Raw genomic sequence first — 41,014 nt, 5'->3', positions numbered from 1 at the left:
TTACTGACTTCGGCTTGTCAGGGTGACTTTGGATCGTCGAGGGCCAGGCCGGTGCCGGCTATGAAGCCGTCGAGGGTGTCCGGCCGGTACTGAAGGCGCTTGAGCCTGTTGCGTACGAGGGCTTCGAGGCGGTCGAGGGCGACGACGGCGAGGTTGGCCAGGCCGCGTTTGACGTGCGCCCACACCCACTCGACGGGGTTGAGGTCGGGCGAGTAGGCGGGCAGCAGGAACACCGTCAGCCATTCACGCTCGGCGATCAACTCACGCATGGCGTGGGAGATGTGGGTGTTCAGCCGGTCCCAGACGAGCACGATCGGCGCCTTGACCAGCTGGTGGACTCCGTCGATCAGCGTGATGAAGTCACGCTCGCCCATGCTGCGGCGCTTGTCTTTGCCCGCTCGGTGGGTTCGCAGACGATGGCACAGCCGGGTCCGGGAACCAGGACGCATGGCGATCAGCCCGGCCACTGACAGGCGTCCCGAACGTCGTCCGCTCACCGTCACCTGCGGAGTCACTCCGCGCCGGCCCCAGGTACGTCCTTGGGGCGGCCGCCGGGTGAACCCGGTGGCTCTGTCCGCGAGAACGGGCAGCGGATGTACACCGGTTTTGGGAGGCAGCCGTCGCCCGAGAAGGAATCGAAATGTTCACGGGTTTCGACAGCAGCACTGGCACGAAGAAGTTGCTGCTGGGTGCGTTGGCCGACGCCGTCGGGGTCTAGCGCCCCGACCGTCCGGATAAACGGATGGTCGGGAGCGAGCGTGACGCGGCAGGATGCTCCGCATGTCATTGCCCACTCCCGAGCTGCACACCGCCCGCCTGCGACTGCGGCCGTTCACCGACGCCGACGCGGCACCGCTCTACGCACTGCACAGCAGCGCCAACGTGCTGCGTTACTGGGACTCCCCGCCGTGGACTGAACCGGCCCGCGCCCAGCGCTTCATCGCGACCTGCCGGACGATCGAGGAGGAAGGCACGGGAGGGCGGGTGGCCGTCGACCGCGTCTCCGACGGCGCGTTTATCGGTTGGTGCGGCCTGACCAGATGGAACCCGGACTTCCGCAGCGCGTCCCTGGGCTACGTCTTCGACGCCGCCGCGTGGGGCCACGGCTACGCCACGGAGACCGCGCACACCGTCCTGCGGTGGGCGTTCGACACCCTGGACCTGAACCGTGTCCAGGCCGAGACCGACACCCGCAACGTGGCGTCCGCCCGAGTCCTGGAGAAGCTCGGCTTCGTCCGCGAAGGCACCCTCCGCGAGGACTGCGTCGTCAACGGCGACGTCTCCGACTCCTGGGTCTTCGGCCTCCTCCGCCGCGAGTGGCACCCGACGGCCACGCCGACGGCCGGCCGCTAGGACCGAGACCTGCCCGCCTTTCGGTCCACAACCCCCACCAAGGTCACCGTGAGCCGCTCCGGCGAGCTCAACGTCTTCGCTTGCCCCACCGATCCCTACCATCCGCACCGCTGGAGCATCCAGTAGCCCTCGTAGGGTCCGCCTGGAGCGGCAACATTCTCATCGGCGTGCGGCGAGTGCTGTCGCTTCTCGTGAACAGCGAACACGCCGCGGCCCGGGTGCCTCCCGAGGCACTGAACAACTGCTGTCGAAACCGGTGAACAAAGCCCACCCGGCTTCGTCCTCGAAGCAGATGTAGCCTCCGCAGGCCGCCCGGGCTCTTTTACCTCAGCCCAGGTCGCCTCCTTCCACGCGGTCACGGCCTGCTCGTCGCGTTCGGCGACCCGCCGCGCGGGCACCTGCGGGCTGAAGCCGAGCCGGTGCATCAGCCTCGTCGCACCCGAGACGCTGTAGGAGACGTGGAACTTCCTGCCGATCAGCGTGGCCACCCGCGCCGCGGTCCACACATGATCCTCCACCCAGCCGTGCGCGGCCGGCCCCTGCTCGAGATACCCGGCGAGCTTCTCCAAGCAACGCGGCGACAGACGGCATCGCGATCCACTCGGGCCGCGGGAGGCCAGAGCCTCACGACCGCCGTCCCGCCACAGCTTGTGCCACTGGTAGGCCGATTTCAGGCTCACCCGCAGGCGTCTTGCGACCTCCGGCGGCTTGATCTCCTGCTCGAACCGCTCGGCCGCCTGCATCCGTACCGCCTCACGGCGCCGACGCCCCACGGGCGTCAGCCCGCCCCCATCCGCATACCTCACACGCCAGGAGATACAACCACCGCTCCGGGCCCTTCAGGGACTTCGCGAAGATTCACCCTGACGAGCCGAAGTCAGTAAATGGCCCGCCCAGACAGTGATCGGCGACAAGAACTACTTCGGCCGCGCCTTCGAGCACGAACTCGCCCAGCGGGGCATCCAGTTGCTACGGCCGACCCGCAAGGGCGAACAGCAGCGGCCCGGCGGGTCGCTGTTCAAACCGTTGCGACAAGTCATCGAGTCGGTCAACGAAACGTTCAAGGGACACCTCAACCTCGAACAACACCGAGGACGCACACCTCACGGTGTCATCACCCGCGTTTTGCAGTGCATCCTCGCCTTGACCGCCGTGATCTGGCACAACGATGCCACCGGACGGGACACCCTCCGCTCGCTGACAACGTACGACCACTGACCCCTTGGAATTGATCATCTAGCCGTCGGCCCGCTCACAGCCGCTGTGTTTACAGGGCATGCGGTTGCCGGGCGGGGGTATCCGGTCGCTACCGACCAGGTACGTGAGGGGAGACGTGTCGTGTTGATGGCTCATCCGGCGGTGCTGAGGGAGCTCGTGGAGCAGTACGAAACACTCAGCCGCCTGTTGTCCGAGGAGAACACACCGGAGCTGCGGCAGCGGTTGGACGACGTGAACTACACCCTGTGTGTCTCCACCGGTACCCGGGACATCGAAGCCGCGCTGACCGCCGCCCGGCAGCGGTTGCGCGGAGACGGGCCGGACGACGACGTACGGTCGGACGAGGGCGCCCTGCTGGCTGTCGGCTGAGCCGCCGCCGCGTGCCCTTCCGCCCGTGGCGGCGGCGCATCGAGACGGCCCCCGCGGGTACTCGAACCGACACACCACAACACCCGGGTTGCCGGAGGAGAGGCGTCACCACCATGCTGACTCACTCGATCGAGCGGGGCGTGCTCGTGCTGCGGTTGCAGGGCGATCCCGGCCCGCCCGACGTGGACGCCCTGTCCGAGCACATCAGCGGCCTCGTCCACGCGCACGACCCCGCACCCGTCGTCATCGTCCTCGGCGCCGACGCGCCACCCTCCTCGGTCGAGGCGGTTCTCCGTGCCCACCGCAGGTGTGCCCCGCTCGGCGTTCTCCTGTCCGTGGCCACCCACAGTGCCCCCGTCCGGCGCGCCCTGGAGGCTCAGGCGGGCGCGGACGGCCCGCCGCTGGTCATTCATGCCCGGGTCGACACAGCCATCGCCACGGCGTTCACCGCCGCCGCGTGACAGCGCCCCGGGCGAGGACACCGTGGGCCGGCCGGCTCATCCGTTCGGTGGCCGCCTGCTAGCGCGCAGCGTGGGGGATGGGTCAGATGGGCTCAGGGCGATCCGGGCGCGAGGGAGAGACGGCGGGCGCCCGGCAGACGGGAATTCGGCGGACAGAAGGTGTGGCCGAAGTGGCCGCGCCGCTTGGGAAGGACAGAGCCATGCCGCAGGGATCGAGCGCCAAGCGCGAGCGTCAGTACGAGCACATCAAGGAAGGTGCCAAGAAGCGCGGCACCTCCGACAGCCGGGCGAAGGAGATCGCCGCGCGGACCGTGAACAAGGAGCGCGCCCGCTCCGGAGAGTCCGCCACCGCGAGCGAGACCTCCACCCGGGACCCGAAGTCCGCGTCACAGCGCGGCGGCGAGCGGTCGCACAGCGGGGCGCAGGGGCCGACCAGGGACCAGCTCTACGCCGAGGCGAGGAAGCGCGGGATCGACGGCCGTTCGTCGATGACCAAGGGGGAGCTGGCAAGGGCTCTCGATCGCTGATCCGGCGGCCCGCGCTGCCAGGGCAACGGCGTTCGCCACCACGGCGGTTGGTGGCAGTCGGCCCGAACGGGAGGGGCCTGCACCACGGGTTCAGCTGTCCAGCGCCTCACGGACGGTCGGGTGGCAGGGGATCAGCGTGTCGATGCCGACGAGCCGCAGAAGGCGCAGCACCTGGGGCTGTGCTCCGGCCACGCGCAGCCAGCCGTGGGCTTCGGTGGCGGCGAGGTGGGCGGCGATGAGGGTGTTGATGCCGCTGGAGTCCATGAAGGTCAGCGCCGTGAGGTCGGCGACGGTGTGAGGGGTGGTGTCGCCGTCGGGCGGGTTGAGGGCGTGGCCGGCGCGCTGTCGGGTGTCCTGGTCGAGTTCGCCGTGGAGGGCGATGATCCGGACGCCGTCGGCGGTGCTCCGGCGGACGGTGAGCCGGCCGTACTGGTCGGGGTCTGTGTCTGTCACCGTGTCCTCGACTGCGTTCGCTGGTGGGACTGGACGCCTCCGCGCCGACAGCCGACCCTGATTTTAGGGGGACCGGTGAGGGAACGACGGGGTAATCGGAGTAAGAAGTACATGAGCCGCCTGGTGCAGGGTAGGACACCAGCGGACAGCGGGAACGAAGGTGACCAAGGGTGGAGTCTGCCGACAGCGACGGTGAGGGGCGGCCGAGCACACGCCACACGGCCATCGCCGTCTCCCTGCCGGATGACGACGCGTGCATCGCCCAGGCGCGTCATCTGGCCGCGGACTTCCTCGCCCGCGTGCGGGCGGAGCAGGACGTGAGTGTCTCCGCGCGTGCGGTGGATCTGACCCAGCTGGTCGTCAGTGAGCTGGTGACCAATGCCCGGAAGTACGCTCCGGGGCCGCTGTCCATGGAGCTGGCCGTCGCGGACGGGACGGTGGACGTGACCGTGCGGGACAGTGCGCGGGCCCGGCCCGCCGCCCGCGCGGTGGACCCGGGACGGGTCGGGCAGCACGGTCTGGAGATCGTGATGGCGGTGGCCCAGGAGTTCCAGGTCCTGCTGGAGCCCACGGGCAAACGCGTCACGGCCCGGATCGCCCTGTCCGACGGTCCCACGGCTGCTTGAGCCGACTCCCGCCGTACGCGCGGGAGTCGGCCGGACACCAGGTCTCGGGGGTCTCAGGGGACGAGCAGCGTCTTGACCATGCCGTCCTGCTTGGCCTGGAAGGTCTTGTACGCCTGCGGTCCCTCTTCGAGGGGGAGACGGTGGGTCGCGAAGCCGTCCACGCCCAGCGGGTCGGAGTCGTCGAGCAGCGGGAGGATGTCACCGACCCAGTGTTTGACGTTGGCCTGGCCCATGCGCAGTTGGATCTGCTTGTCGAAGAGCGTGAGCATGGGAACGGGGTCGACGGCGCCGCCGTAGACACCGATGACGGAGATCGTGCCGCCACGGCGTACCGCGGCGACGGCCAGGTTGAACGCCGTCATCCTGTCCACGCCGGCCCGGTCCATCAGTTTCTCCCCGAGCGCGTCGGGGAGCGCCGAGGCGACCTGCTGGACCGCCTTGGTGCCCGGCGCGCCGTGCGCCTCCATGCCGACGGCCTCGATCACCGCGTCGGTGCCCCGCCCGTGGGTGAGCCGCCGGATCTCCTCGACGACGTCCAGGCCGCTCTCGTCGAGGTCCAGGGTGTGGACCCCGTTCGCGCGGGCACGCGCCAGCCGCTCGGGCACGAGGTCCACCCCGATGACCAGCTCCGCGCCCTGGTGGAGGGCGATGCGAGTGGCCATGTCACCGATCGGGCCGAGCCCCACGACGGTGACGCTGCCGCCAGGCGGGATGTCGGCGTACCGCACGGCCTGCCAGGCGGTGGGCAGGACGTCGGAGAGGTACACGAACCGGTCGTCCGGCGGCCCGTGGGGGACCTTCACCGGCAGCGTGTCACCGAACGGGACCCGCATCAACTCTGCCTGGCCGCCCGGAACTTGACCATACAGCTTGGAGAAGCCGAAGAGGGAGGCGCCCATTCCGCGCTCGGTGACCTGGGTGGTCTCGCACTGCGAGTGCAGGCCCTGCGCGCACATCCAGCAGGTGCCGCAGGAGACGTTGAAGGGAACCACCACGCGGTCCCCGGGCGCGAGGCCGGTGACCTCGGTCCCGACCTCCGCGACGATGCCCATCGGCTCGTGGCCGAGGATGTCTCCCGCGTCCAGGTACGGTCCGAGGACCTCGTACAGGTGCAGATCCGAACCGCAGATCCCGGACGAGGTGACCCTGACGATGATGTCGGTCGGATCCTTGATCTCCGGGTCCGGGACGGTGTCGATCCGCACGTCGCGCTTGCCGTGCCAGGTCAGGGCTCTCATGGTGCCTCCTCGCTCGAACCCCCCTGGTTCCCGGCGGCGGGGTCTCGGACGGCGCCCTGCCGGGCTGTGTCCGTCGGCTGACGGGCGCCCCGAGTACCCGGGATGTCCCGTCCGACGCGGCACCTGGTCACCGACTTCCCCGCGTACGGGCGGCACCCTGACGCGACGCGTATCCCGGTCCCCCCGGGTCCCAGACGGTCTCGCATGCGGCGGCGCTTCACGCCGCTTCGTACTCGTGGGCGTGACCCCCGCGCCACTCGATGCGCTCCGCGTCCCCGAGCACGCGCGCCTCGGCGTTCTCCAGGCCCGCCCGGCGCAGGAACTCGATCAGGTCGCGGTCACTGTGGGCGAGCCCGAGGATCGTGCCGTTCACGGTGACGCGGCGCCCACCGCTCGGCGACGGACGGTGTACGACTATCGCAGGCGCCATGAATTCACCCTGCCGCCCTCTTCGCCGGAACGCGAGCCGGGCGACGGCATCACGCTTCTTCCTCTCGCTGTCGCGCCCGCCGGCGCAGTTCGGCCCGCTCCGCCGGGCTGAGCCGCTCACCGGCCAGGGCGGCGGACAGCTGGAGCAGCCGGCGCCGCAGGACGGTGCGGCCCGGCTGCGCGGCCAGCTTCCGGTAGGTCGCGAGCCACTCCCGCTGTTTCTCCACGAGGTCGTCGCTGATGATGTACGGCATGGCTGCGATTAGATCGCGTGTTCGATTATCTGTGCAAACGGCGACCTCGGCACCCTGGCCCGCACCGAGTACGCGCCGGTGCTTGCCGACCCTGCCGGCCGTCCGGAGTCTCCCCCGGCGACGTTCCGGGTTTGCGAGCCGGGTGCGCGGTCAAACGGGAGGAGAGAGTTGTCCGGACTACGACAGGGTGTGAGCGTGGTGGCTGCGAACGAGAAGGCTCAGGCCAAGGGCGAGCAGGCCAAGGGCAAGATCAAGCGGGTCGTCGGCGACGCGGTGGGCAACGAGTCCCTGCGTGCCGAAGGCCACCTTGAGGAGTCCAAGGGAGACCTGCGGGCGGCCAAGGAGAAGGCCAAGGACGCCGTGAAGCCCAAGTAGTAGTCCCCCCGTACGGATCCCGGCAGCCGATACCCCCCCTCGGCTGCCGGGATTCTCGCTGTCATGGGCCGTGTCCGTACCGCATCGTCCCCCGCCATCGGCCGGGGACGGTGCGAGTCGCTCAGGCCACCGTCTGCTGTACGTACGGGGCGAGTTGGACCGGTCCGACGAGACCGTAGGCCTGCCGGGCGGAGGTGCCGAACACGGCGGGGTTGCTGATCCGCAGCCGGTTGAACAGCGGGGTGGCCACCTCGATCTCGATGGTGTTCGCGCCCCGGCGCAGTCGGCCGCCGAGGTCCACCACCGGGTTGAGGCGGTCCACGGGGTCGAGCCGGGTGCCGTTGACGGTGACGCGGCAGGTGTCGCTGACGCTGCCCAGCCGCAGCAGGGCACCCGTGTCGGAGCTCCAGCTCTTCGGCAGCGTGACCGTGGTCCGGTAACGGCCGATGCCGCCGACATCCGCCAGTTCGGGAATCTGCGACCAGGGCAGCAGGGTGTCCAGGGTGAGCTCGTGGGTGACGATCTTGGTGCTGGTCGCGTCGGCGCCGGGCTGCCAGTCGTCCACGGAGAGCGTCCACGGGCCGAGGGCGACGGCGGGCGGCACGTCGGGGATCGTGCTGGTGACCTTGCGGCCGGTGGACAGGGTGGTGGTGCGGGTGCCGGCCGTGGTGGCGCGTACGGCCAGCGAGCCGTCCGCGAAGAGCACGCTGTCCGCGTCGGTGGCGACCGCGTGCGGACGGCTGCCGGACCGGTCGCCGAACAGCCCCGGTCCGCCCAGCGCGACGACGAGGGTCTCCCCGGGCTGGAGCGTCACGCGGAACGTGAACGCGTCCGGGTCCTGGGCGGACTGGGTGTACTGGGCGAGCCGGGCGACCCGCCCGGTCCACGCGTCGAGCAGGTACGGGACCGTGCTCGCACCCTTGCGGTGGGTGGCGCGCAGCGTGACCTCGTGGTCGATGAGGGCGACGGCGGGCTTGACGGTCTCCGCGTGCTTGCCGTTGCACAGGTAGTAGAAGTCGGCGTCGTCGGTGACCCGGTGGGCGTTGAGCAGGGTCGACGGTACGGAGTAGACGGCGTCGGAGGTCACGCCGAGGTCCGCGAACGCCGCGCCGACCAGCGTCTTGTCGGTGACCTGGCGGACGTTCGGCAGGGCGATCAACTGGGCGGTCAGGGAACGCAGTTCGGCGGTCTCCCCGTCGTCGGGCACCCCGGGAGTGAGGGCCTGGTCGAAGGCGCCGAGGAGCACGGTGGGCAGCCCGGCCCGCGCGAACTTCAGCAGTCTGCGGGCGTCGGCGACGGCCAGCGTCGGGTTCGAGCCGTAGAAGAAGTCGCCTTCCAGGAACAGGGCCTTGTAGGCCGGCCCGTCGGGCGCCAGTCGCTTGCCGGAGACCGTGGCCGTGGGCAGGTCGAGCAGCGGGCCGCTGAGGAACTGGTGGGTCCAGCCGAGCGGGATGCCCGTCGAGGTCATCCAGGACGCCCCGATGCCGGTGGCGGTGTAGCCGGTCTGCCGGAAGATGGCGACGTCCGCGCGGGCGGTGCCGGACTGGAGCACCTGGTGGACCCGGCCCAAGTAGGCGGCGATGTCGGGCACGTGGTGCCAGGTCGGCTGCCGCGGCCCCCACGACTCGCCGTATCCCGGAGCTCCGCTGTACGGACTGAAGGCGGCGAAGCCGGGCCAGCTGACGCCCGGCGCGGTGGCGTAGGAGAAGCCGTGGATGACCGTCTGGTTGACACCCGCCGCGTACGCCCCGCCCATCGTGCGCAGGAACTTGTCCCAGGTGGTGTTGTAGGCGCCGCCCGCGTAGGCGCCCGCCTCGCAGGAGAGGATGCGGTGGCCGGCCAGGTCGCGGCCGCCGGCCAGGCAGCGGTAGTCGTCGAGGTTCTTGAAGCCGAGCGACTCGCCCTCGGGAATGTCGAGCAGGGCCGCCGAGGCGATGGCGTCGGTCTGCAGGCCGTAGGGCTGGGAGCGGAGCTTCATGCCGTGTCCGTGCGCCCAGTCCCTGAGCGCCTTGATGTGGTGCTCGTTGAAGAGGCCGGAGACGGTCTCCCAGAAGTCGTGCCGGATCTCCTGGGTGAGCCGGGCCTCGAAGGCGAAGATCTGGTTGCTGTTGCCGAGGATGACGGCCGGCAGGTACGGCAGCAGGTCGCGGCCGGTGTGCTCGCGGAACGCGGCGGGCAGGCCGGGCGTCCACTGCAGCCCCTTGGTCTCCAGCTCGACGGAGTCCTCGAAGAAGTTGCCGCCGGCCGCCGCGAGGAGTCTGCGCAGCGTGGAGTCGAGGATCGTGGAGTCCCAGTACCGCGTGACGGCCGCGGTCCCGGCCGCGCTGAAGTGGTCGACGACGTAGGCGGCGGGCGAGGAGTGCGGTCCCGCCTCGGGCTGCTGGCCCGAGCCCCGCTGCCAGTACGACAGGATCACCCAGGTCGCCGAGTCGGGCGGGGTCCAGCTCAGGCTGGAGTCGGAGACCAGGGCGGTGAGGTCGGTGACGCTGTCGACGTCGAGGCCCGTCGCCTTGCCGCTGGAGTAGGCGGTGTTGACGCGCGCGGCCTGGACCGCGAAGAGCTGCTGAGCGGTGACGCCCGAGGCGGCGGCGTAGACCGGCGGCGGCACCGGCCCTGAGTAGGCCGCGCCGCCGGTCAACGTGGCCTTGCCGTAGGCGAGTTCCTTGACCGCCGCGTCGTCGTCGGGGGTGACTCCCGGTACCGCGACGGGCCAGCTCGGGCCGAGGGTGAGGTCCACGGTCAGGCCGCGCCGGGCGGCCTGGCGCAGCGCTGCTGCCACTCCGTCCCGCCAGGAGGCGCTTCCCCACCCGTGGTGAGCGGTGTCCAGTACGGAGGTGTCGCTCATGCTGTGGTGCACGGCCGCGATCTCGGCGCCGCCGAAGCCCGCGTCGGCCATCTGGTCGATCTCCCGCGCGATCTCGGTGGGGTCCACGAGACCGTCCGGCCACCACCAACGGAACCTGGGCCGGACCGCCTTCGCCGGTCCGGCGAACCAGCTCGCCGTGGGCGCGCCGCCGGTGGACCGGGCGGTCGCGGGGGTGGCGGCGGCGCTCGCCGCCGGACCGAGTGCCGCGAGAACACCGGTCGTCAGACCGGCCGCCAGTACCGACCGACGCGTCGCACCGCCACGCTGCGGGTGGGTTTCGTGCATGGTTCAGCCCCAACTTGTCACGGGTGAGCGGTGATTGAATCGTTTCAATCACCGCAAGTGCGGGAACCGTAATTCGCCCGTCGAACTGAGGTCAATAGGAATGACATCGATTCAAAGCAACGAAAGGCCGGACAAGGCGGCCGGATGACGCGCGGGTTGGGGCGGTGGAGGCCCGTCCGGGGAGCGGGCGCCCCGTGACCGCTCGGCGGGTCGGCGACGCTTCCTGGACCCCAACGGGGCTGTTCGGCACGGAAGTTGGCGGGGGCCGCGACGACAGGCCCGCCTGTCGGACCGGCGGGGAGGGCGCCTCCCGCGCGGTGCTCCGGCCCCGAGGACCCGGTCTCCCGCGACGGCGACCGCACTATCGTCTTCGCCCGAACCACGGCTCGGACCCGCGCGTCCTACGTGCCTCGAAGGCCGGGCCGCCGCGACAACCCGTCGGTGCGAAGCGCGACCGGGCCGTCCCGCCGCGGACGAGCCACGACAAGGAACGGCAGGGAACCGCGAGGAACGGTGGCGGACTGCGAGGAATGCCGAGGGACGGCAAGGGACGCGCCCGCCCGGCGCGGAGGCCGGACGGGCGCGGAGAAGGGAGTCAGTCAGCCCTCCTGCGGATGTCAGCGGGCGTGGCGGTCCAGGCGGGCGTGGAGCAGGTTGGGGTCGGTGGCGGTGAGGTAGGCGGCGCTGGGCACGTAGACGTCGGTGCCGCGCACCGCGACGGTGGTCGGGTTCTGGAGGCCGTCGGAGGCGTCCAGGACGACGCTGCTGGTGCCGTCGGCGGCGATGCGTACGACTTGGTCGGGGACGTCGAGTGCGGCGAGGATCTCGGTGCCGCGGCCGGTGAAGGTGAAGTCGTCGATCCCCGCGAGGCCGGTCGCCCGGACCTCCGGCGCGCCCGCCCGGTGATCGCGGCCGATGGGCAGGCTCAGTACGGTGCCCCGGTCGAGGTTGGTCACCCACAGCGCGCCGTCGTGCACCTGGGCGCCGTTGACGCCGAGGAAGCCCTGCGCGGCGAGTTCCGGCGCGGTCGACCAGGCGGTGGCGTGCCCGCCGCCGGCCGGGACCGACCACACGGTGCCCAGGACCGAGTCCGTGATGTAGAAGGCCTGCGAACGGGCGTCGTAGGCAAGGCCGTTGGGCAGGCCGTCGGCAGGGAGCGCGGCGATGCGCTCCGGGGTCGAGCTGCCCGGTCGCAGTCGCCACAGTCCGGTCAGGTCGGCGGTGCCGGTGGCGTACAGGACGTAGAGGGTGCCGTCGGGGGCGCGGACGAGGCCGGTGGTCAGGGGGAAGCCGAGCGCGGGGGTGTGGACACCTCCGTCGGAGGGAGCCGGGAGCGTCGCCAGGACCCGGGCCGTGCCGTCACGGCCGATGCGGGCGACCTGGCGGGCACCGGCGAACGTCACGTCCAGGGAACCGTTCGGCTCGATGACGGCGTTCTCCGGCATCTGCCCCTTGGCCAGGTCGAAGTGGCTCACGATCCGGGCCTCGGAGAGGGGCGGGGTGGCGGCCGACGCCTGGGTCGCGGTGACGACTGTCGTGAGCGAGAGACCGGCCGCGGCGGCGGCCAGGACGGTACGCATGAGTGTCTTCTTCATGATCCCTTGCAGGTTTTCGGGCAGGCCGGCGGAGCGCACGGCATGCGAGAGGTGGTGAGGGGGAGTGGGTAATAAGTGACGGATATTCAGTTCCGATTGCCGGTGACTGTGTTGGGGTCCTTGAACCCCGTCGGGAGCGGTCGCGGAGCGCCCCGCGCCTTCTGCCGCCGGTCCGCGTGGAGATCCCGCGTACGGCCGTCGAGGAACGCCGACTCCGTCAAGTTGGGGCGCTCCGCGGGCCGGTCCGGGCTCTCCGGGGCGAGGTGCCCCGCGAACAGCGGGTGCCCCGTCCGGTTCCAGGCCGGCACGTCACGGCGCCGGCCCAGCACGAGCACCGGCACCTCGGTCAGCGCCGACACGAACTGCCGTGTCGCGGGCGCCACTTGCTCGGGCGGCTCGGTGCGAGGTCACACCGGGCGGCGCCGTGCCGCCGCGAGGTCGTGCGGAGGGAGCCGCTCGGCCGCGTCCAACTCCGGGGACCGGGCGATCGGTTCGAGGGCTTCTCGCGCTTTCCGTTCATGACGCCCAGTCTGGTCCGCCGCTCCGGTACCAGCCACACCCTGCCGTGGATAGGCAGCGGCGGCCGGGGCGGCCCGCCGCTGCGCCTGAAGTGCCCGACCCGGCTCAGAGGGTCGCCGAGTGGTCGGGGACGTGGGTCTGCAGATCGCGCGGCGGGCGTTCGTAACCGGTCGACGGCGGACGGGGCGGCAGGTCGAGAACGGGCGGTGCCACCTCGTGGTAGGGCAGCGAGTCGAGCAGATGGGCGATCATGTTCAGCCTGGCCCGGCGCTTGTCGTCGCTCTCGACGACGTACCACGGCGCCTCCGCGATGTCGGTGTGCACCAGCATCGCGTCCTTGGCCCGCGAGTAGGCCTCCCAGCGGGTGATCGACTCCAGGTCCATCGGCGAGAGCTTCCAGCGGCGCAGCGGATCCTCCAGCCGCTTGCGGAACCGCTCCTGCTGCTCGGTGTCACTCACCGAGAACCAGTACTTGCGCAGCACGATCCCCGCCTCGACCAGCATTCGCTCGAAGATCGGGCACTGGCGCAGGAAGAGCTGGTACTCCTCCTTCGTACAGAAGCCCATCACCTGCTCGACCCCGGCCCGGTTGTACCAGCTGCGGTCGAACAGCACGATCTCCCCGGCGGCCGGCAGGTGCTCGACGTACCGCTGGAAGTACCACTGGGTGCGCTGCCGGTCGGTGGGCTTGGGGAGGGCCGCGATCCGGGCGACGCGCGGGTTGAGGTGTTCGGCGACGCGTTTGATGGTGCCGCCCTTGCCCGCCGCGTCCCGGCCCTCGAAGACGACCACCAGCCGGGTGCCCTCGGCCCGCACCCATTCCTGCACCTTCACCAACTCGGTTTGCAGTCGCAGCAGTTCGCGCTCGTACGTGGTGCGCGGCAGCTTTGCCGCCTGTGTGCCGGCCATGCCGCCTCTTCCCTTCGCCGACGTGCGCGGTCTCCCGTGCCCGAGGTCGGGCACCAGGACAGCACGGTACGTTCCGCCGACGGTGGGCGCACCCCGGACCGGGTGACGGCGGGAACGGGGTCCGGGGGAGGCCGTCCGGTTCCAGGCGGCCCGGCCCGCGCGTTCCCGCCCCGCCATTCCCAATTTCTGGAACACGTTCTACGGTGTGCGCCGTCAGGACCGGCCTTGGGGAGCCTGGAGGCGCCGTGCATCTCGAATACACGCCTGAACAGCACCGGCTGCGCACCGAACTGCGCGCCTACTTCACCGAGTTGGTGCCCGACCACGCCTACGCCCGCTACGCCGACCCGGCCGCCCAGAAACGCTTCTACCGCGACACCATCCGCAGGCTCGGCACCGACGGCTGGCTCGGCGTCGGCTGGCCCGAGGAGTTCGGCGGGCGGGGGCTGAGCCCCATGGAACAGTTCATCTTCTTCGACGAGGCCGCACAGGCCGGCGTCCCGCTGCCCCTGATGGCGCTCAACACCGTCGGCCCGACCATCATGCGGTTCGGCACCGGCGAACAGAAGGCGTACTTCCTGCCCCGGATCCTCTCCGGCGAGATCGACTTCGCGATCGGCTACAGCGAGCCGGAGGCCGGTACCGACCTCGCCGCCCTCAAGACGCGGGCCGTCCTCGACGGTGACGCGTACGTCGTCAACGGTCAGAAGATCTGGACCACCAACGGCGACACCGCGGACTGGGTCTGGCTCGCCGTGCGCACCGACCCGGACGCCCCGCCGCACAAGGGCATCACCATGCTCCTGGTGCCGACCACCGACCCCGGCTACTCCTGCACCCTCATCAACACCCTCGCCTCGCACGACACGACCGCGAGCTACTACGAGAACATCCGCGTCCCCGTCTCCCACCGCGTCGGCGCGGAGAACCAGGGCTGGCGGCTGATCACCAACCAGCTCAACCACGAACGCGTCACCCTCGCCGCCCACGGCACGATGGCCATCCGCGCCCTGCACGACGTACAGCGCTGGGCGACCGGGACCAAGCTCGCCGACGGCCGCCGCGTCGTCGACCTGCCCTGGGTGCGCCGCCTGCTGGCCCGCACCCACACCAGGCTCGACGCGATGAAACTCCTCAACTGGCAGATGGTCAACGCCGTCCAGGAGGGCACCCTCACCCCGCAGGACGCCTCCGCCGTCAAGGTCTACGGCTCCGAGGCGCGCCGGGACGCCTACGCCTGGCTCATGGAGATCGTCGCCGCGGCCGGCGCCCTCAAGGAGGGTTCGGCGGGCGCCGTCCTCCACGGCGAGCTGGAACGCGGCTACCGCTCCGCCGTGATCTTCACCTTCGGCGGCGGCAACAACGAGATCCAGCGCGAGATCATCTCCTGGATCGGCCTCGGAATGCCCCGGGTACGGCGCTAGCTAAGCTAGGAGAAACCCGTCGGGCATTCCCGCAGAACCGTCCACGGGTATCAGGCCGGTGGATCCGGAGTGTGAGGAGCCGGGAAGGAGTCGGGAGGGGATTCGCGGTACCCCGTATCCCCTCCCGACACCTGTCCAGCTACGCGACGACGAAATAGAACTTCTCGTTCTCGCCGCCATTGGCGTTGATTTGGCAGTTCACCGTTCCACCGGGGCCGGTGGCGGAGGTCACCCCACTGCCGGTCACCATGCGCAGATAGATGTTCGGGAAGGACGGCGACCCGAAGGAGACCGAGCCGTCCGCCTGGGGGAGGACGTTGTACTTCTCGTACGGGCCCGCGCTGTATTGGCAGTTGACCGTCCCCCCGCCGGCCATGGTGGTGGGTACCCCGGTGCCGTCCATGCGCAGGTACACGTTCGGGAAGGCCGTCGACTCGAAGGAGAACGAACCGTCGGTCTGCGGGTGGATCTTGAACGTCGACCAGGTGCCTATGCCGTATTGGCAGTTGACTTTGCCCCCTCCGGCGTCGGTGGAGGTGGTCACCCCGGTGCCGTCCAAGCGCAGGAATATGTTCTGGAAGAACGTCGACTGGATCGCGATCGGCACGTCGCCGAGTTTCGTGAGGTCGGTTACCGATAACGGCATGATGGTCTCTCCTTATGTCCGCATGTGTCGCGGACGCGGCTTCGAAGTCAGCGCCGCCGTCCTGCGGCGCTGCATGTCGGGCTAGCGGGATCCATCCAGTTCAGCGCTTACGGCGGCGGGTGCGGAAACGGTGCGGAGTGCCACCGCAGTTCGGTTGATCGAGATCCCGCCGGTGACGGCAACAGGCAGCATCGGTGTGGTCACCCACTGTTGTCGATAGGGCATCCGATGGGGACATCCAGAACCGGCCACTGTCCCCCCGCGGCTCAGTGAGGGCAGACCGCACCGCTCGGCCGGTCAGCAAGGAGATCTGCCGTGCCAGACCCCGCCGCGAGGACGTCTAGCGCAGTTCGATCACGACCCGCTACGCGTCCTGCCCCCGCACGGTCGTGTTCCAGGGCCCCGAGCCTCCGGACCCGCTCCCTCCGCAGCCGTACGGCCGACGCGGCAGTGCGGTCTGCTCGCGGTGCTGCGTTTTCTTCCCTATGGGCGTCGCGCGGGCGGCGGCAGTCTGCTGCGAAACACGGTTTGGAGGCTCACAGTGACAGCAGGCCCGGCCCCCGAAGGGGCACCGTACGACGTCGACACCCGCACGGCATCCTTCGCACAGCGCCGGCTGTGGTTCCTGGACCAGCTGTCCGGGTCCTCCGCCGGATCGATGCTCCCGCTGGTCCTGCGGCTGCGGGGAACCCTGGACGCGGGCCGGCTGGAGCGGTCCCTGGCCGGGATCGTGGCCCGGCACGACGTACTGCGTACCCGGTTCACCGCCGTCGACGGGGAGCCGGTGCCGGTCGTGGACGCCCCCGCGGACTTCGTCCTGGAACGCACCGTCGCGGCCGGCCCGGACGACCTGTTCGCCCGCTGCCTGGACCGCCCCGTCGACCTGGCCGCGCAGCACCCGGTCCGCGCCACGCTCGCCCGCGTGGCGCCCGACGAGCACCTGCTGCTGGTGGAGGTGCACCACATCGCCGTGGACGGCTGGTCGTGGGGCGTGCTGCTGGACGAACTGGCCGCCGGATACCGCGGCGAGCCGGTCACCGCGCCCGCCGTGCGCTACGGCGACCTCGCCCGCGCCCAGGCCGAACGCCTCGGCGGCGAACGGCTGGAACGCCTGCTCGGCCACTGGCGTGAGCGGCTCGCCGGCCTCACCCCGCTCGACCTGCCGACCGACCGGCCGCGGCCCCGCGTGTGGGACGGCTCCGGTGACGTCGTGCGCTTCGACCTGCCCGCCGACCTGGTCGCCGCCGTGGACGCCCTGGCCCGGTCGCGGCGCGCCACCCGCTACATGCTCCTGCTCACCGCCTACCAGGCACTCCTCGGCCACTGGTCGGGCCGTACCGATGTCGCGGTGTGCAGCACGCTCGCCGACCGGGCCCAGCGCGGTGCGGGCGCCGTGATCGGCCCGCTGGTCAACACGGTCGTCCTGCGGACGGACCTGACCGGCAGGCCCGGCTTCGCCGAACTGCTGGACCGGGTACGGGACCGGGCGCTGGCGGACCTCTCGCACGCGGAGGCACCCTTCGACCTCGTGGTCAGCGCCCTCGGCGGAGCCCGCGACCTGTCCCGGCACCCCCTCGCGCAGGCGTCGTTCACCCTGCTCAACACCCCGATCCGCCCGCTGCGGATGCCCGGCCTCGACGTGTCGCTGGTCGAGCCGCCGCTGACCGGGACGCCGCTGGACGTCTTCCTCGACCTCACCCTGCGCGCGGACGGCAGCATCGCCGCCATCCTCCAGTACGCCACCGCGCTGTTCGACGCCGCCACGATGCGCGCGTTCGCCCGTGCCTACGTCGCACTGCTGCGTGCCGTCCTGGCGGACCCCGGCACCCCCGTGCAGGACCTGGCCCGCGCCCTGCCCGCCGGACCCGGCGCCCCGGCCCGCCCCCTCCCCGCGTGGCACCTCGCCCCCGACCGGCCGGCCCGCCCGATACCGTCCCTCGCCTTCGCCGGCGAGCCCGGCGCCACGGCCCTGCGCTGCGGCGACGACACCGTCACCTACGCGGAACTCGACACCATGACCGGCTCACTCGCCGCGGCGCTGCGGGCCGCCGGGGTCGGCTCGGGCAGCCCGGTCGGCGTGCTGCTGCGCCGCGGCCTGTGGTCCGTCGCCGCCATCGAGGGGATCTGGCGGGCAGGCGGCGCGTACGTGCCCCTGGACCCCGAACTCCCCGCCGCACGGCTGAAGTTCATGGCGGAGGAGGCCCGCCTCACCTGTATGGTCGCCGACCCGGCGACGGCCGACACCGCCACCGCACTCGCGCCGGTCACGGTCGACGTCACCACCGTCACCCCGGTCCCGGACGGTCCACGCCACCAGCCGCACCCGCGTGAACTGGCCCACGTCATCTTCACCTCCGGGTCCACCGGCCGGCCCAAGGCCGTGGGCGTCGAGCACGCCGCGCTCGCCTCGCACGTCGCCGCCGCCCGCGAGCGGCTCGGCATCAACGCCGCCGACCGGGTGCTGGCCTTCGCCTCCTTCTCCTTCGACGCCTCCCTCGACCAGGTGCTGCCCGCCCTCACCACCGGCGCCACCGTCGTCATGCGCCCCGACGAGCCCTGGCTGCCCACCCAGGTGCCGGAGATCGTCCAGCGGCACGCCCTGACCGTCGTCAACGTTCCCCCCACCTACTGGTCCGAGCTCACCCTCGCCCTCGACCGGCGCCTGGCCGCGGCCCTCGGCTCCCTGCGCCTGCTCGTCCTCGGCGGCGAAGCCGTCCCGCCCGACACCCTCACCGCGTGGCGCGCCGCCGTTCCCTGGGTGCGTGTCTGCAACGCCTACGGGCCCACCGAGACGACCGTCACCGCCACCACCTACGACGCCGACGACCCGCCCGCCGGCAGCGTGCCCATCGGCCGTCCCCTCGGCGACCGACGGGTGTACGTGGTCGACGCCGACGACGAGCCGGTGCCCGTCGGGGTCTCCGGCGAACTCCTCATCGGCGGCACCGAGGTGGCCCGCGGCTACCTGGGACGCCCCGCCCCCACCGCCGAACGCTTCGTCCCCGACCCCTACGGGCCGCCCGGCAGCCGCCTCTACCGCACCGGTGACCTCGTCCGCTGGACGCAGGGCGGAGACCTGGAGTTCCTCGGGCGCCGCGACGACCAGGTCAAGATCCGCGGCTTCCGGATCGAACTCGGCGAGGTGGAGACCGTACTGCGCAACTGCCCGCTCGTCACCGCGTCCGCCGTCCGCCCCGACCGAGCCACCGGACGCACCCTCACCGGCTACGTCGTACCGGCCCCGGACGCACCCGGCGCCCCGGACCGCGCGGAGCTGCGGGCCTGGTGCGCGCGGTATCTGCCGCACTACGCCGTGCCCTCCGAGTTCGTCGTGCTGGACGCCCTGCCGGTCGGGGTCTCCGGCAAGCTCGACCGCTCCGCCCTGCCCGACCCCGCCCACGCCCGCTCGGCCGCCGACTCCGCCTACACCGCGCCCCGCGACGAGACGGAGCGGATCGTCGCCGAGGTGTGGGCCGACGTCCTCGGAGTGGACCGGGTCGGCATCGACGACAGTTTCTTCGACCTGGGCGGCCACTCGCTGCTGGCCACCATGGCGGTCTCCCGGATCGCCCAGCGGCTGGGCCGCGAGATCGAACTGCGCACCGTCTTCGAGAACCCCACCGTCCGCGGCTTCGCCCCGTGCGTCGCCACCGCCCGCACGTCCGGCGTGGCCGAGGTGGTGCCGGTCGACCGCGGCCGGCCGCTGCCGCTGTCCTTCGCCCAGGAACGGCTGTGGTTCCTGGACCGCACCTCCGACCGTGGCGACTCCTACCTGCTGTGGTACTGCTGGCGGACGCGCGGCGGCCTGGACCGCACCGCCTGGCAGCAGGCCCTGGACGACCTGGTGGAACGGCACGAGGTGCTCCGCACCGCGCTCGTCGAGTCCGACGGCCGCCCCGCGCAGCGGATCTGCGCCCCGGCGGCGGTCCCCCTCCAGTGGGAGCGGGCGCCCGGGGCACCGGACGAGCAGGGCCGGCTGGACGCCGTACGGGAGCGGGCCGTGGCCCTCGCCACGCGCCGCTTCGACCTCACGAGGCCGCCCCTGCTGCGGGCCGGCGTGTGGGAGCTGGCCGAGGACGACCACGTGGTCCTCCTCGCCCTGCACCACGCCGTCACCGACGGCTGGTCCAAGGGCGTCCTGCTGAACGAACTCGTCCAGCACTACGAGGCCCGCCGCTCGGGCCGGCGCGCCACGCTGCCGCCGTTGCCCGTGCAGTACGGCGACTACGCGGTCTGGCAGCGCGACCGCGCCGACAGCGGCGCCCTCGAACCCCAACTCGCATACTGGGAAAGCACGTTGGAGGGGGCGCCCGCGCTGGAACTGCCCCTGGACCGGCCCCGGCCGGCCGCGTTCACCGGTCGCGGCGGCGCCGTGGAGGTCGAGCTGCCCGCCGCTCTCGTCGACCGGGTGGACGCCTTCGCGGGCGAGCGCGGCGCGACCCGGTTCATGGTGCTGCTGGCCGCCGCCCAGGCGGTGCTGGCCCGCTGGTCCGGGCAGACCGACGTGTCCGTGGGCACACCCGTCGCCGGCCGCGGGAGGCTCGAACTGGAGCCGCTGGTCGGCTTCTTCGTCAACACCGTCGTGCTCCGCACGGACCTGTCAGGGCGGCCCACCTTCGCCGGACTCGTGGACCGGGTACGGGACGTCGTCCTGGGCGCCTTCGACCGCCAGGAGGTGCCGTTCGAGCGGGTCGTGGAGCGGCTGCGCCCCGAACGCGACCTGTCCCGCAACCCCTTGTTCCAGGTCATGGTGGACGTCCAGGACGCCTCCACGGGCGGCTCCGGCCTGCCGGGGCCGGCCGCCACCGACTTCACGCTGCCCTGGGGCTCGGCCAAGTTCGACCTGACGGCCACCTTCGTGGTCCGGCCGGACCGGTTCGCCCTCAACGTCGAGTACGCCGCCGACCTCTTCGACCCGTCCACCGCCACCCGGTTCGCCGAGCACGTGGGACGGCTGCTGGAGAGCGTCGTCGCCGACCCCGCCGTACGCGTCGACGAGGCACCGCTGCTCTCGGCGGCGGAGCGGGAGCACCTGGTGGCGGGTGCCGGCCGGGACATGGCGCCCGCGCCCGGGTTCCGGGTGCGGGGCCGGGCGGACGCCCCGGCCGTCGTCTGCGAGGGCACCACCCTCGACCACGCCGGGCTGGACGCCCTGACCGGCGGGCTGGCCGCCGCCCTGGCCGACGCGGGCGTGCTCCCGGGCGACGCCGTGGGGGTGTGCGTCGGCCGGGGCGTGTGGCTGGTGGCCGCGCTGCTCGCCGTCTGGCGGGCGGGCGGCGTGTACGTTCCGCTCGACACCCGGATCCCCGAGGAACGCCTCCGGTACATGCTCGGCGAGGCCGGGGTGCGGCACGTGGTGACCGACGCGGGCACCCGGGAGAAGGCGACCGCGCTCGGGGCCACGGCGATCGACGTCGGCCAGGTCCGGCCGGCCCCCGACGGCCCCCGGCACACCCCGTCCCCCGGCGACCTCGCCTACGTCATCTTCACCTCCGGCTCCACCGGCCGCCCCAAGGCCGTCGGGGTCGAACACCACGCCCTGGACGCCCATGTGGCCACCGCCCGCGAGGCGTTCGCGCTGACCGCCGAGGACCGGGTGCTCACCTTCGCGTCCACCTCCTTCGACGCCTCGCTGGAACAGATCCTGCCCGCGCTGAGCGCCGGAGGGACGGTCGTCGTGCGCCCGGACGAGATCTGGGCGCCGGAGGAACTCGCCGCCCGGGTCGAGGCCGAGCGGGTGACCGTCATGGAGCTCACCCCGTCCTACTGGGCGGAACTGGTGGCCCGGCTGGACACGTTGGCCCCCCGACTGGGCTCGCTGCGGATGCTGGTGACGGGCGGGGAGGCACTGCCCACCGACCCCCTGGAGCGCTGGTTCGCGCACCTGCCCGGGGTGCCCGTGATCAACACCTACGGCCCCACCGAGGCGGTGATCTCCGCCACCGCGCACACCGTCGACGGCGTCCCGCGCGGCCGGGTGCCGATCGGCCGCGCCCTGGGCAGCCGCCGTACCTACGTCGTCGACGCCCTGGGCGAGCTCGTCCCGGACGGCGTGCCCGGCGAACTCCTCGTCGGGGGAACGGAGTTGGCGCGCGGCTATCTGAACAGGCCCGCGCCGACCGCCGAGCGGTTCGTACCCGACCCGTTCGGCGGGCGCGGCGGCCGGCTCTACCGCACCGGTGACGTCGTACGCCGACTGCCCACCGGCGAGCTGGAGTTCCTCGGCCGCAACGACGACCAGGTCAAGATCCGCGGCTTCCGCGTCGAACCCGGAGAGGCCGAGGCCGTGCTGCGCGGCCACCCCGGAGTGCGGGGCGCGGCCGTCGTGGTCCGCACCCTGCACGGCGAGGCCGCCCTCGTCGGCTACGCGGCGGGCGGCGGACTGTCGCAGGAGTCCCTGGAGACGCACTGCCGGGCCCACCTGCCGCACTACCTGGTCCCGTCGGCGTTCGTCCTCCTGGACGCCCTGCCGCTGACCGTGCAGGGAAAGCTGGACACCGCCGCCCTGCCCGAGCCCGTGACCCGCGCACCGCACACCTTCGTGGCGCCGCGCACCCCGGCCGAGACGGTCGTCGCGCAGATCTGGTGCGAGGTGCTCGACCTGCCCCGGGTCGGCGTCCACGACGACTTCTTCGCCCTGGGCGGCCACTCCCTGCGCGCGGTGTCGGTCGCCTCCCGCCTGCGGACCGCCTTCGACTGCCCGCTACAGGTCCGGGACCTGTTCGAACACCCCACCGTGGAACGGCTCGCCGCCGAGGTGGAGCGCCGGCTGCTGGAGCTGATCTCGCAGCTGAGCGACGACGAGATCGACCTGTCCCTCACGGCCGACTTCTGACCCGTCGCCCGCGCCCGCCTCTTCCTCGAATTCCTCACCCCAGACCTTGGATCGGAGTGCCCTCATGACCACATCCGACGTGCGTCCCGGCGCCCTCGCCGCGAGCGGCGGCCTCTCCCCGGCCGCCCGGCGGCTGCTGGAGCAGCGCCTGCGCGGCCGGGCCGCCGTACGGGACGACGGGCCGGCCCGGGTCCGGCCCCGCCCGGCCCGGCTCCCGCTCTCCGCCGCCCAGCAGCGCCTGTACTTCCTGGACCGGCTCGACCCGGGCGCGCCCACCTACCTGCTCCCCGCCGCCTGGCGGTTCACCGGCCCGCTGGACCTGCCGGCCCTGCGCGCGGCCGTCGCGGACCTGGTCGCCCGGCACGAGCAGCTGCGGGTCGTCTTCCCCGAGCACGAGGGCGTCCCCTACCAGCGCGTGCTCCCCGCCGACGGCGCGGTCCTGGAGGTGGTGGAGGCGACCGGCGAGACCGCCGAGGAGCGTGAACGGTCCCTGTCGGCCGCAGTGCACGCCGCCGCGGTGCGCCCCTTCGACCTCGCCCGTGAGCCCGCCTTCCGCGCCACCCTGGTCCGCGCGGCCGACGACGACCACGTGCTGGTCCTGGCCATGCACCACATCGTCTCCGACGGCTGGTCCCTCGGCCTCGTCGTGCGCGACCTGAGCGAGCTGTACCGGGCCCGCAAGGAGGGGCGCGCCGCGCTCCTGCCCGAACTGCCCCTCGACTACAGCGACTACGCGATCTGGCAGCGCCGGAGCGACCAGTCCGCCGCCCTCGACCACTGGCGCACCCGGCTGGCCGGCCTCACCCCGCTGGAGCTGCCCACGGACCGCCCCCGCTCCGACACCCCCGGCAGTCGCGGCGCCGCCCACGGCGTCACCCTGCCGGCCGCGCTGACGGACGCGCTCGCCGCGCTGGGCCGCCGCGCCGGCACGACCCCCTACATGACGGTGCTGGCCGCGTTCCAGGCCGCGCTGGCCTTCCACAGCGGGCAGCGCGACATCGCCGTCGGCACGGTCGTCGCCAACCGGGAGCGGGCCGAGACCGAGCAGCTCGTCGGCTTCTTCGTCAACACCCTCGTGCTGCGCGGCGACCTCTCCGACGACCCCACCCCGGCCGCGCTGCTGGCCCGTACCCGGGACCGGGTGCTGGAGGCGTTCTCGCACCAGTCGGTGCCGTTCGAGCAGGTCGTCGACGCGCTGAGCCCGGAGCGCGACCTCGCCCGCAACCCGCTCGTCCAGGTGCTTTACACGCACACCGACACCACGGCGTCCGGCTTGGCCCTGGGGCAGGCGGACGGGACGCCGTACCGGATCGACCTCACCACCGCCAAGTTCGACCTCACCCTCGACCTGCGCCACGGCGACGGACGCACCGACCTGGTCCTCGTCTACCGGCCCGACCTGTTCGACGAGGCCACCGTCGCCGCCCTCGCCCGGCACACCGTGACCCTGCTGGAGGCGTTCTGCGCCGCCCCCGACACCCCGCTCAGCGCCGTCGACCCGCTCACCGCCGCCGAACGCGGCCACCTCCTCGGCCCGGACGGCCCCGCCCGCACCGGTACCGACGCCACCGTGGCCGCGCGCACCGCTCCCGACCGCCTCGCCGAGCACATCGCCGCCACCCCGCACGCGACCGCGGTGAGCGGGTCGGGACGCTCCCTGACCTACGCCCAACTCGACGCCCGCGCCTCTGAGTTGGCCCGGCGACTGCGTGCCGCGGGCGTCACCCGGGGCTCGCTCGTCGGCGTCTGCCTCGACCGCACCCCCGACCTGGCCGCCGCGCTGCTGGCCGTCTGGCGGGCCGGTGCCGCCTACCTGCCGCTCGACCCCTCGCACCCGAAGGCGCGCCGCGAGTTCACCGTCGCCGACTCCGGTGTCGAGTGGATCGTCACCGACACCGCCACCCGCGCCGCCGTCGAGGAGCTGCCCGTCCAGCTGGTCGTGCTCGACACCGACGACGCTCAGGCCCCCGCGGCGAGCGACGACATCCTCCCGGCCCCCGACGACCTCGCCTACGTCATCTACACCTCCGGCTCCACCGGCCGGCCCAAGGGCGTCGAGGTCACCCACGGCAACCTGGCCTGGCTGCTGGGCGCCGCCGACCGGCACTTCGACTTCGGCCCCGCCGACGTGTGGACCCTGATGCACTCGCCGGCCTTCGACTTCTCGGTGTGGGAGCTGTGGGCGCCGCTCGCCGGCGGCGGACGCGTCGTCGTGCTCGGCGCGGACGAGGTGCGCGACCCGGCGGCCGTCCACCGGGTGCTGCGCGAGGAGGGCGTCACCGTCCTCAACCAGACCCCGGCCGCCTTCAAGGGCCTGCGCGCGCACCTGAAGGACACCGGCGCCGGCTTCTCCGACCTCGCCCTGCGCACCGTCGTCTTCGGCGGCGACGCCTTCGACGTACGCGACTACCAGGACTGGTTCACGGCCGAGGGACACCGCCCCGCGCTGGTGAACATGTACGGCATCACCGAGACCACCGTGCACGTCACGATCCGCACGATCACCGCCGAGGACGTCGACGGCGGTGTCCGCTCGCCCATCGGACGGCCGCTCGCCGGGCAGCACGGCTACGTCCTCGACTCCTGGGGCCGGCTCGTGCCGCCCGGCAGCGTCGGCGAACTCCACGTCTCCGGCGGCGGGGTGGCCCGCGGCTACCTCAACCGGCCCGAACTGACCGCCGAACGCTTCCTCGACGACCCCTTCGGCGCACCCGGCGCCCGCATGTACCGCACCGGCGACCTGGTCCGGGTGCTGCCCGACGGACAGCTCGGTTACGTCGGCCGCGCCGACCACCAGGTGAAGATCCGCGGCTACCGCATCGAGCCCGGCGAGATCGAGACCGCCCTGCGCGCCCTGCCCGGCGTCACCGACGTCGCCGTGGTGGCCCGCCGCGACGACGGCACGGCCCGTCTCGTCGCGCACGTCGTCACGCCTGAGGGCCGCCCGCTCGACCCGCCCGCGCTGCGCGAGGGACTGCGGCTGACCCTGCCGGACTACATGGTCCCGGCGCTCTTCGTCCGCCACGAGCGGCTGCCCCTGACCGCCAACGGCAAGGTCGACCGGGCCGCGCTGAACGCCGTACGGCCCGTGTCGGGCGGACAGCAGGCGCACCTGCCGCCCGAGGGACCCGTGGAGCAGGCCCTCGCCGGGGTGTGGAGCCAGGTGCTCGGCGCCGAACACGTCGGCCGCGGCGACAACTTCTTCGACCTGGGCGGCGACTCCATCCTGGCCCTGCGCCTGGTCGGCCTCGGCCGTCTCGCCGGGCTCGGCTTCACCGTCGCCGACGTCTTCCGCGCCCGTACCCTGGCCGACCTGGCCACGCTCGTCACCGAGGCCGGCGACGCCCCGGAACCGGTCGCCCCCTTCTCCCAGCTCGACCCGGCCGACGCCGGCCGGCTGCCCGACGGACTGGCCGACGCCTACCCGCTCACCATGCTCCAGGCGGGCATGCTGCACGAGATGCTCGCCGACCCGCGGCGCGGCGCCTACCACAACGTCACCGACCTGAAGATCACCGTCCCCGAGGGCTTCGACCTCGACGCGTTCCAGGCCGCCGTGGACGCGGTGGTCGCCGGCCACCCGATCCTGCGCACCTCCGTCGACCTCGTCTCCTACCGGGAGCCCCTCCAGCTCGTCCACCGGGGCGCCCGCCTGCCCGTCGGCTACACCGACCTGCGCGCACTGCCGCGCGAGGAGCGGCGGGCGCGGCTGCGTGCCTTCATGGACGAGGAGTTCGAGCGCCGCTTCGACCTCGCCGCCGCCCCCCTCGTCCGCATCCACCTCCACCACATCACCGACCACGAGCTGCGACTCGTCCTCACCGACTGCCATGTCGTCCTGGACGGCTGGAGCCTGACCTCGCTCGTCGCCGACCTGCTCGCCCTGCACCGGGAGGCCGTCGCCCACCGCCGCGCCCCGCAGCCGCCGGCCGCGCCGCCCTTCGCCGAGTACGTCGCCCTGGAGCGGGCCGCGCTCGGCAGCGAGGAGGCCCTGACGTACTGGCGTGACCGGCTCGCCGACCTGCGGCCCGTCACGTTCCGCCGGCGCGCGGCCGGCTCGGTGGCCGGCCAACCGCCGGTGCACGAGGTCCGCCGCTCCTACGCCCATCTCGCCGAGCGGATCAGCAAGCTGGCCAAGGAGGCCGGTGTGCCCCGCCGTACCGTGCTGATCACGGCCTTCCACCACACCATGAGCCTGTTCGCCGACCGGGACGCCGAGGCCGACGGCGTCCTCGGCCACAGCGTCGGGCTGGTCACCAACGGGCGGCCCGAGGTGCCCGGAGCCGACCGGATGCGCGGACTCTTCCTGAACACCGTGCCGTTCGGCGTGGCCCGCCCGCGGGAGAGCTGGCTGGCGTATCTGCGGGACGTCTTCACGGCCGAGCAGGAGATGCTGCCGCACCGCAGGGTTCCCCTGGTCCGGATCGCCCGCCTGCGGCCCACCGAGCCGAGCCTGACCGACGCCGTCTTCAACTACGTCAACTTCCACCGGCTCTCGCACGACTCCTGGGACGAGTCCCTGGAGATCGCCCGGACCATGTTCCCGCTGCTGGTGAACGCGAGCGTCAACGCCTTCACCCTCGACGCGGACCCGGAGTTCGTCGCACCGGCCACCGCCGAGCAGCTGGCCGACGTGTACTGCGCCCAGCTGGAGGCCATGGTCGCCGACCCGCACGCCCGGGTGACCCGGCCCGCGCTCACCGGCGCGGCCCGTGCCACCGCCCTCGACGTCTGGGGCCGGGGGCCCGACACTCCCTCCTCGCCCCTGTTGTTCCACGAGCACATCGCCGCCCACGTCGCCCGTACCCCGCACGCCGTCGCCGTCGAGCACCGCGGGCAGCAGCTGACCTACGCCCAACTGCATGAGCGGGCCGAGGAGTTGGCGCGGCGGCTGCGGCGGCTCGGGGTGGGCCCGGAGACCGTGGTGGGCATCTGCGCCGAGCGCGGTCCGGATCTGGTGCGTGCCGCCGTCGGTGTGCTGCGCTCCGGCGGCGCGTTCCTGCCGCTCGACCCCCAACACCCCACCGACCGGCTCGCGTTCATGGCCGAGGACAGCGGGATGAGGGTGTTGCTGACCCAGCGGGCGCTCGCCGGAACGGTGCCCTTCGACGGGCCGGTGATCCTCCTGGACGCCCCCGAGGAAGCCGAGGAGAACAGGGAGGCCGAGGAAACCGACGAAGCCGAAGGCGGCGCGGAAGCCGGGCCGTTCACGCGACAGGACGCCGACGCCGACACGCTCGCTTACATCATCTACACCTCGGGCTCCACCGGCACACCCAAGGGCGTGGCCATCCCGCACCGGGGCCTGTCCAACATGCTCGAAGGACAGCGCGACCTGGTGCGCCCCACCCCCGAGGACCGGGTGCTCCAGTTCGCCTCGTTCGGCTTCGACGCCTCGATCCTGGAACTCACCTGGTCCCTCGCCAACGGCGGCCGGCTGGTCACCGCGCCCAAGGAGGACCTGCGCCCCGGCCCCGACCTGGCCCGCACCCTGCGCGACGCCCGCGTCACCGGCGCCATGCTGCCGCCCAGCGCCCTCGCGGTGCTCGGCCGGGACGGCTTCCCCGACCTGCGGGTCCTCCAGGTCGCCGGCGAGGCCTGCCCCGCCGAACTCGCCGACCTCTGGTCGCGCGGCCGGCGCCTGCACAACGTCTACGGCCTCACCGAGACCTCCGTGTGGTCGGTCGCCGCGGAGCTGAGCCCCGGCCAGGGCACCCCGCCCATCGGCACCCCGATCCGCAACACCCGCGTGCACGTCCTGGACGACGACCTCCAGCCGGTACCGGCCGGCGTGCCCGGCGAGATCTACCTCGGCGGGCAGGCCGTCGGCCGCGGCTACCTGGGCCGGCCCGCACTGACCGCCGCGACCTACGTCCCCGACCCGTACGGCGCGCCCGGCGAGCGGCTCTGCCGCACCGGCGACCTCGGCACCCACCGGCCCGACGGGTCCGTGGAGTGGCTCGGCCGCCGCGACTCGCAGGTCAAACTGCGCGGCTTCCGCATCGAACTCGGCGAGATCGAGCACGCGTTGAGGGGTTTGCCCGAGGTCCGCCAGGCCGTCGTCCTCCACCGTACCGACCTGCCCGGCGAACCGGCGCTCGTCGCCTACCTCGTCGTCCACGGCCCCCGGCCCGGCCCCGAGGACCTGCGCCGCGCCCTGCGGGCCTCGCTGCCCGCGTACATGCTGCCCGCCCGTTTCGTCTTCCTCGACGAGATGCCCGTCAACCGCAGCGGGAAGATCGACAAGCGGGCGCTGCCCCTGCCGTCGGCCGAACTCGACCAGCGCGACACCGAGTACGTCGCCCCGTCCACCGCCGCCGAGAAGGTCCTCGCCGAGATCTGGCGCGAGGTCCTCGGTCTCGCCCGCATCGGCGTCCACGACGACTTCTTCCGCGTCGGCGGCAGCTCCCTGTCCACGGTCCGGGTCTCCCTGATGGCCGCCGCGCGGGGCCTGCCGGTGTCGGTCGGGGACCTGATCGAGCGCCCGACGATCGCCCAGCTCGCCGAGCACGCCACCCGTGTGGTCGGCGACGGACTGCCCGCCGCCGTCACCTCCGAGGTGCGGCTGCGCGAGGGCACGGGGGAGCCCCTGTGGTGCGTACACCCCACCGGCGGCAGCGCCGCCTGGTTCGTGCCGCTCGCCCGCGCCCTGCCGCCCGGCCGGCCCGTGCACGCCTTCCAGGCCCGCGGACTGCTCGGCGGCGTCGACCCGAGCACGGTGCCCGGCATCGCCGCCAACTACGTCGCGGAGATCACCGACCGCGACGACGCGGGCCCGCACGCCCTGCTCGGCTGGTCCATGGGCGCCAACATCGCCCTGGAGATGGCCACCCAGCTCGACGGCGCGGGGCACCCGGTCGCACCGCTCGTCCTGATCGAGCCGTACCTGCCCAACCCCGCCGCCCGCACCCGGCTGAACGGCGTCACCAAGGATCTCCGCGAGGCCCTGCGGATGCGGGACCGGCTGCGCGGGCTGCCGCCCTCCCCGCAGCGCGACCGGGCCACGGCCGAGCTCACCGCCACCCTGCTGGGCGCCGGCATGAGCCCCACCGAGGCGGCACTCGTCGAAGGCGCGCCGATCGAGGTGTGGCACTCACTCCTCGCCGCACTGGCCTCCTACGAGGTGCGCCCCTACCCCGGCCACATCCACCTCGTGGTCGGCAGCGAGGCCGCCGGACTGCCCCGCGGCCGCACCATGCCGGGCCTCGACGTCGACTACGACACCTACGTGGCCCGCTGGCGCGAGGTGGCCGGCGGCGGGCTCACCCTGCACATCAGTGACGGCGACCACATGTCGATGATGGCCGAGCCGAGGGTGAGCGGCATCGCCGACCTGCTCGTCGGGATCGAGAAGGGAGAGAACCGATGACGACCGCCACCGCCCCCCTCTTCACCGAGCGCTACCTGCTCTCCGCGGACATGATCGCCGACCCCTACGGTCACCTCGACGCGCTGCGCGCCCACGCCCCGGTCCACTGGAGCGCGATGCACCACGCCTGGCTCGTCACCGGCTACGACCAGGTGATGCGCTGCCTGCGCGACCCCGCGGTCTCCGCCGACCGGGTACGCCCCCTGATGGACGCCGTACCGCACGGTGCCCGTGCGGACGCCGAGCGGGCCTTCGGGATCCTGTCCCGCTGGATGGTCTTCAACGACCCGCCGCAGCACCGCAGGCTGCGCCAGGTCTTCCAGGAGGCCTTCGCCGCCCGCGCGGTGGCCCGCTACCGCGCCTTCACCGAGAAGGCGACCCGCGCCGTCCTCGCCCGCAAGGCCGTCGCCGGACGCACCGGCGACCTGATGGCCGACTTCGCCAAGCCCCTGCCCGCCCTGGTGTTCGCCCGCTGGCTCGGCATCCCGCGCACCGACGCGCCCTCCTTCTGGTACTGGAACGCCCGCGTCGCCGACCTCGTGCTCGGCACCGCCCAGGAGGAGAGCGAGTACCGGGCCTCGCTGCAGGCGCTGGTGAGCCTGGAGGACTACCTCGGAGCCCTCGTCGCGCGGCGCCGCGCCGAACCCGGTGACGACCTGATCAGCCAGGTGCTCCGGGAGGGCCGGGTGGGGGAGTCGGTCACGGCGGAGGAGTTCGTCGGGATGCTCACCCAGATGGCGTTCGCCGGCGGGGAGACCACCAGCAACCTCATCGCCAACACCGTCCTCGCCCTGCACACCAGGCCCGGCCAGCTCGCCGCCGTCCGCGCGGAACCCGACCTGGCGCTCGGGGCCGTGGAGGAGACGCTGCGCCTGGACGGACCGTCGAAGATGTCGATCCGTACCGCCGCCCGCGATCTCGACCTCGACGGCCACACCCTGCGCGCCGGCGACCGGATCTTCCTCGTCACCGCCGCCGCCAACCGCGACCCGGCCCGCTTCCCCGACCCCGGCCGGTTCGACGTCCGCCGCAGCGGTGCGACCCACCTCGGCTTCGGCTTCGGCGCGCACTTCTGCATCGGCGCCGCGCTGGCCCGTCTGGTGGCCGTGTCCGCGGTGCGCACGCTCGTCACCGACCATCCCGGCCTGACCCTCGCGGACCCCGGCGGCGAGACCTGGCAGCCCTCCCTGCTCAACCGCAGCCTCACCGCCCTGCCCGTCCACTACTGACCGGACCGCCGCGAGCGTCCGTCCGACGAAAGGCACACCATGGCCACCACCCTCGCCGCCGCCGGTCCGCGGCTCTGGGCACCCGCCCGGCACCGGCCCTTCCAACTCCTGTGGCTGGGACAGTCGTTGTCCCTGCTCGGCGACGGTTTCAGCGTCGTCGCCTTCTCCTGGATCACCCTCCAGCTGACCGGCTCCACCCTCGCCCTCGGCTACGTCCTCGCCTTCCAGGCGGTGCCCCGCGCGCTGCTCACCCTGGTGGGCGGCTCCCTCGCCGACTCCTGGTCCACCCGCACCCTCATGGTCGCCTCCAGCTGGACCCGGGCGGGACTGATGGCGGGCGTCGGACTCGCCGGGCTGAACGGGCAGTTGACCGTGTGGACGCTGTGCGCGGCGGCCGCCGCCTTCGGCGCGGTCGACGCCTTCTTCCAGCCCGCCCGCGTCTCCATCCTGCCCTCGGTCGTGGACGAGGAGCTGCTCACCCCGGCCAACGCGCTGCTGGGCACCGGCGCCCGGACCGCCGCGGTCGTCGGACCGGCCGTCGGCGGTGTGGTCATCGCCGTCACCAGGGCGCCGGTCGCCTTCCTCGTCGACGCCGTCTGCTTCGCCCTGTGCGGCTGGTGCGTGGCGAGCATCCGCACCCGCCCCCGGGCGGCGCGTGCGCGGGCCGACGAGGCGAAGGAACGCACGCCGCTCGGCGCGCGCATCCGCGAGGGCGTCACCTACACCTTCCGCGACCCCCGGCTGCGGACGATCGTCGCCCTCGACACCGCCGTCAACTTCTGTTACGCCGGGCCCTTCACGGTCGGTTTCGCCACCCTGGCCGACCAGATCCTGCGGGGCGGCCCGGCCACGCTCGGCGTGCTCAACGGGTCCCTCGCCGGGGGCGCGATACTCGGCACCCTCGCGGGCGGCGCGCTCGGCGGCCGGCCCCGGGTCGGCCTGCTGGTGGCCGCTCTCGCCGGCTGGCTGGGCGCCGGGATGGCGGTGCTGGGCCTGGTGCACAGCACCCCGGCCGTGGTGGGGACCGTGCTCGCCATGGGCTTCGCGATCGGCTTCCAGGGCGTGTTCGGACTCAGCTGGATCCAGCGGAACATCCCGCAGGACGTGCTCAGCCGGGTCGTCTCCGTCGACATGGTCCTCGGCTACGCGGCCGCCCCGCTGTCACTGATCGCCTGCGGCGCGCTGGCACGGATCGACACCTTCGCCCTGTTCGGGGCGGTGGCCGCCGTCCTCGCCGGGACCGGACTCGCGGTGCTCGGGTCACGGGCGGTGCGCGAGATGCGTTAGGCGAGCCCCTCCAACTCTCTTCTTACGTGAGGGAGTTGGACGGCTCGACCCGGGCCGGGTTCAGGCGGCCCGCAGGGCGGCCGACCGCGCGCACAGATCCGCGCGGTTGGCCGCTCCCGTCTTGGTGATGAGACTCGCGATGTGCTTCTCCGCCGTGCGCGGGGAGATGAACAGCCGGTCGGCGATGTCCTTGTTGCCGAGCCGCTCGGCGAGCAGCCGGAACACCTCGAACTCCCGCACCGTCACGCCCTGCGCGCGCAACTCGTCGGGAATGCCGCTGGTGCCGCTGCGGTGCTGGTGCACCGGAGCGCCGAGCCGGCGCAGCGCGGCCCGGCAGGCGCCCGTCACGGCCGCCGTGTCCCGCTCGTGGAAGTAGTGTTCGGCGCGCCGCAGCCAGCCCACCGGATCGCCCCAGCCGTCCTGGTGCGCCGCGTCGGCGATCAGCCGCAGACCGAGGTGCTGGGCCAGGGGGTACGGCTCCGCCACCGCCAGCGCCGACTCGACCGTCGCCGCCGCCCGCGCGCCCGCGCCCTCCCGGCCCAGCAGCACGGCGTCGGCGAGCAGCACGAACTGCCGGTTCCAGCGCATCCTGGCGACGGCGGTCGCGGTGATCTCCTCGTGCCGGACCCGGTCCGCGTCCCCGGCGAGCACGTCCAGCAGGAGCACCAGGCCGTGGGTGCCGCTGAGGTGGTAGGTGGAGGGGTTGACCGCCTCCAGGGCCAGCACCGCCCGCAGCTCGGCGCGGGCCAGGTCGCGGTCCTCCTCCAGCAAGGCGCAGAAGACGCGGGCCAGTCCGAGGCCCAGCGGTTCCTCCTGCGAGCCGGCCCCGTCCCACTCGGTGAACGCGGCGAGCGCCGCCTCCATCGCCGTACGGTCCCCGCGGTGTGCCTCCAGGGCGGACTGCGCCATGAGGACGTACCGCACGGCGGGCGCCAGACGCAGGCGGCGTACGACGGCCAGGCACTCGGCGGCGGCGGACCGGGCGGCCTCGTACTCGCCGCGCAGTACCGCGTCCAGTACGAGGATGCCGTCCACCGTGTGCACGATGTTCACCGAGCCGAGCCGCAGGGCCTCCTCGCGGGCGGCCAGCAGGCCCGAGGTGTCGCCCTCGGCGAGCCAGGCGTTGCCGCCCATGCGAGTGGCCGCGTACATGCGCTGCAAGGGCAGGCGGTGGCGTTCCGCCGTGGCGAGGGCCAGTTCGAGCATCGCCTCCGACTCCTGCGGGTCCCGCTCGCGGGCCACGGTGGCGAGCAGCTCGCTGGCCTGGCAGGCGACGACGGGCAGCCCGTACCGTTCGGCGGTGTCGGCGGCCGAGCGGGCCAGTTTCTCCGCGTGCTGGGTGCGGTCCGCCCCCGGCGTGTCGAGGGCCAGGTAGGCGGCCGTGACGTCGACGGCCGCGGCCGTCGCCTCGTCCGGCGCGCCCGCCAGCACCTCGCGGGCGCGGACGATCTGGCGGTTGCCGTCGTTCCAACGCCCGGCCGTGTGGGCGACCTTGGCCAACCGGGTGTGCAGCGTGGCCAGCCGCGCCGAGCTCAGCTCGGAGCCGCCCAGCATGTGCAGATCCTCGGCCAGGTGGAAGGCGCGGGCGAAGTCGCCGGCCTCCGCGAGCGCCGGCAGCAGGTTCTCCAGCACCGCGGCCCGCGCCTGGGGATCGCCGGCGTCGGCCAGCAGGCTCTCCGCGCGGCTGAGCAGGGTCACGGCGGAGCCGAGCGCGCCCGCCGCCAGGGCCCGGTCGCCGGCGTCCGCGAAGAGCAGCCCGGCCTCGACGCGGTCTCCGGCCTCGCTGCGCAGCCCGGCCGCGAGGGCGCACCAGTCGCCGCCGAGGCCGGGGTGCAGTTCCTCGACCGCCTCCGCGCCCCGCCGGGCCAGCTCCGCCCGCTGGCCCGGCGTCATCTGCGTGAACAGCGCCTCCACGGTGAGGGAGTGCCGGAAGGAGTACCAGTCGGGGGCCGGTTCGTCGGGTATCACCAGCCGGGCGGCCACGCCCGCGTGCAGATGGCTGAGCAGGGTCCGGTCGTCGACGCCGGTCATGCGCTGGAGCACGGTGAGCGGGAAGCGCCGGCCGAGGACGGCGGCGGCCGACAGCAGGGTCAGGCCCTGAGCGCCCAGTCGGTCGATGCGGCGCAGGATGCCGCGGGCCAGCGTCGATGAAACGTCACTACGCAGATCGCCGACCGCGCGCCAGCCGTCCGGCCCCTGCACCAGGGTGCCGGCCCCGATCATGGACTGCAGCAACTCCTCGATCAGGTACGGGCTGCCCGCGCTGTCCTCCCACAGCCGCCGCAGGACCGCCTCGGGCACCTCGTCCGGACCGTCGGCGCCGAGCTGGGCGGCGGTCATGGCGTGCACCTGGGGCCGGGTCAGCGGCGGCAGTTCGACCAGGGTGGCGGCACCGCGGCGGCGGGCGGAGTGCGCCAGGTCCAGGGCGTCGCTGAAGTCCGTGCGCACGGTGGCCAGCAGGAGGACAGGGGAGTACTCCAGGTTGTCCACCAGGTACTCCAGGACCCCGAGCGTCTCCGGGTCGGCGTCGTGCAGGTCCTCCAGGAGCACCAGCTGGCCCTGCCCGCGGCCGGCGGCGATGAGCAGCCGCAGCACCGCCTCGCCGAGGATGACCATGGAGCTGCTGTCGCGTTCCCCGGTGTCCCAGTCGGGGATCAGCCGCCCCAGGACGGGACGGTAGGGGCCGAGGGCCAGGTCGTCCATGGGTTCGCCGCCGCGGAACAGCGACATCAGCGCCTCGGTCAGCGGTCGGAACGGCACGGCCGGCCCCGTGGTGCTGCTGCGCCCGCGCAGCACCCGCATACCGGCGTCCAGCGCCCGGCCCACGGCCTCCGCCGCGAGCCGTGACTTGCCGACACCGGCCTCGCCGACCAGGAAGACGACACCGCCGCGTCCCTGCCTCGCCTCGGTCATGGCACGTTCGAGCAGGGCGATCTGAGGGTCCCGCCCGACCAGGGATGGCGCATGGGAACGCATGGACGTTGATGGTAATCGGATTATCGCGATCTGTGGCGGGTCGGCCCCCTCCGGACCGTTTCCGCTACGGCCGCCACCGCTGCCCGGGGAACGCGGCGGCGCGGGCCCGGTGAACGGGCCCGCGCTGTCACGCGGTTGAGGACCGGCCGGGACCGACGGGTCGTCAGTGCGGCGCGGAGACCGAGGTGTCCATGGTGCTCAGCGTGATGACCACGCCGCTGGTCAGTACCATCCCGGCCAGCACGCGGGCCCGGGCGCAGGCGCGGTTGCGGCCCTTGAGCGTGATCCCGCCCGCCGCGTCCCGCTCGTCGGCGGCGGTCTCGGTGACGTCGGCGGCGGTGGTGGCGAGGTGCTTGTCCATGACGGTGATCCCCTTCTGGTGTCCCGTGCGGAGACGCACGGTGCGGAGGTGGAGAGAGGCCGCGTTGCTGTCGGGCGGAGACGCGTGGTCAGTGGCCGGGGTGTCCCAGGAGCAGGACGGACGGCACGGCTTCGGGGTGGGCCAGGCGGAGCAGTCCGTAGCCGATGCCGGAGAGTCCGGTCAGCAGCCCGGGGGAGGGAACGTGGTCGGGGGTGGCACATCGGTGGCTCTGTGCCTCGACGAGGGCGAGCACCTGGCCGGTACGCCGGCTCAGCGCCTCGGCGGCGGTCGCGTCACCCCGTTCGGCGAGTACGGCCAGCGCCTCCAGCGTGCCGAGCGTGCCCTGGCCGAGGCTCAGGTCGGGACGCACCTCGGTCTCCGCCAGCCGATACGCGGGTCGATGCGCCGGCCGGGGCCGGTCCGGGGCCGGGGGAAGGTGGGCGGCGGCAGCGGCCACTCCGGCGAGCCCGTCGGCCCAGGAGGTGTCCGGGTGCGCGGTCTCCGTCTCCCGGAGCGCGGCGTGGAGCAGGGCAGTCGCGGCGGCCGTGTGCCGGGCGGCCCGTCCGGGCCGGACGGCGGCGTACCGCAGCAGCGCCCACCCGATCCCTGCGGCACCGTCCGCCAGTCCGGCACGCCCGCCGGTCCCCGCGGCAGCGGGCGCGGGTCCGACATGGCAGCCGATTGCGGAGCCACCGTTCGGGAGACCGGCGTCGCCGCTGGTCCGGGCGGAGTCATGGGTCGCCGGGGCCGGTCCCTCGGCACCGCTCACCGCGGCCGCCAGCCGGTCCGCCACGGTGTCCGCCAGCCGCAGGGCCGCCGGATCGCCGGTCGCCTCGTGTGCCGCGACGGCGGCGGCCAGGGCCCCGGCCGTACCCCCCGCGAGTCCCGGGTCGGAGCCGGCCGCGACGGCGTGACCGAGCGCGGTGAGCGCGTCCGGCAGACAGTCCGTCAGCTGCTCCTCGCGCAGCAGCGCCGAGAGCCGCACCAGGGCGTACACGATGCCACCGAGCCCGTCGTAGGCACCCGGCCCGGCCGCCGCGCTCAGCTCGGGGTCGGCGGCCAGCGCCTTCAGCAGGGCGGGCAGCGGCCGGACCGCCTCGCGGGCCGACGCGGCATACCGGCCGGCCCCGGCCAGCGCGTCCAGGTGCGCCAGGAACAGCGCGACGCCGCAGTAGCCCTGCGCGAGCCCGGCGCCCATCGGCAGCACCGCCCAGTGCGGGCCGGAAACCCGCTCCAGACCGAGCCAGTTGGTCCGGCCGCGGTCCCGGACCGCGCGGGCCGCGATCTCGTCGGCGATCCCGCACGCGGCCGAGAGCAGCCGGGACGCGTCGGGCACGACGGCCGGCACCGGCGCCACCGCCAGCTCGGACCGGGGCCCGCCCAGCGGCGAACCGGCGCCCCGTGCCGCCAGCGTCGCCGAGACGATCCACTCCTGGAAGTGGCAGTCGACCTCGTCCATCCCGGCGATCTTCTCCCGCACCGCCGCCAGACTCGCCCTCGGCAGCACCCCGCCCAGCCAGGAGCCGTCGGCCGCCCGGACCCCCGTACCGGACGGCCGATGCTCGAAGAGGGGGACGTCACCGCGCCAGAGGTCCGCCGTCTCGTGCTCGATGAGCCGCCGGCGCGCCTCGTCGTGCTCGGACTCGGTCCACAGCACCGCGAACACACTGTCCCGGGCGAGAGCGTCGCCGAGCAGGGAGGGATGGGCGGACTCCTCCAGCAGCGTGGCGTACAGGCGGGTGGAGCGGGCGATCAGCCGGGCCGGACTGTCGGCGCCGGACGCCAACGGGCCGTGTTCGCCGAGCAGTTCATCGCCGTGCGCGGCGATGGCCGCGTACGCGACGCGGAAGCCCTCCAGCAGGGCCGCCCGGTGGTCGGCACCCCGCGGGGAACGGCCGGCGGGCAGCGGCTGGTTCTGCGCGGCCGGGCTGAGCAGCGGGGCCCGCACGGCCCGCATGGTGTCCAGGCCGCTGTGTTCCCAGCACAGGCCCTCGCTCGGGAAGGTGCCGTCGGTGGACCGGCCGAGCGCGGAGATGTCGAGCGCCCCGTGTTCCCCGATCAGCAGGTGGGGGAGGAGGCAGGTGCGGTGCACGGAGGTGTGCAGGGCGTCGGCGGCCGGGTCGGCGCCCGCCGTCATGGCCTGCGGGATCCCGGTGTGCAGGAGCGTCTCGGCGTCCACCAGGACCGGCTGGTCCCCGCAGGCGATGACGTTCTCGTAGTGCATGTCGGCGCCGTCCACCGCGTAGAGCAGGGCCAGCAGCGCGCCCTGGCGCCGGTAGAAGGCGTCGGTCTCGGTCACCGACCGGCACCAGCGGTGCTCCACGAACTCCAGCCAGCCGTACGCCTGTCGGCGCAGGGTGCGCGGAGTGCGCAGCGCGAGGGCGGGCACCTTGGCGTTGAGCCAGGCCACCAGGGAGTCGAGCAGGGCGTGCTGGCCGAGCGGCCGGGGCTTGTACACCAGCCGGTCGCCGCCGGCGAAGTGCAGGATCGCGACGGACCGGTTGCCCTGGTGGGCGTCCCCACGGCCGAGGTCGGCCCCCGCGAGCGCCCCGGGGTCGCGTCCGTCGAGGAGCACGGCGGCCAGGGCGTCCCGGTCGGCCTGGAAGCGCGTCACCAGTTCGGCCGTCGCGTCGGTCGCGTCCAGCGCGGTCTGGCCGAGCATCCGGGCCAGCACCGGGTAGGTGGTGAACAGGCCGCCGAGGCCGCGGCGGGTGCCGGTGGCGGCGATGAACGAGGCGAACCGTTCGCGCGGGCCGGCGCCGGTGAGGCGCTGGGCGCGCCGGGCCAGGTCGAGTTCGTGCACCAGCGTACGGGCGGCCTGCTGCACCAGTTGGTGGGTCAGCCGGGCCTCGAACGCGGCCTGCCAGACGGCCAGTTCGGTGACGGGCACGGCGGGCAGCAGTTCGGCGAGCCGGGCGGACGCCGTGGCGACCACCCGTCGTACGACGGGTGCGAAGACGTCGGGCCCCGCGGTCTGCTCCGCCGGCTCCGCCGGGTCTGTGGCGTCGGCCTCCAGGACCGCTTCCACGTACTCCGCCCAGCGGGGCTTCGCCGTCCGGGCGGCCAGCCGCTCGGCGGGCTCGGCCGCCAGGGCCGCCGCCGTGGCGCCGTCCACTCCGAGGTGGGCCAGGCGCAGGGCGAAGCCGTCCTCGTCACCGACGGTCCAGGGGGCGCGTCCGGCGGCCGTGGAGGCGGCGGGCGCCGCCGGGAGTCCGGGGGCGGCGCACCGTTCCGCGAGGGACAGCGCCGGGGCCCACCAGGCGAGTGGCAGGCCGGCGCTCCGGGAGGTCGGGAGGCTGGCGGTCTCAGTCACAGGAAGAAGTTCGCAGACCCCCTACGCCCCCCACATGGGGAAGCTGCCCCCATATTCTGCGCGGCACCTCCCCAGGGGTGGGGGAAGCGGTCCGCGCGCACCCCCCCAGGACCGGTGAAAGCGCAGGTCGGAGGGTGGGTACCCCGCTCCTCCCGGGTGCGGGCGGGGGAGCGCCGACGTAGGGGTAGGGCGGCCCCTACGACCCTCGCGCCACCCCTGACGCGGCCCGCGCCCCCATCGACCGGGTGCGCGACCCACTCCCGAACGGGCCGGAGCCGCCCTTCGTACGGGCCCACCCGTGCGCACCCCCCATGCCGGGGGACGCGCCCCCCCCATGCCCGGTCGTCCCGAGGGCGTACCCGTACGGCACGGACACCGCAAGACCCTCCGCGCCGGCCGCGCGCAGCCGCACGCCACGCCCCGGAGGCGGCCGTACGGGGTGGGGCCGTCCGTCGCCGGAGGAAACGTGGGGAACGCCTACCGATGTCCGCCATCCGCCGTCGACGGCACGGTTGGCGCAGTACACCCCGCAGACCGCCCGCAGCACTCAAGTCCGGGCGGACGACCTCTCAAGGAGCAGCAGATGGGAGCACCCATACCCGTCGGTGTGGTCGCGCTCGACCCGGTGCTGGAGGCCGGCACCCGCACTACCCTGCTCGCCTGCCCGGAGCTGACCGTGTGCGAACCCGGCGACGCGCGGGTCGCCGTCCTCACCGTGGACCGGCTCGGGCCGGCCGAACTCGACATGGTGCGCACCACCCGCGCCCACCGGCAGCGCCCCGCCGTCGTCCTGGTCGCCGGCTCCCTCGCCTCCGGCGACGCCCTGCACGCCCTGGCCGCCGGCGCCCGGGGCCTGCTGCTGCGCCGCGAGGCCGACGCCTCCCGTCTGCACCACGCGGTGCTGGCCGCCGCCCGGGACGACTGCACTCTCCCGCCCGACCTGCTCGAACAGTTCCTGGACCGGCCGGCGCACACCCGGCAGAGCACCGGCGGCTGGGCAGGCGGCATGCTGTCCGACCGGGAACGCTCGGTACTGCGCCTGGTCGCCGACGGCCACGAGACCGCGGAGATCGCCCAGCAACTCGCCTACTCCCCGCGCACCGTGACCACCGTCGTCCACGACATCACCCAGCGGTTCCGGCTGCGCAACCGCGCCCACGCGGTCGCCTACGCGCTCCGGGCGGGTCTGCTGTGACGGCCACGCTCACCGCCGCGCCCGCGGTCGCCGCCGGACTCGCGCCCGCCGCCCGCACCGCGCCCCCCGTCGTCCACATCCCGCCCTCGCCCGCGGCGGACCGCGTCCGCGCCCTCGCCCGCCGGGCCGGCCTCGTCTGCGCGCCCGAGCACGGGGAGCCCGCGCACGGGAGGGTCACCGTGCTCGTCGCCGCCGACGCCGAACAGGCCCTGCGCGGCGTACGGCACCCCGGCCCGCTGCTCCTCGTGTGCGGCACCGTCAGCCGTGCGGGCCGGCTGCGGGCCCTGCGCACCGGCACGGTCGTCCTGCGGTCCGCGGACCTCACCGAGGAGACCCTCGCGGCGGCCGTGCGCCGCGCCGGACACCCGCACCCGAGCATCCCCTACCCGGAGCTCTCCCAGCTGCTGACCACGAACCCCCGGCCCGGCGAACCGGCAACCCCGGCAGGGTCGCTGACGGTCCGTCAGACATCCGTGCTGCGCCTGGTCGCCGAGGGCCACGCCAACGCGGACATCGCCCGCCTGCTGGACTGTTCCGAACACACCGTCAAGAACGTCATCTACGAGATCATGGCCCGCCTACAGGCCCGCAACCGGGCCCACGCGGTCGCGCACGCCGTACGCCACGGACTGGTCTGACGCGCCGAAGACCAGAACCAGCACCCAGCCCAGGACCATCACCACGACCAGGACGAGACCGGAAACCTCGACGCGGGGGACGGGACCCACGGACCGCACGGTCCGTCCGTCGCCCCGCGCGGTCGTGTCCGGACGCCGCCACCAGGGCGACCTCTCGTCACCGAGAACGCAGGACAGCACGGCGGGGCCGTACCGCGTCCACGTCGCCCTTGAGCCGCCGCGCCTGCGAGATCAGCGCGTCGACCGAGCCGTGACCTGGCGGCT

The 41,014-nt window shown here is 73.4% G+C and carries 26 protein-coding genes and 2 pseudogenes; 14 read left to right on the top strand and 14 right to left on the bottom strand.

The features are described from left to right. Positions 1-17: 17 nt before the first annotated feature. Positions 18-590: a transposase gene (locus ABZT12_RS35640; protein ID WP_356392807.1), complete on the bottom strand. Its 573-nt coding sequence runs from the start codon at positions 588-590 to the stop codon at positions 18-20. A gap of 190 nt (positions 591-780) precedes the next feature. Between ABZT12_RS35640 and ABZT12_RS35635 the strand changes: the two genes are divergently transcribed. After that, positions 781-1,353, top strand: a complete 573-nt coding sequence (locus ABZT12_RS35635) for a GNAT family protein (protein WP_356392799.1) — start codon at positions 781-783, stop codon at positions 1,351-1,353. A gap of 275 nt (positions 1,354-1,628) precedes the next feature. Here the strand turns inward: ABZT12_RS35635 and ABZT12_RS35630 are convergent. After that, positions 1,629-2,126: pseudogene (locus tag ABZT12_RS35630) on the bottom strand (winged helix-turn-helix domain-containing protein); the annotation flags it as partial. 115 nt (positions 2,127-2,241) lie between these two features. Here ABZT12_RS35630 and ABZT12_RS35625 point away from each other — a divergent pair. The 4 genes and pseudogenes from ABZT12_RS35625 to ABZT12_RS35610 form a co-directional block, all read left to right on the top strand. Continuing rightward, positions 2,242-2,571, top strand: a pseudogene (locus tag ABZT12_RS35625) (IS982 family transposase); the annotation flags it as partial. Positions 2,572-2,691: 120 nt separating this feature from the next. Beyond that, positions 2,692-2,940 (top strand): DUF5133 domain-containing protein, encoded by a 249-nt coding sequence (locus ABZT12_RS35620; protein WP_356392797.1) that lies wholly within the window; start codon positions 2,692-2,694, stop codon positions 2,938-2,940. A 113-nt stretch (positions 2,941-3,053) separates the two neighbouring features. Beyond that, positions 3,054-3,401, top strand: coding sequence for a hypothetical protein (locus ABZT12_RS35615; protein ID WP_356392795.1), 348 nt, complete (start codon positions 3,054-3,056; stop codon positions 3,399-3,401). A 200-nt stretch (positions 3,402-3,601) separates the two neighbouring features. Beyond that, positions 3,602-3,928 (top strand): plasmid stabilization protein, encoded by a 327-nt coding sequence (locus ABZT12_RS35610; protein ID WP_356392793.1) that lies wholly within the window; start codon positions 3,602-3,604, stop codon positions 3,926-3,928. A 90-nt stretch (positions 3,929-4,018) separates the two neighbouring features. On the opposite strand, the gene ABZT12_RS35605 is transcribed toward ABZT12_RS35610, so the two are convergent. Further along, entirely contained in the window at positions 4,019-4,381 is a 363-nt protein-coding gene (locus tag ABZT12_RS35605) for an STAS domain-containing protein (protein ID WP_356392790.1), read from the bottom strand. A gap of 224 nt (positions 4,382-4,605) precedes the next feature. Between ABZT12_RS35605 and ABZT12_RS35600 the strand changes: the two genes are divergently transcribed. Then, positions 4,606-5,007 (top strand): ATP-binding protein, encoded by a 402-nt coding sequence (locus tag ABZT12_RS35600; RefSeq protein WP_356392804.1) that lies wholly within the window; start codon positions 4,606-4,608, stop codon positions 5,005-5,007. A 53-nt stretch (positions 5,008-5,060) separates the two neighbouring features. On the opposite strand, the gene ABZT12_RS35595 is transcribed toward ABZT12_RS35600, so the two are convergent. The 3 genes from ABZT12_RS35595 to ABZT12_RS35585 all read right to left on the bottom strand — a co-directional run bounded on the left by ABZT12_RS35595 (position 5,061) and on the right by ABZT12_RS35585 (position 6,928). Further along, a complete protein-coding gene (locus ABZT12_RS35595; protein WP_356392787.1) occupies positions 5,061-6,245 on the bottom strand; it encodes a zinc-dependent alcohol dehydrogenase in 1,185 nt (394 codons plus the stop codon). Between the two features lie 217 nt (positions 6,246-6,462). After that, entirely contained in the window at positions 6,463-6,675 is a 213-nt protein-coding gene (locus tag ABZT12_RS35590; RefSeq protein ID WP_356392785.1) for a hypothetical protein, read from the bottom strand. 49 nt (positions 6,676-6,724) lie between these two features. Continuing rightward, positions 6,725-6,928, bottom strand: coding sequence for a hypothetical protein (locus tag ABZT12_RS35585; protein ID WP_356392782.1), 204 nt, complete (start codon positions 6,926-6,928; stop codon positions 6,725-6,727). 198 nt (positions 6,929-7,126) lie between these two features. Between ABZT12_RS35585 and ABZT12_RS35580 the strand changes: the two genes are divergently transcribed. Continuing rightward, positions 7,127-7,303, top strand: coding sequence for a CsbD family protein (locus ABZT12_RS35580; RefSeq protein ID WP_356392801.1), 177 nt, complete (start codon positions 7,127-7,129; stop codon positions 7,301-7,303). A gap of 121 nt (positions 7,304-7,424) precedes the next feature. Here the strand turns inward: ABZT12_RS35580 and ABZT12_RS35575 are convergent, their stop codons facing one another. The 4 genes from ABZT12_RS35575 to ppk2 all read right to left on the bottom strand — a co-directional run bounded on the left by ABZT12_RS35575 (position 7,425) and on the right by ppk2 (position 13,477). Further along, on the bottom strand, positions 7,425-10,454 hold the full coding sequence (locus ABZT12_RS35575) for a glycosyl hydrolase (RefSeq protein ID WP_356392779.1): 3,030 nt from the start codon (positions 10,452-10,454) through the stop codon (positions 7,425-7,427). A 617-nt stretch (positions 10,455-11,071) separates the two neighbouring features. Continuing rightward, a complete protein-coding gene (locus tag ABZT12_RS35570) occupies positions 11,072-12,049 on the bottom strand; it encodes a hypothetical protein (RefSeq protein ID WP_356392777.1) in 978 nt (325 codons plus the stop codon). An 86-nt stretch (positions 12,050-12,135) separates the two neighbouring features. Continuing rightward, the gene (locus ABZT12_RS35565; protein WP_356392774.1) at positions 12,136-12,432 is read right to left on the bottom strand and encodes a hypothetical protein; all 297 of its coding nucleotides are present in this window, start codon (positions 12,430-12,432) and stop codon (positions 12,136-12,138) included. 241 nt (positions 12,433-12,673) lie between these two features. Further along, positions 12,674-13,477, bottom strand: coding sequence for a polyphosphate kinase 2 (gene ppk2 / locus ABZT12_RS35560; protein ID WP_356392772.1), 804 nt, complete (start codon positions 13,475-13,477; stop codon positions 12,674-12,676). Between the two features lie 245 nt (positions 13,478-13,722). Here ppk2 and ABZT12_RS35555 point away from each other — a divergent pair, with 245 nt between their 5' ends. Beyond that, positions 13,723-14,901, top strand: coding sequence for an acyl-CoA dehydrogenase family protein (locus tag ABZT12_RS35555; RefSeq protein WP_356392769.1), 1,179 nt, complete (start codon positions 13,723-13,725; stop codon positions 14,899-14,901). Positions 14,902-15,040: 139 nt separating this feature from the next. On the opposite strand, the gene ABZT12_RS35550 is transcribed toward ABZT12_RS35555, so the two are convergent. Beyond that, a complete protein-coding gene (locus ABZT12_RS35550; protein ID WP_356392766.1) occupies positions 15,041-15,547 on the bottom strand; it encodes a hypothetical protein in 507 nt (168 codons plus the stop codon). Positions 15,548-16,088: 541 nt separating this feature from the next. Between ABZT12_RS35550 and ABZT12_RS35545 the strand changes: the two genes are divergently transcribed. The 4 genes from ABZT12_RS35545 to ABZT12_RS35530 all read left to right on the top strand — a co-directional run bounded on the left by ABZT12_RS35545 (position 16,089) and on the right by ABZT12_RS35530 (position 32,267). Beyond that, complete coding sequence (locus tag ABZT12_RS35545) at positions 16,089-22,382, top strand: amino acid adenylation domain-containing protein (RefSeq protein ID WP_356392764.1); 6,294 nt, start codon at positions 16,089-16,091, stop codon at positions 22,380-22,382. A gap of 64 nt (positions 22,383-22,446) precedes the next feature. Next, complete coding sequence (locus tag ABZT12_RS35540) at positions 22,447-29,751, top strand: amino acid adenylation domain-containing protein (protein WP_356392761.1); 7,305 nt, start codon at positions 22,447-22,449, stop codon at positions 29,749-29,751. After that, a complete protein-coding gene (locus ABZT12_RS35535) occupies positions 29,748-30,980 on the top strand; it encodes a cytochrome P450 (RefSeq protein WP_356392758.1) in 1,233 nt (410 codons plus the stop codon). Before ABZT12_RS35540 ends, ABZT12_RS35535 begins: the two co-directional genes overlap by 4 nt. 39 nt (positions 30,981-31,019) lie before the next feature. Further along, a complete protein-coding gene (locus ABZT12_RS35530; RefSeq protein WP_356392755.1) occupies positions 31,020-32,267 on the top strand; it encodes an MFS transporter in 1,248 nt (415 codons plus the stop codon). A gap of 60 nt (positions 32,268-32,327) precedes the next feature. On the opposite strand, the gene ABZT12_RS35525 is transcribed toward ABZT12_RS35530, so the two are convergent. From ABZT12_RS35525 to ABZT12_RS35515, 3 genes are all read right to left on the bottom strand, one after another. Then, complete coding sequence (locus ABZT12_RS35525) at positions 32,328-35,243, bottom strand: AAA family ATPase (RefSeq protein WP_356392752.1); 2,916 nt, start codon at positions 35,241-35,243, stop codon at positions 32,328-32,330. A gap of 163 nt (positions 35,244-35,406) precedes the next feature. Further along, on the bottom strand, positions 35,407-35,643 hold the full coding sequence (locus ABZT12_RS35520; protein ID WP_356392749.1) for a hypothetical protein: 237 nt from the start codon (positions 35,641-35,643) through the stop codon (positions 35,407-35,409). Positions 35,644-35,692: 49 nt separating this feature from the next. After that, entirely contained in the window at positions 35,693-38,917 is a 3,225-nt protein-coding gene (locus ABZT12_RS35515; RefSeq protein ID WP_356392746.1) for a type 2 lanthipeptide synthetase LanM family protein, read from the bottom strand. Between the two features lie 583 nt (positions 38,918-39,500). Here ABZT12_RS35515 and ABZT12_RS35510 point away from each other — a divergent pair. Together ABZT12_RS35510 and ABZT12_RS35505 are read left to right on the top strand one after the other, a co-directional pair. Then, entirely contained in the window at positions 39,501-40,112 is a 612-nt protein-coding gene (locus tag ABZT12_RS35510; RefSeq protein WP_356392743.1) for a response regulator transcription factor, read from the top strand. Further along, positions 40,109-40,750, top strand: coding sequence for a LuxR C-terminal-related transcriptional regulator (locus ABZT12_RS35505; protein ID WP_356392740.1), 642 nt, complete (start codon positions 40,109-40,111; stop codon positions 40,748-40,750). The genes ABZT12_RS35510 and ABZT12_RS35505 overlap by 4 nt, the downstream gene beginning before the upstream one ends. Positions 40,751-41,014 lie beyond the last annotated feature (264 nt).

This window comes from Streptomyces sp. NPDC005423, assembly GCF_040606415.1.
In the GTDB taxonomy this organism is placed as follows: Bacteria; Actinomycetota; Actinomycetes; order Streptomycetales; family Streptomycetaceae; genus Streptomyces.
This window is presented reverse-complemented; position numbering and strand designations above follow the sequence as displayed.

Bases quoted from the DNA above. Each gene is read 5' to 3' on its own strand.
- ABZT12_RS35550 (WP_356392766.1), bottom strand. From the start codon at position 15,547: ATGCCGTTATCGGTAACCGACCTCACGAAACTCGGCGACGTGCCGATC.
- ABZT12_RS35510 (WP_356392743.1), top strand. From the start codon at position 39,501: ATGGGAGCACCCATACCCGTCGGTGTGGTCGCGCTCGACCCGGTGCTG.
- ABZT12_RS35585 (WP_356392782.1), bottom strand. From the start codon at position 6,928: ATGCCGTACATCATCAGCGACGACCTCGTGGAGAAACAGCGGGAGTGG.
- ABZT12_RS35540 (WP_356392761.1), top strand. From the start codon at position 22,447: ATGACCACATCCGACGTGCGTCCCGGCGCCCTCGCCGCGAGCGGCGGC.
- ppk2 (WP_356392772.1), bottom strand. From the start codon at position 13,477: ATGGCCGGCACACAGGCGGCAAAGCTGCCGCGCACCACGTACGAGCGC.
- ABZT12_RS35575 (WP_356392779.1), bottom strand. From the start codon at position 10,454: ATGCACGAAACCCACCCGCAGCGTGGCGGTGCGACGCGTCGGTCGGTA.
- ABZT12_RS35590 (WP_356392785.1), bottom strand. From the start codon at position 6,675: ATGGCGCCTGCGATAGTCGTACACCGTCCGTCGCCGAGCGGTGGGCGC.
- ABZT12_RS35535 (WP_356392758.1), top strand. From the start codon at position 29,748: ATGACGACCGCCACCGCCCCCCTCTTCACCGAGCGCTACCTGCTCTCC.
- ABZT12_RS35610 (WP_356392793.1), top strand. From the start codon at position 3,602: ATGCCGCAGGGATCGAGCGCCAAGCGCGAGCGTCAGTACGAGCACATC.
- ABZT12_RS35615 (WP_356392795.1), top strand. From the start codon at position 3,054: ATGCTGACTCACTCGATCGAGCGGGGCGTGCTCGTGCTGCGGTTGCAG.
- ABZT12_RS35570 (WP_356392777.1), bottom strand. From the start codon at position 12,049: ATGAAGAAGACACTCATGCGTACCGTCCTGGCCGCCGCCGCGGCCGGT.
- ABZT12_RS35525 (WP_356392752.1), bottom strand. From the start codon at position 35,243: ATGCGTTCCCATGCGCCATCCCTGGTCGGGCGGGACCCTCAGATCGCC.
- ABZT12_RS35595 (WP_356392787.1), bottom strand. From the start codon at position 6,245: ATGAGAGCCCTGACCTGGCACGGCAAGCGCGACGTGCGGATCGACACC.
- ABZT12_RS35635 (WP_356392799.1), top strand. From the start codon at position 781: ATGTCATTGCCCACTCCCGAGCTGCACACCGCCCGCCTGCGACTGCGG.
- ABZT12_RS35530 (WP_356392755.1), top strand. From the start codon at position 31,020: ATGGCCACCACCCTCGCCGCCGCCGGTCCGCGGCTCTGGGCACCCGCC.